The 57,671-nt window shown below is 24.2% G+C and carries 44 protein-coding genes, 3 tRNA genes and 1 pseudogene (1 of these 48 only partly in view); 36 read left to right on the plus strand and 12 right to left on the minus strand.

Annotation, left to right across the window (positions count from 1 at the left end):
• From H0H74_RS00080 to H0H74_RS00115, 8 genes and pseudogenes are all read left to right on the plus strand, one after another.
• Positions 1-437: pseudogene (locus tag H0H74_RS00080) on the plus strand (putative LPS assembly protein LptD); the annotation flags it as partial.
• 6 nt (positions 438-443) lie between these two features.
• Positions 444-827 (plus strand): Rid family detoxifying hydrolase, encoded by a 384-nt coding sequence (locus H0H74_RS00085; RefSeq protein WP_185849239.1) that lies wholly within the window; start codon positions 444-446, stop codon positions 825-827.
• A gap of 22 nt (positions 828-849) precedes the next feature.
• Positions 850-1,959 (plus strand): OstA-like protein, encoded by a 1,110-nt coding sequence (locus H0H74_RS00090; RefSeq protein ID WP_238784095.1) that lies wholly within the window; start codon positions 850-852, stop codon positions 1,957-1,959.
• A 485-nt stretch (positions 1,960-2,444) separates the two neighbouring features.
• Positions 2,445-2,828, plus strand: coding sequence for a Rid family detoxifying hydrolase (locus tag H0H74_RS00095; protein ID WP_185849239.1), 384 nt, complete (start codon positions 2,445-2,447; stop codon positions 2,826-2,828).
• Positions 2,829-2,850: 22 nt separating this feature from the next.
• The gene (locus H0H74_RS00100) at positions 2,851-4,494 is read left to right on the plus strand and encodes an OstA-like protein (protein ID WP_238784096.1); all 1,644 of its coding nucleotides are present in this window, start codon (positions 2,851-2,853) and stop codon (positions 4,492-4,494) included.
• Positions 4,495-4,510: 16 nt separating this feature from the next.
• Positions 4,511-5,698 carry an aspartate aminotransferase family protein gene (locus H0H74_RS00105; RefSeq protein ID WP_185849240.1) on the plus strand — a complete coding sequence of 396 codons (1,188 nt, stop codon included), beginning with the start codon at positions 4,511-4,513 and terminating at the stop codon, positions 5,696-5,698.
• A gap of 13 nt (positions 5,699-5,711) precedes the next feature.
• Positions 5,712-6,458 (plus strand): tRNA pseudouridine(38-40) synthase TruA, encoded by a 747-nt coding sequence (truA, locus tag H0H74_RS00110; protein WP_185849241.1) that lies wholly within the window; start codon positions 5,712-5,714, stop codon positions 6,456-6,458.
• Positions 6,455-8,206 carry an ABC transporter ATP-binding protein gene (locus H0H74_RS00115; RefSeq protein ID WP_185849242.1) on the plus strand — a complete coding sequence of 584 codons (1,752 nt, stop codon included), beginning with the start codon at positions 6,455-6,457 and terminating at the stop codon, positions 8,204-8,206. The genes truA and H0H74_RS00115 overlap by 4 nt, the downstream gene beginning before the upstream one ends.
• On the opposite strand, the gene H0H74_RS00120 is transcribed toward H0H74_RS00115, so the two are convergent.
• Entirely contained in the window at positions 8,203-9,462 is a 1,260-nt protein-coding gene (locus tag H0H74_RS00120; protein ID WP_185849243.1) for a peptidylprolyl isomerase, read from the minus strand. The genes H0H74_RS00115 and H0H74_RS00120 overlap by 4 nt on opposite strands.
• Positions 9,463-9,519: 57 nt before the next feature.
• On the opposite strand from H0H74_RS00120, the gene lptB reads away from it, so the two are divergent.
• Together lptB and H0H74_RS00130 are read left to right on the plus strand one after the other, a co-directional pair.
• Positions 9,520-10,263 carry an LPS export ABC transporter ATP-binding protein gene (gene lptB, locus H0H74_RS00125; RefSeq protein WP_185849244.1) on the plus strand — a complete coding sequence of 248 codons (744 nt, stop codon included), beginning with the start codon at positions 9,520-9,522 and terminating at the stop codon, positions 10,261-10,263.
• Positions 10,253-10,897, plus strand: a complete 645-nt coding sequence (locus tag H0H74_RS00130; protein WP_185849245.1) for a thiamine diphosphokinase — start codon at positions 10,253-10,255, stop codon at positions 10,895-10,897. The genes lptB and H0H74_RS00130 overlap by 11 nt, the downstream gene beginning before the upstream one ends.
• Before the next feature lie 33 nt (positions 10,898-10,930).
• Here H0H74_RS00130 and mdh read toward each other — a convergent pair whose 3' ends face one another.
• Positions 10,931-11,848 (minus strand): malate dehydrogenase, encoded by a 918-nt coding sequence (gene mdh, locus H0H74_RS00135; RefSeq protein ID WP_185849246.1) that lies wholly within the window; start codon positions 11,846-11,848, stop codon positions 10,931-10,933.
• Positions 11,849-11,922: 74 nt separating this feature from the next.
• Between mdh and gcvP the strand changes: the two genes are divergently transcribed.
• Positions 11,923-14,814: an aminomethyl-transferring glycine dehydrogenase gene (gene gcvP, locus H0H74_RS00140; RefSeq protein WP_185849247.1), complete on the plus strand. Its 2,892-nt coding sequence runs from the start codon at positions 11,923-11,925 to the stop codon at positions 14,812-14,814.
• 16 nt (positions 14,815-14,830) lie between these two features.
• On the opposite strand, the gene tsaD is transcribed toward gcvP, so the two are convergent.
• Positions 14,831-15,862, minus strand: a complete 1,032-nt coding sequence (tsaD, locus tag H0H74_RS00145; protein ID WP_185849248.1) for a tRNA (adenosine(37)-N6)-threonylcarbamoyltransferase complex transferase subunit TsaD — start codon at positions 15,860-15,862, stop codon at positions 14,831-14,833.
• A 25-nt stretch (positions 15,863-15,887) separates the two neighbouring features.
• Here tsaD and H0H74_RS00150 point away from each other — a divergent pair, with 25 nt between their 5' ends.
• The 6 genes from H0H74_RS00150 (at position 15,888) to H0H74_RS00175 (ending at position 22,819) form a co-directional block, all read left to right on the plus strand.
• Entirely contained in the window at positions 15,888-19,640 is a 3,753-nt protein-coding gene (locus H0H74_RS00150) for a translocation/assembly module TamB domain-containing protein (protein WP_185849249.1), read from the plus strand.
• Positions 19,641-19,816: 176 nt separating this feature from the next.
• The gene (locus H0H74_RS00155) at positions 19,817-20,335 is read left to right on the plus strand and encodes an Lrp/AsnC family transcriptional regulator (protein WP_185849250.1); all 519 of its coding nucleotides are present in this window, start codon (positions 19,817-19,819) and stop codon (positions 20,333-20,335) included.
• A gap of 151 nt (positions 20,336-20,486) precedes the next feature.
• A complete protein-coding gene (locus H0H74_RS00160; RefSeq protein ID WP_185849251.1) occupies positions 20,487-22,517 on the plus strand; it encodes an HD family phosphohydrolase in 2,031 nt (676 codons plus the stop codon).
• A gap of 49 nt (positions 22,518-22,566) precedes the next feature.
• Positions 22,567-22,651: transfer RNA gene (locus tag H0H74_RS00165), tRNA-Ser, on the plus strand.
• Positions 22,652-22,661: 10 nt separating this feature from the next.
• Positions 22,662-22,736, plus strand: a tRNA-Pro gene (locus H0H74_RS00170).
• Positions 22,737-22,745: 9 nt separating this feature from the next.
• Positions 22,746-22,819 (plus strand) — tRNA-Arg (locus tag H0H74_RS00175).
• Here H0H74_RS00175 and clpP read toward each other — a convergent pair.
• Complete coding sequence (clpP, locus tag H0H74_RS00180) at positions 22,817-23,488, minus strand: ATP-dependent Clp endopeptidase proteolytic subunit ClpP (protein ID WP_185849252.1); 672 nt, start codon at positions 23,486-23,488, stop codon at positions 22,817-22,819. The genes H0H74_RS00175 and clpP overlap by 3 nt on opposite strands.
• Positions 23,489-23,616: 128 nt before the next feature.
• Here clpP and H0H74_RS00185 point away from each other — a divergent pair, with 128 nt between their 5' ends.
• The 13 genes from H0H74_RS00185 (at position 23,617) to H0H74_RS00245 (ending at position 41,635) form a co-directional block, all read left to right on the plus strand.
• Positions 23,617-25,077 (plus strand): lipopolysaccharide biosynthesis protein, encoded by a 1,461-nt coding sequence (locus H0H74_RS00185; protein ID WP_185849253.1) that lies wholly within the window; start codon positions 23,617-23,619, stop codon positions 25,075-25,077.
• A 13-nt stretch (positions 25,078-25,090) separates the two neighbouring features.
• Positions 25,091-25,468 carry a dCTP deaminase/dUTPase family protein gene (locus tag H0H74_RS00190; protein ID WP_185849254.1) on the plus strand — a complete coding sequence of 126 codons (378 nt, stop codon included), beginning with the start codon at positions 25,091-25,093 and terminating at the stop codon, positions 25,466-25,468.
• An 11-nt stretch (positions 25,469-25,479) separates the two neighbouring features.
• Entirely contained in the window at positions 25,480-26,502 is a 1,023-nt protein-coding gene (locus H0H74_RS00195; protein ID WP_185849255.1) for a sugar phosphate nucleotidyltransferase, read from the plus strand.
• Positions 26,503-26,543: 41 nt separating this feature from the next.
• Positions 26,544-26,741 (plus strand): Sec-independent protein translocase subunit TatA/TatB, encoded by a 198-nt coding sequence (locus H0H74_RS00200; protein WP_394798658.1) that lies wholly within the window; start codon positions 26,544-26,546, stop codon positions 26,739-26,741.
• A gap of 78 nt (positions 26,742-26,819) precedes the next feature.
• A complete protein-coding gene (locus tag H0H74_RS00205; protein WP_185849257.1) occupies positions 26,820-27,923 on the plus strand; it encodes a lytic transglycosylase domain-containing protein in 1,104 nt (367 codons plus the stop codon).
• A gap of 65 nt (positions 27,924-27,988) precedes the next feature.
• On the plus strand, positions 27,989-28,978 hold the full coding sequence (gene recA, locus H0H74_RS00210; protein WP_185849258.1) for a recombinase RecA: 990 nt from the start codon (positions 27,989-27,991) through the stop codon (positions 28,976-28,978).
• Complete coding sequence (locus H0H74_RS00215) at positions 28,975-29,751, plus strand: MBL fold metallo-hydrolase (protein WP_185849259.1); 777 nt, start codon at positions 28,975-28,977, stop codon at positions 29,749-29,751. Before recA ends, H0H74_RS00215 begins: the two co-directional genes overlap by 4 nt.
• A 25-nt stretch (positions 29,752-29,776) precedes the next feature.
• The gene (gene ccsA, locus H0H74_RS00220; RefSeq protein ID WP_185849260.1) at positions 29,777-32,944 is read left to right on the plus strand and encodes a cytochrome c biogenesis protein CcsA; all 3,168 of its coding nucleotides are present in this window, start codon (positions 29,777-29,779) and stop codon (positions 32,942-32,944) included.
• Positions 32,945-32,973: 29 nt separating this feature from the next.
• Entirely contained in the window at positions 32,974-33,741 is a 768-nt protein-coding gene (locus H0H74_RS00225; RefSeq protein WP_185849261.1) for a lysophospholipid acyltransferase family protein, read from the plus strand.
• 13 nt (positions 33,742-33,754) lie between these two features.
• A complete protein-coding gene (gene alaS, locus H0H74_RS00230; protein ID WP_185849262.1) occupies positions 33,755-36,418 on the plus strand; it encodes an alanine--tRNA ligase in 2,664 nt (887 codons plus the stop codon).
• A gap of 53 nt (positions 36,419-36,471) precedes the next feature.
• Positions 36,472-39,216, plus strand: a complete 2,745-nt coding sequence (locus H0H74_RS00235; RefSeq protein ID WP_185849263.1) for a 2-oxoglutarate dehydrogenase E1 component — start codon at positions 36,472-36,474, stop codon at positions 39,214-39,216.
• Between the two features lie 38 nt (positions 39,217-39,254).
• Positions 39,255-40,466 carry a 2-oxoglutarate dehydrogenase complex dihydrolipoyllysine-residue succinyltransferase gene (gene odhB, locus H0H74_RS00240; RefSeq protein WP_185849264.1) on the plus strand — a complete coding sequence of 404 codons (1,212 nt, stop codon included), beginning with the start codon at positions 39,255-39,257 and terminating at the stop codon, positions 40,464-40,466.
• A gap of 38 nt (positions 40,467-40,504) precedes the next feature.
• The gene (locus tag H0H74_RS00245; protein WP_185849265.1) at positions 40,505-41,635 is read left to right on the plus strand and encodes a type 1 periplasmic-binding domain-containing protein; all 1,131 of its coding nucleotides are present in this window, start codon (positions 40,505-40,507) and stop codon (positions 41,633-41,635) included.
• Here the strand turns inward: H0H74_RS00245 and H0H74_RS00250 are convergent.
• Genes H0H74_RS00250 through H0H74_RS00260 form a run of 3 tightly spaced genes read right to left on the minus strand, consistent with a single transcriptional unit; the run spans position 41,632 to position 43,561 of the window.
• On the minus strand, positions 41,632-42,192 hold the full coding sequence (locus tag H0H74_RS00250; protein WP_185849266.1) for a hypothetical protein: 561 nt from the start codon (positions 42,190-42,192) through the stop codon (positions 41,632-41,634). The two genes, H0H74_RS00245 and H0H74_RS00250, sit on opposite strands and share 4 nt — an antisense overlap.
• The gene (locus tag H0H74_RS00255; protein ID WP_185849267.1) at positions 42,185-42,874 is read right to left on the minus strand and encodes an alpha/beta hydrolase; all 690 of its coding nucleotides are present in this window, start codon (positions 42,872-42,874) and stop codon (positions 42,185-42,187) included. Before H0H74_RS00255 ends, H0H74_RS00250 begins: the two co-directional genes overlap by 8 nt.
• 9 nt (positions 42,875-42,883) lie before the next feature.
• On the minus strand, positions 42,884-43,561 hold the full coding sequence (locus H0H74_RS00260; RefSeq protein WP_185849268.1) for an ABC transporter ATP-binding protein: 678 nt from the start codon (positions 43,559-43,561) through the stop codon (positions 42,884-42,886).
• 129 nt (positions 43,562-43,690) lie between these two features.
• Here H0H74_RS00260 and sucC point away from each other — a divergent pair, with 129 nt between their 5' ends.
• From sucC to H0H74_RS00280, 4 genes are all read left to right on the plus strand, one after another.
• A complete protein-coding gene (sucC, locus tag H0H74_RS00265; RefSeq protein ID WP_185849269.1) occupies positions 43,691-44,893 on the plus strand; it encodes an ADP-forming succinate--CoA ligase subunit beta in 1,203 nt (400 codons plus the stop codon).
• Between the two features lie 16 nt (positions 44,894-44,909).
• The gene (locus H0H74_RS00270; RefSeq protein ID WP_185849270.1) at positions 44,910-46,397 is read left to right on the plus strand and encodes an AAA family ATPase; all 1,488 of its coding nucleotides are present in this window, start codon (positions 44,910-44,912) and stop codon (positions 46,395-46,397) included.
• Positions 46,398-46,495: 98 nt separating this feature from the next.
• Positions 46,496-48,607: an ATP-dependent Clp protease ATP-binding subunit gene (locus H0H74_RS00275; RefSeq protein WP_185849271.1), complete on the plus strand. Its 2,112-nt coding sequence runs from the start codon at positions 46,496-46,498 to the stop codon at positions 48,605-48,607.
• Positions 48,604-49,242, plus strand: coding sequence for an endonuclease III domain-containing protein (locus H0H74_RS00280; protein ID WP_185849272.1), 639 nt, complete (start codon positions 48,604-48,606; stop codon positions 49,240-49,242). The genes H0H74_RS00275 and H0H74_RS00280 overlap by 4 nt, the downstream gene beginning before the upstream one ends.
• A 6-nt stretch (positions 49,243-49,248) precedes the next feature.
• On the opposite strand, the gene H0H74_RS00285 is transcribed toward H0H74_RS00280, so the two are convergent.
• The 5 genes from H0H74_RS00285 to H0H74_RS00305 are packed head-to-tail and all read right to left on the minus strand — an operon-like array spanning position 49,249 to position 53,680.
• Entirely contained in the window at positions 49,249-49,602 is a 354-nt protein-coding gene (locus H0H74_RS00285; RefSeq protein ID WP_185849273.1) for a DUF3127 domain-containing protein, read from the minus strand.
• 12 nt (positions 49,603-49,614) lie between these two features.
• Positions 49,615-50,553 (minus strand): SPFH domain-containing protein, encoded by a 939-nt coding sequence (locus H0H74_RS00290; RefSeq protein ID WP_185849274.1) that lies wholly within the window; start codon positions 50,551-50,553, stop codon positions 49,615-49,617.
• An 11-nt stretch (positions 50,554-50,564) separates the two neighbouring features.
• On the minus strand, positions 50,565-50,879 hold the full coding sequence (locus H0H74_RS00295; RefSeq protein WP_185849275.1) for a DUF59 domain-containing protein: 315 nt from the start codon (positions 50,877-50,879) through the stop codon (positions 50,565-50,567).
• Between the two features lie 4 nt (positions 50,880-50,883).
• Positions 50,884-52,260 carry a M16 family metallopeptidase gene (locus tag H0H74_RS00300; protein ID WP_238784097.1) on the minus strand — a complete coding sequence of 459 codons (1,377 nt, stop codon included), beginning with the start codon at positions 52,258-52,260 and terminating at the stop codon, positions 50,884-50,886.
• A gap of 58 nt (positions 52,261-52,318) precedes the next feature.
• Positions 52,319-53,680 carry a M16 family metallopeptidase gene (locus tag H0H74_RS00305; RefSeq protein ID WP_185849277.1) on the minus strand — a complete coding sequence of 454 codons (1,362 nt, stop codon included), beginning with the start codon at positions 53,678-53,680 and terminating at the stop codon, positions 52,319-52,321.
• A gap of 135 nt (positions 53,681-53,815) precedes the next feature.
• Between H0H74_RS00305 and H0H74_RS00310 the strand changes: the two genes are divergently transcribed.
• Both H0H74_RS00310 and H0H74_RS00315 read left to right on the plus strand, forming a co-directional pair.
• Positions 53,816-55,141 carry a c-type cytochrome gene (locus H0H74_RS00310; protein WP_185849278.1) on the plus strand — a complete coding sequence of 442 codons (1,326 nt, stop codon included), beginning with the start codon at positions 53,816-53,818 and terminating at the stop codon, positions 55,139-55,141.
• A gap of 31 nt (positions 55,142-55,172) precedes the next feature.
• On the plus strand, positions 55,173-57,671 hold the 5' portion of the coding sequence (locus tag H0H74_RS00315) for a 4Fe-4S dicluster domain-containing protein (RefSeq protein ID WP_185849279.1). It continues 486 nt past the right edge of the window; only the first 2,499 of its 2,985 coding nucleotides appear in the window; the start codon lies at positions 55,173-55,175; its stop codon lies off the right edge, out of view.

Raw genomic sequence — 57,671 nt, forward strand, 5'->3', positions numbered from 1 at the left:
ATTTTTCTTTTTCTTCTGATTATGAAATCAGTTTTTTTTCTATAAAAAATAAATTTCAAAAAAAAGGTAAAAATCGTTACGATTATTTTTTCTTCGATCAAAAAAATTATGCAAAATATTCAATACCAGTTAATTTAGAAATTGATTTTCATTCTAATTATGAAAAAAATTGTTTCAACAAAAAACAATTTGTTCATACTTTTTTAAATTTTAATGGATCTATAAATATTACAAAATATTGGAAAATCAGTTTTAATGCAGATTACGATTTATTAAAAAACAAAATAATATTAGCAAATATTATTTTTGATAGAGATTTAAGAAGCTTTGATATGAGTTTTAATTGGATGTTTGTAAAAAATTCTTCCTGGTCTTTTTTTATAGGATTGAAAGATCCTAATTTTAGGAATGTTATACAGTACAATGAAAAAAACTAATTAATCATGATACCAAAAAAATTTTCAATAGAAAAAATTCCATCCTATGGTCCATATAATACATGTGTTCTTGTTGGAGGTTTTTTATTCATTTCCGGTCAAATAGCTGTAGATAAAAATACTGAAAAATTAATTTCAGATAATATAGAAATGGAAACAAGAAAAATTATGGAAAATATAAAAATTATTCTTTCAGAAAATAGAATAGGATTTCAAAATGTTGTCAAAACATCTATTTTTGTAACAGACATAAGTTTTTTTTCTAAAATCAATAATGTATACTCTGAATTTTTTCATGAAGGAAGTTATCCAGCTAGAGAAACTATACAAGTTTCTGCTCTTCCTAAAAATGCTAATATTGAAATATCTTTAATAGCATACAAGAATTAATTATGTTTATTTATAATTAATTGTGAAATATGTATTTTTAATTTCTACTATTATTTTTTTATTCTTAAACAGAACGTATTCTAATTCTGTTAATAAAGTAAGAAAAACAGTACAAATAATTCATGCTGATCTAATACAAAATAATGATCAGAACCAAGCTTTTGTTTTAATAGGGAACGTTCATCTAAAATATGATAAGTATCATCTTTTTTGCGATAAGGTTATATATAATAATGATAAATATTATGGATATGGAAATGTAAGATTAGAGTCAGGAAAAAATAAAATAATATCTCAAAATATAGTAGGAAATTTTTTTGATTTTCAATTGTCAGGGAAAGTTGTTCTATATCAAGGAAAAATCAAATTAACAGCGGAAATTATTCATTACAATTTTCAAAAAAAATTACTTCAAGCTATTAACGATGTTGTTTTGTTTTTTGATAAAATCAAATTAACTACTAATATATTAAAATATAATTTCATACTAAATCAAATTTCTTATAAAGAAAAAAGCATTATTCATTATGGAGATTATATTATATATAGTAAAGAAGGTTTTTTTGAAATTAATAAAAAAAAGATAGAGTTAAAACATGAAATTAAATTAATTAGCAATAATTATACTGTATATGCAAAGTCATTAGAATATTTATTAAAACAAGATCAAGTAAATTTTTATAACACTGCTATTGTAGTGCAAAATAAAAATATTAATAATTTTATTTATGCTAAAAAAGCACTATTCTCATTTCGGAAAAAAATATTTTTATTTAAAAATTATGTAAGTATTCATTATAATGATAAAATAATGAGAGGGGAATATTTATTTTTTGATCAGAAGAAAAAATATGGATTTATTAATAACCTTTTATTAGAAGATTCAAAAAAAAAATATTTTTTGATGAGTGAATATGGAAAATTTGATTTTGATTCTGGTTCTTTAATTTTAAAAAATAATCCAAAAATCGTAAAAATATTAAAAAATAATTCTGTTTTTATTTATTCAAATATTTTAAAAATAAATGTAAGAAAAAATCATACATATTCAATTCAAGCTTTTTCTGTAAAAAGCTTTTTTTTGAATGAATCTATTCAAGGAAAATGTGACTTTAATAGAAGGCAGGAATAAATTTTTATAAAAAAGAAAAAGAAAATAAAATAATATATTTTGATTTTTCTTTTTCTTCTGATTATGAAATCAGTTTTTTTTCTATAAAAAATAAATTTCAAAAAAAAGGTAAAAATCGTTACGATTATTTTTTCTTCGATCAAAAAAATTATGCAAAATATTCAATACCAGTTAATTTAGAAATTGATTTTCATTCTAATTATGAAAAAAATTGTTTCAACAAAAAACAATTTGTTCATACTTTTTTAAATTTTAATGGATCTATAAATATTACAAAATATTGGAAAATCAGTTTTAATGCAGATTACGATTTATTAAAAAACAAAATAATATTAGCAAATATTATTTTTGATAGAGATTTAAGAAGCTTTGATATGAGTTTTAATTGGATGTTTGTAAAAAATTCTTCCTGGTCTTTTTTTATAGGATTGAAAGATCCTAATTTTAGGAATGTTATACAGTACAATGAAAAAAACTAATTAATCATGATACCAAAAAAATTTTCAATAGAAAAAATTCCATCCTATGGTCCATATAATACATGTGTTCTTGTTGGAGGTTTTTTATTCATTTCCGGTCAAATAGCTGTAGATAAAAATACTGAAAAATTAATTTCAGATAATATAGAAATGGAAACAAGAAAAATTATGGAAAATATAAAAATTATTCTTTCAGAAAATAGAATAGGATTTCAAAATGTTGTCAAAACATCTATTTTTGTAACAGACATAAGTTTTTTTTCTAAAATCAATAATGTATACTCTGAATTTTTTCATGAAGGAAGTTATCCAGCTAGAGAAACTATACAAGTTTCTGCTCTTCCTAAAAATGCTAATATTGAAATATCTTTAATAGCATACAAGAATTAATTATGTTTATTTATAATTAATTGTGAAATATGTATTTTTAATTTCTACTATTATTTTTTTATTCTTAAACAGAACGTATTCTAATTCTGTTAATAAAGTAAGAAAAACAGTACAAATAATTCATGCTGATCTAATACAAAATAATGATCAGAACCAAGCTTTTGTTTTAATAGGGAACGTTCATCTAAAATATGATAAGTATCATCTTTTTTGCGATAAGGTTATATATAATAATGATAAATATTATGGATATGGAAATGTAAGATTAGAGTCAGGAAAAAATAAAATAATATCTCAAAATATAGTAGGAAATTTTTTTGATTTTCAATTGTCAGGGAAAGTTGTTCTATATCAAGGAAAAATCAAATTAACAGCGGAAATTATTCATTACAATTTTCAAAAAAAATTACTTCAAGCTATTAACGATGTTGTTTTGTTTTTTGATAAAATCAAATTAACTACTAATATATTAAAATATAATTTCATACTAAATCAAATTTCTTATAAAGAAAAAAGCATTATTCATTATGGAGATTATATTATATATAGTAAAGAAGGTTTTTTTGAAATTAATAAAAAAAAGATAGAGTTAAAACATGAAATTAAATTAATTAGCAATAATTATACTGTATATGCAAAGTCATTAGAATATTTATTAAAACAAGATCAAGTAAATTTTTATAACACTGCTATTGTAGTGCAAAATAAAAATATTAATAATTTTATTTATGCTAAAAAAGCACTATTCTCATTTCGGAAAAAAATATTTTTATTTAAAAATTATGTAAGTATTCATTATAATGATAAAATAATGAGAGGGGAATATTTATTTTTTGATCAGAAGAAAAAATATGGATTTATTAATAACCTTTTATTAGAAGATTCAAAAAAAAAATATTTTTTGATGAGTGAATATGGAAAATTTGATTTTGATTCTGGTTCTTTAATTTTAAAAAATAATCCAAAAATCGTAAAAATATTAAAAAATAATTCTGTTTTTATTTATTCAAATATTTTAAAAATAAATGTAAGAAAAAATCATACATATTCAATTCAAGCTTTTTCTGTAAAAAGCTTTTTTTTGAATGAATCTATTCAAGGAAAATGTGACTTTTTCAATTATGAATCTTCAAATGATTATGTTCAATTTAATGGAAACCCCATATTTTGGTTTCAGAACCGACAAATTACTGGTAAAATCATATATGTTCATTTTTTCAAAAATGAAAATAATAATTTTTTAAAAAATATAAAAATTGTTAAAAATGTTTTTTATGCAGAAAAAATAAACTCAAAAGAGTTTAATCAAATAGAAGGTGATATTATGACTGGATTTTTTAATAAAGAAAATTTTTTAGATAAAGTAATGATTCAAGGAAATATTAACAGTATTATTCATTTTAATAAAATAATTAATAAAATGTCTTGTGGTATTTTATCGATTGATTTAGATGAATCAAAAAAAATAAGAAAAATTTCTTGTTCAAAAGAAGTTCGTTCGGAATTAATTCCAATAAATAAAGAAACCCCTAATTTATCTGGTTTTTCTTGGAAAGAAAAAGATAAACAAAAAAATAATGAAAAACTTCTTGTCTATAAAGAAATAGACAAGTATAAAAAAGAAAACTTGTTAGAAAAAGAAGAAATTAAAACTATGATTAAATAGAATAAAATTCTTATGTATGAAAGAATTAGAAAAGGATTTTTTAAAATATCAAACTCAAATCAATCCATTCCCCATGAATATTATGGTAAATCATGCTGATGGGAGTTATATTTATGGAAAAAATGGTAAAAAATATTTAGATTTTGTATCAGGTGTTTCCGTAAATGTATTAGGACATGGAAATAAAAAAATAAAAGAAGCTATAAAAAAACAAGTAGATAAATACTTGCATACTATGGTATATGGAGAGTTTATACAAGACCCTTGTGTAAAGCTTTGTAAAAAAATATCAGAAAATATTCCATATCCACTTACTACTACTTTTTTAGTAAATTCTGGGACAGAAGCTGTAGAAGGAGCGTTAAAATTAGCGAAGTGTTATACAGGAAGAGAAGAAATTATATCTTGTAAATGGTCTTATCATGGAAGCACCCATGGTTCTATGAGTATAATGGGATATGAAAATTATAAAAGACCTTTTAGACCTTTGTTACCTTTAGTTAAATTTATCACATTTAATCAAATAGAAGAATTAATTAATTCTATTACAAATAAAACGGCTTGTGTCATTTTAGAAACTATTCAATGTTCTGCTGGAATTATTTTACCTGATAATTCTTTTTTAAAAGAAGTAAAAAAACAATGTAATGAAAAAAAAGCTTTAATGATACTTGATGAAATCCAAACTGGATTTGGAAGGACAGGAAAACTTTTTGCATTTGAACACTATGGAATTATTCCTGATATATTAATAATGGGGAAAGGAATGGGGGGAGGAATGCCTATCAGTGGTTTTATTTCATCTAAAAAAATTATGAAAACTTTTAGTGATATTATTCCTCTAGGACATTTAACTACTTTTGGAGGAAATGCTGTTTCTGCTTCTGCTTCTTTAGCTACTTTAAATCAACTTATCGATTCTAATATTATGGAACAAGTATCAGTAAAAGAAAAATGGATTAAAGAATATTTGGTTCATAATGAAATCAAAAATATTCGGGGGAAAGGTCTCTTTTTATCTATAGAATTAAAAAATAAAAATACAGTGGAAAAGGTTTTAAAAAATTGTCTAAGAAAAGGATTAATATTATTTCGTTTTTTATTTCATAGCAACTTCTTACGTATATCTCCTCCATTAACTATCACAAAAAAGGAAATCCAAAAAGGATGTTCTATTATCATAGAAAGTTTAAATAGACTTTAAAAAAATAATGTAATTGAGATTTTTTATTGAATTATCTTATAATGGGAAACATTTTTTTGGATGGCAAATTCAAAAAAAAGTAAGTACAGTAGAGGAAAAATTAGAATATTGTTTATCAAAATTATTAAAAACACCTATAAATGTCGTAGGCGCTAGTAGAACGGATAAAGGGGTTCATGCTAAACAAATGTTTGCTCATTTTGATTATGAAAAAGAAATTCGAAACAATTTCGTTGATCGATTAAATATTTTTTTACCTAGATCTATTAAAGTCTTCAGTATTTTTCCAGTAAAAAAAAATGTTCATGCAAGATTTGATGCTATAAAACGAACATATAAATATTATTTAACACGTGAAAAAAATCCATTTAATGAGGATTTTTCTTGGCATTGTTTATATACACTAAACATTCAAAAAATGAATATGGCTTCAAAAAAACTCATGGAGTATAAGGATTTTAGTTCTTTTTGTAAAAAAAGAAATAAAAACGAAAAAGAAAATAATATATGTAAAATTTATCATGCTAGTTGGTCTGAGGATAATAACGTTTTATGTTTTACTATCGAAGCAAATCGATTTTTAAGATCGATGGTTAGAGCTATTATAGGCCGTCTTATTGATGTAGGAAGAGAAAAAATTAGTATCAATGAATTCATAAAAATTGTAGAATTCAAAAATTCTGATTCTTGCAAGTTGATAGTCCCTGCATGTGGTTTATTTCTGACCAATATTCTCTATACAGAAGAGATTTTTTTATGAAAAAAAATTTTAATAAACAAAAATCATCTTTAAAACAGCTTATTAATATTAGTTTAAATTATAAACTAATATTAATATCAACAATTATTACTTCTATATTAATTTCCTTTATTTCAGCTTATCGTCCTAAGTTAATACAAAAAGCTATAGATATTCATATTCTTTACAAAGATTTTTTGGGGTTGAAAAATATATTGATGCTAATAATTATACTTCTTTTTTTAGAAAGTATATTTCATTTTGTTTTATTATATCTATCTAATATTTTGGCACAAAATGTGATCGAAAAAATAAGGATTCTTTTATTTGAAAAATTATTACATTTTAAAAATTCTTTTTTTAATAAAACTCCAATAGGAAAATTAGTATCTTATTCTGTATCAGACATAGAAACTATAATTGTAATATTTAATGATGGAATTTTACTCGTTTCTGGAGATATTTTAAGAATTATTATGATTATCATTATGATGTATACTGTTCATCCAAAATTGTCTTTTATAGTTTTTTTAACTATTCCTTTCATGTATATTATTACTCGTTTTTTTCAAAAAACGTTAAAGAAAACGTTTCATGAAGAACGTATTCAAACCTCACGTTTGAATAGTTTTTTACAAGAAAATATTATAGGAATGTCTATCATTCAACTCTTTCATAAAGAAAAAAAGGAATATTCAAAATTTCAATCCATCAATCGTAAATTAATGAATGCTCATTTTAAAACCATTTTTTATTTTTCTATTTTTTTTCCTATAGTAGAAATAATTTCTGCTGTAACCATAAGTATTATCATATTTTATGGAGGATTTCATGCCATTGAAATAGGAAATATTAAACCGGGACAAATTATTGCTTTTATTTTTTTTATCTATCTTCTTTTTCGTCCTATGCGACAAATAGCTGATAGATTTAATATTATACAAAGAGGAATAGCCGGAATTGAGCGTATATTTTCTATATTAAATTCTGAAGAAACTATTATTAATAAAGGAAATTTACGTTTGAAAGAATTAAATGGACATATTGTATTTAATGATGTTCATTTTTCTTATATAAATGATGAAATGGTATTGAATGGAGTTTCTTTTGAAATTCAACCAGGAGAAAAAGTTGCAATAGTAGGATCAACAGGTTCTGGAAAATCTACGATTACTCATTTGATTTCTAGATTTTATGAAATAAAAAAAGGAGATATTTGTATTGACGGACATTCTATTCAAGATATAGAACTAAAAAACTTAAGATCTCATATAAGAGTAGTCACACAAGATACTTTTTTATTTAATGATTCGATTATTAATAATATTACTTTAGGAGATCCATCCATTAGTTTTGATCAAATAGAAAATATGGCAAAAAAAATAGGAATCCATAATTTTATTACATCATTACCCAATGGATATAAATCCATAGTAAAAGAAAGAGGAAATTTACTCTCTCTTGGAGAAAAACAATTGATTTCTTTTTTAAGAGTTCAAATGCATCCTTATTCTGTACTTATCTTAGATGAAGCGACCGCTTCCTTAAATAAAGAATTAGAAAAAATGATTTATCATGCTACAGATCTTTTAACTAAACATAAAACTTCTATTATTATCACTCACCGTCTTTCTACATTAGAAAATGCTGATAGAATATTGGTTATTGATAAAGGATCTATTGTAGAAAAAGGTACTCATCAAGAATTAATTCAATTAAATGGATATTATTTCGGATTATATAAAGAATCTTTGAATAAAAAAAATTAACAGTTAATCTTTACATAATAAGTCTTTTTTAATATTTTTATTGCCCAATTTTTTACTTTATCTTTTTTCTTGATATCTATGACAAAATTTTTTAATATAGCATAATCTTCTTCAAAAGAAATGGGTTTAGGTGGAATTTCATCTAAAAATTTGAATAAAATAAATACTTCTTTTCCATTTATAATTTCCTTATAAGGATTAGTAATTGTTCCTTTTTTTAAAAAAAGGAATGCTTTTTTCATATTTTTAGATAATTGATTTTCATCAATCCAAATTTTATTTTTCACTATTACATCTGCTATTTTATTTTGATTTAATACATTAGGTATTTTATCTATATCAATTTTCTGATTCAGAATACGTTTTCTAAATAATTCTGCAAATGATTTCGTTTTGTCTAATTCATATTTCGAATACTTAGATTTGATTAAAATATGTCTAAAATCAATTTCATCTTTCCTTTTTTTTTCCATTTTTATTAAATGAAATCCTAAATCTGTTTCAAAAGGTTCAGATATTTCTCCTTCTTTTAAAGAAAGAACTAAATGCGATAATTTTTTTGAAAGATCGTTTATTTTGATTCCTTTTACAAGACCTCCTTGTAATGCTGAAGAATCATCTTCAGAAAATAAAATAGCTTTGGTAGAAAAATCAATATCAGAATGTATTTCTTTTTTGATTTTTTTTAAAAAATAAATTATTTTTCTTTTGTTAATTTCGCTTAGTTTAGGGTAAAAAATTATATAAGAAATACATATTTTTTTGGACGTGTAAGGGATTTGTTTCTGTGTTTTCTTCTTATCAAAAAAATATTTTACTTCTTTAGGAGAAGCTTCTACATTCTCTGTTATTTTATTGTAGTATTTTTCTATATATTGTTGATTTCTAATTTTTTCAGTTAATTCTTCTAAAAAATTTTTATTTTCAAACTGTATTAAAAACTCTTCTTGATTTATGTATTTTTTTTTCATTTCTGATAAAAATACTTGAGTTTTTAATTTTAATTCTTGATTATTGATTTGTATACTATTGTCTTTTTTTGCATGATAAAGCATTAATTTTTGAATTAAAAAATCATTTATAACATCAGTATTGCAAAACAATTTTTTACTGTTCCTGATTTCAGAATCTAAAATAATATCATTTCCAATTATTGCAGAAATACCGCTGATTTTTTCTAAATCAGAAGAATATAAAAAAAAATTATATGCACATAAAAATATAATAAAAAAACATTTTTCAATAAAATTTTTCATCACATACAAATATTCATATTTTTTTTAAAAACAAAAAATTTTAAAATCACTGATATTATGACTTTAAAGGTTAAAAATATATATAAAAAATATAAAAATAAACATGTAGTAAAAAATGTTTCAATTCAATTGAATAAAGGTGAAATAGTAGGGTTAATAGGCCCTAATGGTGCCGGAAAAACGACATCTTTTTACATGATGGTAGGATTAATTAAACCAGATAAAGGAAAAATATTTCTCTGCAATCAGGATATAACATCAAATCCAATGTATATACGTTCGAAAAAAGGAATCGGATATTTGTCTCAAGAACCATCCATATTTAGAAAATTATCTGTAAAAGATAACATTTTATGCATATTAGAAATGAAAAAAATTTCGGATCAAAAAAGAAAAATAATAGCAGAAAAATTAATGGAAGAATTAGGATTACAAAAAATTAAAAATAACCGGGGGGATCTTATTTCTGGAGGAGAACGAAGACGAACCGAAATTGCTAGATGTTTAGCTATAAATCCTAAATTTATTCTTTTGGATGAACCTTTCTCTGGGATAGATCCAATTGCTATAGAAGAATTACAAAAAATAATTCTTTCTCTAAAAAAAAAAAATATAGGAATATTAATTACAGATCACAATGTACAAGAAATTTTTACAATAACAGACCGTATTTATTTAATGTTTAATGGAAAAATCGTAAAAAGTGGATCCACTACAGAAATTATGCGGGATTCTGTGGTTAAAAAAATTTATTTAGGAAATCGAATCATAAATTTTAATAAAATAGAAGATGAATCATAGATTTGATGGACCAGAAATAGGATTATTTCTTAATGGAGAAATTCCTCCTTTTTTAGGAAAGGAATTTTCTTTTTATAAAAAAATATTTGCAGTGGATGGAGCATTTTATTATTTAAATGCATTCGGAGTTTCAGTAGATTATATTATTGGAGATTTCGATTCTCTTTTAAAAGAGGATATTCCTTTAGATTTAGAAACTCATTTATTCAAAATTTATGACCAAAGATATACTGATTTTGATAAAGCTTTAAATATTATTTATGATCAAGGATTTTTTAACATAAATGTTTGGGGCGCAAGCGGAATGGAACAAGATCACTTTTTAGGAAATTTATCTACAGCTTTAAAATATAAAAATAAATTATCTATTATATTTCATGATAAACATCATTTCTATTTTTTTTCTGATAAAAAAACTTCTTTTTATCAGAAAAAAAATAAGAAAGTATCTTTATTTCCATTTCCTAAAGTAGAAGGATTATATACTTATGGACTTAAATATTCCATAAAAAAAGGATTATTAAAAATAGGAGAGAATATAGGCATAAGAAATGAAGCTTATAGTCATCAAAATAAAAATAAAATAGAAATAAATTACAAAAAAGGAGAATTATTAATATTTATAGAAAAATAAAATTTCAAAATATTTTATATGTAGTTCAAAGCTTTAGAGTTTTTTTATCATACTTCTCACATGATTAGCAGATTTTTTCAAAAGATTATTTTCTTTTTGATTCAATTGCAGTTCTACAATTTTTTCTATTCCAGATTTTCCTAAAATAACTGGAACGCCTAAATATATATCTTTCAAGCCATACTGTCCTCTTAAAAAAGCAGAACATGGAAGAATACGTTTAGAATCTTTTAAGATCGCTTCTACCATTTTTACAACAGATGCACTAGGAGCCATCCAAGCAGATGTTCCTAACAAATTTACGATTTCTTCTCCTCCTTTTTTTGTTTTTTCAATAATTGCATTATTTTCTTCTTCTGATAAAAATTCTTTTATAGGAATTCCTGATACAGATGTATATCTGTATAGTGGAACCATAGTATCACCATGTCCTCCTAATAATAAAGATTGTATATCAATAGGGGAAATATTTAATTTTTTTGATAAAAAAAAACGATATCTAGTAGAATCTAATATTCCAGCCATTCCAATGATACGAGAAGAATCTACTTTAGCAGTCATATAACTTACATATGCCATAACATCTAATGGATTGGATACGATGATCAATTTAGCTTTTGGAGAAAAAAAAATAGATTTTTTAGTTACAGAACGAATGATTTCTGCATTAGTCTTAATAAGATCATCGCGACTCATTCCAGGTTTTCTTGGAATTCCACAAGTAATAATAATGATTTCCGAATTTTTGGATTTCGAATAATCATTGGTAATTCCAAAAACTTCAGTGTTAGATTTGATCATGGGTAACATTTGAGATATGTCTAAACTTTTACCTTCTGAAAGTTTTTCTATAATATCTAATAAAACAATTTCTTTGACTATATCTTTCTGAGCTAATAAACTAGCACAAGAAGCACCCACATTTCCTGCTCCAATAATAGTTACTTTCATTTTATTTCTTATTTTAAGATAATCTTATTTATCTAAATTTGTAATTTCTAAAGATAAATACAATTTCTATTTTTATGAAAGAGGATTACGTTAAAAAATTCTATTATAGACATATAGGTCCGTCTTGTGATGAAATTAATAATATGTTAAAAAAATTAGAATGTTCTTCTATTAAGGATTTTGTAAATAAAACTATTCCCAAAGAAGTACGTTTAAAAAGAAAATTGAATCTTCCAAACTCTATTTCTGAATATCAATATTTAAATCACATTTATAGAATAAGCAAGAAAAATAAAATTTTTCGTTCTTATATAGGATTAGGATATAAAAACACCATAACTCCAAGTGTTATTCAAAGAAATATTCTAGAAAATCCTAGTTGGTATACTCCTTACACTCCTTATCAATCAGAAATATCTCAAGGACGTTTAGAAGCTTTAATGAATTTTCAAACTATGATTTCAGATTTAACCGGAATGAAAATCAGTAATGCTTCTATGTTAGATGAATCTACGGCTGCAGCTGATGCTATGTTTATGATTTTTCAAGAAAAAATAAAAAAAAAACAAATAGATAATAATTATTATTTTTTTATTTCGGATGAAATTCTTCCACAAACTTTTTATGTTTTAAAAACAAGATGTTTCGGTTTGGGGATACATGTCATATATGACAATCATAAAAATTTAAAAAAAAAATATAACAATAAAAAAATATTTGGATTAATAATATCTTATCCTTCTGTTTTAGGGGAAATATATGATTACACTGAAACAGTTAAATATGCAAAGCATCATAAAATATCAGTAATAGTTTCTACAGATCTTTTATCTTTATCTTTATTAAAACCTCCTGGAGAATGGGGTGCTGATGTCGTTATAGGATCTAGTCAATCTTTTGGAATCCCTATGGGATATGGAGGCCCTCATGCTGCTTTTTTTTCTACTCATGAACAATACAAACGTTTTATTCCTGGAAGAATTATCGGAATATCAGTGGATCAAAAAAATAAAAAAGTCTTTCGTATGGCTTTACAAACAAGAGAGCAACATATCAAAAGAGAAAAAGCGACTTCTAATATTTGTACATCACAAGTTCTTCCCGCTATAATGGCTTCTATGTATGCTTTATATCATGGAAAAAAAGGATTAATAGAAATCGCAAAATGTATTCATAAACATGCTAAGAAATTAGAATTTTTACTGATGAATAATATCAATCATCTTTCTCAAGTAAATGTTTTTTATTTTGATACTTTAAGAATTAAAACAGATAACATAAGTAAAATAAAAAAAGTGGCAGAACGTAGAAAAACTAATTTTAGATATATAAATAAAAATCATTTAACGATTACTCTAGATGAAACAACTAGACAAGAAGACATAAATCATATCTTATCAATTTTTTATGAAGCATACAATAAAAACAAAAAAACGTATAAAAAAATAAAATATCATACCACGAATATTCATAATAAATATAAATTTCCTGTTTTTTTAAAAAGAACTTCTAATTTTTTAGAACATAAAGTTTTTCATAAATTTTATTCAGAAAATGAGCTTATGCGTTATATCAAAAGATTAGAAAAAAAAGATATATCCTTGATTCATTCTATGATTCCACTTGGATCATGCACCATGAAATTAAATGCTTCTGCAGAATTATTTTCTTTAAGTCAACATGAATGGAAAAATGTACATCCTTTTGTTCCGGATAAACAAGCGATGGGATATCATTTTGTCATTCAAAATTTAAAAAAATATTTGAAAGAAATTACTGGATTTTCTGGAGTTTCTTTACAACCCAATTCAGGAGCTCAAGGAGAATATGCTGGACTCATGGTTATCAAACATTATCATCATTCATTACAAGAACATCAAAGAAATATAGCATTAATACCTTCTTCTTCTCATGGAACAAATCCTGCTTCAGCAAATATGGCTGGTATGAAAGTTCTATTAATAGATACAACAAGTGATGGATCTATTAATAGAAACGATTTTTTGAAAAAAGTAAAAGAAAATAAAGATTTATTATCTGTATTAATGATCACTTATCCTTCTACTTATGGTATATATGAAAAAGATATTAAGGAAATTACAGATATAATTCATGAAAATGGAGGACAAGTTTATATGGATGGAGCTAATATGAATGCTCAAGTAGGGTTAATGAAACCAGCATATTTAGGTGTAGATGTTTGTCATCTTAATCTTCATAAAACTTTTGCTATTCCTCATGGAGGGGGAGGTCCTGGTATGGGCCCTATTTGTGTAGCTTCACATCTAAAACCTTTTTTACCGAATCATCCTTTTCAAGAAAAAGAAAATAACAAAAAAAACGAAAAAATATTAACTATATCCTCTTCTCCATATGGTTCTTCTTTAATTTTAACAATTTCTTATGCTTATATTCGTTTATTAGGGCCAGATGGACTTAAAAAATGTACAGAAATATCTATATTAAATGCGAATTACATAAAAGAAAACTTAAGAAAGTTTTATAACATATTGTATGTAGGAGAAAACAACACTGTTGCACATGAATTAATTATAGATTGTAGAATTTTTAAATCTATGGATATAGAAGTTATAGATATAGCAAAAAGAATGATGGATTATGGATATCATGCTCCTACTGTATCTTTCCCTGTCGAAGGATGTATGATGATAGAACCAACCGAAAGTGAATCTAAAGAAGAATTAGATCGCTTTATTGAAACTCTTATCAATATAAGACAAGAAATTAAGGAGATTGAAGATGGTAAATTTTCAAAAAAAAATAATGTATTAAAAAATGCTCCACATAGTATAGATATTTTAACTCAAAATGAATGGAAATATCCTTATAGTAGAGAAAAAGCAGCTTATCCTTTATATTGGATTAAAGATAGGAAATTTTGGCCACCAATAAGTCGTGTTAATGACGGATATGGAGATAGAAACTTAATATGCACATGTATATAAGTAAGTAAGATATAATTTAAAATGTTTTAAATTTTGAATATGGGATTACATGAACTGAATCAAATAAATTTCTTTCATATTTAAGTAATCCTGTAATGGCTATCATAGCACCATTATCCATAGTGTATTTTTTTTTTGGAAGAAAAACTTCGTATTTTGTGTCTTTTGCAAAAAAAGACACAAATGTTCGTCGAATTTCATAATTCGCCGAAACTCCTCCCGACAAAGCTATTCTAGAAATACCAGTTTTTAAAATAGCTTTTTGTACTTTTTCCAAAAGTATTTCAGCTGTGATTCTCTGTATAGAAGCACAAAGATCAGATAAATTATGTTTTATAAAAAATGTATTTTTGTTTAATTTTTTTTTTAAAAACTGCAGTACATCGCTTTTGAATCCACTAAAACTAAAGTCCAGTCCACTTACTGTAGGTTTTGAAAAAATAAATTTTTTGTCATTTCCATTTTTAGAAAAAAATTCGATCATAGGACCACCAGGATAATGAAACCCCAATTTTCTTGCAATTTTATCTAAAGTCTCTCCTATAGAATCATCTAAAGTAGATCCTAATATTTTCATTTGAAAAAAATCATTTACTTGTATGATTTGGGTATGACCTCCACTTATAACTAAACTTAAAAATGGAAATTTTGGATAAGAATTATTAACATTTGCATTTTGTATAAAATGAGAAAGAACGTGAGCTTGTATATGATCTACAGTTAATAAAGGAATTTCTAATCCCATAGAAAATGATTTTGCAAAAGAAGCTCCTACCAATAATGAACCAATTAATCCTGGGCCTAAAGTAAAAGATACAGCATCAATTTGATATCGATCGATTTTTGCTGAAAAAATAGCTTTTTGAACAGCTTTTGGAATATTTATATCATGTAATCGTGAAGCTAATTCAGGAACAACTCCTCCGTATTTTTTATGAATTTTTTGATGAATAATAATATTAGACAACACATTTCTATTTTGAATAATAGAAACACCTGTATCGTCACATGAGGATTCGATTCCAATAATTATCGGTTTTTTTTTCATAAAAAAAATAACAATATCTTTGAAAATGAAGCATGTCTTTTTCCATCAATTTCAAAAAAAAAGAATCCTTATTTTATTAATTTTATTAGGATTGTTTTTTTTTGCTATTTATCATAAACAAGAAATAGAAAAAAAAACTTATACATTTTTTTTGAAAATTTTTTTGAAAAAAGTAAGGAATCATTTAAACGAAAAAATCATTATAGAACATGCCTCTATTAATTTTTTAAAAAAAGAACTTATTTTTTATAATGTACAAATTTTAGATCATCATAATTTTCCTTTTATTTATTTATCTAAATGTAAAATATCTATTCATAATTTACTTTATTTTATTTTTATAAATTCGAAACACTTAAGGATAAAAAATATTTTTGTTGAAAATTCCTCTTTTTTTATAAAAAAATATTTCCGAGAAAAAGAAAATAATATCCTTTTTTTTATCAAAAATTTTTTGATTCATAAAAAATTAAGTGAATCTAATATTAATCTGGTTACTTGTTCCAAATTCATAATAAATAAATCTTATTTAAAATACAAAAATGAAAATTTTCATAACAAAATAAAATATTTTTTCTCTAGTTGTATAAAAAATATTCGAATTGATAATAAAAAAATAAAAGCTTCTATTTTTTCTTTTAAATCTAAAGAATTAATAAAAAAAAAGAAACTTCCTATTATAGAAAATCTGTTTTGTGATTTAATATATCATTATACTTCAAAATTGGAAGTTCACAATTTTTCAATAAAAACATCTAATAGTTATTTAAAAGGATATCTGATCTTATCTCAGAATGAAAATAAAAATGAAAAAAACATACAATGCAAAATTTTTGATGGATCAAAATTAGGTTCAGATCTAGGAATTTTTTTTTATAAAAAATGGAATTTTTACTATCAAGCATCTATTCATGGTTATATTCATAGCAAATTGAATAATAAAGAAAAAATATTTTTTCTTGACAATTTTTTTATAAAAGATTCACAAAAAAACAAATTATTTGCAAATCAAATTCATATTTATTATGCAAATAAAGAATGGAAAAAAATCCAGTTTTTTAAAACTTTTATTCAATTTCATCCTTATAAAATAAAGAAAATAATTTCACATAATTTTGATTCCAAATTTTTTAGATTTTTTTCAAATCTGAAACAACGTATAATTTATAAAGGAAATTTTTCCTTATCTGAAAAGAATTTAATAAAAATAAGAGGAATTGTAAAATATCACTTTTTTGTAGCCAAAATATCAACTAATGTTGATTTAGTGAATAACCAATATACAGGTAAAATTTTCATAGAAAAAAAATATCTTTTTCTTTTTTTTAAAGAAAATAAAGATATTTTTTGGTCTCTGTCAAAAAGAATACCGTTTTATGATACATTATCAAATTTATGTATTATGAATTTTGAAGGAAATTTTTATAAATTTTTTATATCTCTATTTTTTTCTTCTCATTTTCATTCAGATTTAGAATATAAAATACATTTTAAAGGAAAAATATTTTCCCATTTTCAAAAAATATATGTTAATATACACAATAAAAATAATCAAAAAAATATTAAAATAATATTTGAAAATCAATCTTTTCAAAAAATCAGTATAAATATATATGATATGATTATTGGTCATATTTATAGATTTATAAAACGAAAAAATTCATATAATAAAGAAATAAAACATGTAAACTTTAATTTTTTAGTTAAAAAATCTTTTTTTGATTTTATAAAACCGATAATAAAAAATAAAAATACATTTTCTGATATTCAAATTTCAGGAGAAAAAAAAGATAATATATTTAAAATGATATTTCATACAAAAAAAATACAGTTAAATGAAATTTCCTTTAATAAATTATTTGTAATAGTGGATTCTTCTTTAAAAAAAAAAATACAGATTCATATAGAAAAAATTATTTCCAAAAACTTTTTTTCAAAAAAAATAAATATATCTGTTTCAAATCAACAAAATTTTTGGATCATAAATTCTAAATTTCTTTTCAAATTTAAAAAAGAAGAATACAAGGAACAGATACTGAATCTTATATGTAAAAAAGAAGAAAATTTTTTATTTTGTTATCCTTTTCTTTCTAAATTAAATAGAAATGGACATAATTGGTTTACTGATTACAATTATCATAATTCGGGAATTATTAAAATTGATTTTATCAATCAAAAATATATTATTGAAAATATTATTTTTCGTTCTGAAAAACAAAAAATTATTTTTAATGCAAATTATATTAATAATCAACAAAAAATATTTCAATTTTATCTAAAAAATGTGCAATTAAAAAAAATCATATATAACAAAAATATAGATGGTTTTGCAAATGGTTTTTTTTTGTGTAAAAATGTTTCTAATCAAATAGAACCTAATATTAATATCGTTATTCAAAATTTTTCAATTGGAAAAACAATTTTAGGAAATTTTTACATTTCCTCTTTTCATAAACATAAAAACGAAAGTAATTATGAACTGAATGGAGTTCTTCGAAAAAATTCTTATGATATTTTGAAAATTTTCGGAAATATCAAAAATGAATCTCAAAATCAATCCAAACTTAATTTGGATATCATAGTTCAAAATTTTAGAATAGATAATTTTTCTTTTTTTTGGAAAAAAATGAATAGTGAAGTAAGAGGATATTTAACAGGACAGATACAAGTTTTTGGTTATTTAAATGATCTTCATTACTTTGGAAAATTAAAAATTCAAAAATTCGGGATTAGAATCAATTCTTCAAATACGGATTATGAAATTAAAAGTCCAGCTTATATCAATATTATTTCCAAATATTGCATATTATCTACTTCTTATTTCATAGATACTAAATATAGTACTAAAGGATATATTAATGGTTTTTTTTCACATAAAAACCTTCTTCAATGGAATTTAATAAAACTATCTATCGATACAAAAAATTTGCTTGTTTTAGACTCAAATGAAAAACAAAATGATTTTTTATTTGGAAGAATATTTACTCATGGTAAAATTAAAATAACAAAAAAAGAAAACAAAATTTGTATTTCTATGAATGATGGAAGAATTTTGAATTCTTCTCATTTATATATCAATCCTAAGAAAATATTAGAATATCAGAAAAAAAATGTATCCGAAAAAAAATTAAATAATTACAAAATAAAAAATGATTATTTATTAATAGATATTAAAACTATTATAGATAAAAATACAAAAGTATCAATCTTCTTCAATAAGAATCATTTTTTTGAATTAAGAGGAAAAGGTTTTCTTTTTATAGAAAAAGCATCCGAAAAAAATATACAAACTAGTGGTAGATTTTTTGTAAAAAATGGATTATATCATTTTTATAATGATGAAAAAATTCCAATAAGATTAGAAAAAAAATTCAAAATAAAACCAGGAGGATCTCTTACTTGGAAAAATGATTTTTATCAATCAAATATTGATTTGATCGCTTATGATACTAAATATGTATACAACGTGACTGAATATATAGACATAATAAACAATCCAAAATATCATAAAAATATGATACTTACAGAATTAAGAATTAATATTTATGGTAAAATACAAAGACCTAATATTAATATGGAAATTTTTTTTCCTGGTAGTAATGAATATATCCAAAAAAAATTATCAGAAAAATTTAATTCTTTTGAAGAAAAAACAATGCAATTTATGTCTGTTCTAATATTAGGGAAATTTCTATTAAAGAATGATATTATAAAAAATTTTTTATATTTTTCTATGTATGAAATCATTGTTAAAAAAATTAAAAAATATGTTAATTAATTCTATAATCTCTATTTATAAAAAAATTATGAAATTATTTTCTAGATAGAATGGAATAAAAAATATAAAAATATCTTGAAAAACAAGAACCTATTTTCTTAAATAGAAAGTTTTGTATCTTGGTATTTTTAATACCTTTATTCACAAAAAATAAGAAAAAACAAAAATATAAAACAATGATTCTAAGATATAATACAGACGAAATTGACAATACTATTGTCAGAAAACTAAATATAAATGCTAGAACTCCATATACTGAAATTAGTAAACAAATCAGTCAAGAAATCAAACCATTATCTGTTGGAACAGTTCATGTTAGAGTAAAGAAATTGGAAGATGCAGGAATCATCAAGGGAAGTACTTTGATTATAGGATATGAATCATTAGGCTTTCATTTAATAGCTTTTGTAGGAATTTTATCAGATTCTCGTGAATCTAAATTAGTCAAAGAAGAATTAAAAAAAATACCAAATATAGTACAACTATATATCACTTCAGGAAAATACAATCTGTTTTGTAGAATTATTGCCAGAGACCCTTCAGATGCAAGAGATGTTATTTCTAAAATAGGGGAAATCAAAGGAGTACTTAGAACAGAATCTACTATTTGTTTAGAAGAAAGCATAAATGATGAAAATAGATTGTTATCCAATATATTACATAAACATCAAACATCTTATCAAAAAAAAATATAATAATATAAAAATTGGGAATTATTATTATAATTTTCTATTATTTCAATATGAAACTTCTTTTCTAAAGAAAAAAAATCCATTTTTTCGAAAAAATTGTATATCATGCAATTTTTTTTTAGGTAATGGCGAACTTCTTCTTTTTATTTAAGTAATGGCTAACTTCTTCAAGTTTTATAATAAATATAATAAAAATATTGCATATAAAATTTTAGTTATAATTGTTGCAATCTTATTGTTGACATTTTTTTTCCCGAAAAAAGAAATTTTTAAATATGAATTTTCAGAAGGAAAAATTTGGTCTTATGGGAATTTATTTTCTCCATTTAATTTTTTAGTTCCAAAAAATAACCAAGATATAAATTTGGAAATAAAAAAACTAAAAGAAAATCAAGAAATATTTTGTATTAGAAATGATAAAATAGAAAAAAATATAAAAAGAAAGATAAAAAAAATTTCATTCATACGAAAATATTACTATAAAATCGTTCATAGAATAATTAACACAATATATAAATATGGATATATAGAGGATTATAATCATTTTTACAAACAAAATAAAACTTACATAATTTTTTTTAAAAAGGATAAAAAGTGGATTTCAATTTTATCCAAAAAAATTTTTACTCACAGAAAAATCAATAATATTATTGAAAAAAATTTTAAGATAAAAAGTCCTCGTGTGAGGATTTTAAAAAAAATTTTAAGAAAAATTATCGTTCCCAATTTATTTTATAGTCAATATCATACTGATTTTTTTTTTCAAAGAAAAATACAATCTATAAAAAAAATTAAATATTCCTTTACAAAAGGAGATAATATTATTAATAATCATGAAATTATAAATAAAAATAAATTTAAAATTTTATCCTATTTCAAAAAAGAATATGAAAATAAAGTATGGAATAAGAAAAAGTCCTATTGTCTTGTTATAGGATATTTTTTAATGATAAGTATGATATTCTCTCTATTTGTATTATATATTTTTTATTTTGAAAACAAAATATTTCATAATAACAGAGAAATTAATTTTTTAGTTATAAATATATTATTAATATCATTAATAACCATTACTATTCTAAAATATCATTCTAAAATATTATATATAATTCCTTTTTGCATACTTCCCATCAGTATCCGTGCTTTTTTTAATTTTAACTTAAGTATTTTTATTCATTTAATAACTATTTTGTTATTATCCTTAATTGTCCCAAATAGTTTTGAATTTATTTTTCTTCAAATCACTGCAGGTTTTTTAGTTATGTTGACAAAAAAAAATATTTACAAAATGGAAAATTTATTCATTGCTGCAACAAAAATAACTATTACTTATGTTATTACTTTTATTTTACTCACTTTAATTCGTGAAGGATCTTTAATAAAAATTTCTTTGTATACTTTTTTTTTATTTTTTTTTAGTGGAATGTTAACTTTATTTGTTCATCCATTAATATTTCTTTTTGAGAAATTATTGAATTTAACTTCAGATATTTCATTATTAGAACTATCTGATACCAATACTCCTATATTAAGATTATTATCTCAAAAAGCTCCAGGAACTTTACAACATGTTTTAACAGTAGCAAACATCGCAGAAGAAGCTGCTGTTTCTATTGAAGCAAATTCTTTATTAGTAAGAATAGGTGCAATTTATCATGATATAGGAAAAATTGAAAACTCTACGTTTTTTACTGAAAATCAACATAATATAACTGACCCTCACGAAAAATTAAGTCCAAGAGAAAGTGCAAAAATTATTTTAGAACATGTATCAATAGGAGTTGAACTTGCGAAAAAATATCATTTACCTGATCCTGTTACTGATTTTATACGGACTCATCATGGGAATAGTGTAGTTCATTACTTTTATGAAAAACAAAAAAAGATATATCCAAATATAAAAGTGGATAAAAAACAATTTCAATATTCTGGTCCAAAACCATTTTCCAAAGAAACTGCTATTGTAATGATAGCTGATTCTGTAGAAGCAGCTTCAAAAAGTATAAAAAATCCATCGACTGATGATCTGAAAAATTTAGTAGAAAATATAATAAAAAAACAAAAAATAGAAAATCAATTTTCCAATGCAGATATTACTTTAAAAGAAATAGAAAAGGTAAAAGAAGTTCTTAAAAAAAAATTAATGAATATTTATCATACCAGAATAGAATATCCTGCTCCATGATTATATTATTTGTTTATTTAACAGATCTACTTTAGATTTGTATCTTTTTGGAGAATTGCCGGAGTGGTTAACGGAACAGTTTGCTAAACTGTCGATGTGTAAACATCGCGTGGGTTCGAATCCCACATTCTCCGCAAAAAATAACGGGGTATAGCGTAGTTTGGTTATCGCGCCTGGTTTGGGACCAGGAGATCGTAGGTTCAAATCCTGCTACCCCGATTCACGTGAGATCACGTGGCTCAAATGGATAGAGCAACTGCCTTCTAAGCAGTAGGTTACAGGTTCGAATCCTGTCGTGATCATTTTTTTCCTTCTAATACTTCATCTATCATTCCATATTCTTTCGCTTCTATAGAGGTCATCCAGTAATCTCTATCTGAATCTTTTTCTATTTTTTCAATAGGTAACCCTGAATGTTTCGATATGACTTCATAAAGTTCTCTTTTTAATTTTAAAATTTCACGAACTGTTATTTCAATATCTGAAGCTTGTCCTTGTGTTCCTCCTATAGGTTGATGAATCATGATTCTAGAATGTTTTAATGCAGATCTTTTATTTTTCACTCCTGCACAAAGTAATACAGCGGCCATAGATGCAGCCATTCCAGTACAAATAGTCGCTACATCTGGTTCTACAATTTGCATGGTGTCATATATGCCTAATCCAGCATAAACATCTCCTCCTGGAGAATTAATATATATTTGTATATCCTTTATAGGGTCTACAGATTGTAAAAACAATAACTGAGCTTGCACTATATTTGCAACTTGATCTTCTATTGGAGTCCCTAAAAAAATAACTCGATCCATCATAAGACGAGAAAAAACATCCATTTGAGCTACATTCAATTTTCTTTCTTCAACAATATAAGGAGTCATAAACTTTATATATTCATCAATTTTTAAGCTACTAATTTTCTTATGTTTTATGGCATACAGCATAAACTCTTTTGATTTTTTATGATAATCCATTTATTTTATCTTTTATGTTGAAAATTTTATTAAAGTTACTTTCTTCTATGTAAAATTTTGCAAAAAAAGTTTATACCATGCATAAAAAATATAGAAATTAGAAACTTTTAATACTAAAAGTATTGACTTTGTACAAAAAATTAGCAATACAAACAATTATTTATTCTATAGGATTCATATTTCCAAAAATTGTTAATTATGCTTTTCTAAAATTTTTTACTGTTTCTTTTAAAAAAGAAGAATTTTCTCTTTATACAGATATGTATGCATTATCTTTTATGGTTATAGGATTTCTTTCTTTTGGATTAGAAAATACCTACTTTAGATTTTTATATAAAAAAAATTATAACAAAGAAATTGTTTTTTCAACGGGAGTTATAATACAATTATTGATAAGTTCTTTTTTTTTAATAACTTCTATAAAGTTAATAAAATATATAGCTTATATAGCTGGATATCAAGATCATACAGAATATTTTTTTATGTTTTTTTTGATTATATTTTTTGACACAATTTGTATTTTACCGATGGCTTGGCTTCGTGTTAATGATAAACCTTTACAATATTCTATAATAAGTGTAATAAATATCTTGATTCAATCATTTCTAATAATATATTTATTCTTTTGTTATGATAATATTTATGTTTATGGGGAAAAAACTTTTTTTATCTTTAAATGGGTTAGTTCTTTTACAGACAAAATAGGTTACATATTTTTTGCAAATATGATCTCTTCTTTAGGCAATTTATTTTTAATACTTCCTATTCTTTTCAAAGAAGTAACTATAAAGAAATTTAATAAAATTCTTGCTATAAATATGTTAAGTTATGGTATTCCTATCATGCTAGGAACTATAGCTTTTTCCATTAATGAAAATTTGGATAAAATTTTGATTAAAAGATGTGTTTCAGATGAGATTAATGGATCTTATTCAGCTTGTTATAAAATCGCCACTTTTATGAGTCTATATATCAGAATTTTTAAATTAGGAATTGAACCTTTTTTTTTTAAAAAATCTAAAGATTCTGATGCGATATATTATTATGAAGAAATTACTTACATGTTCATTTTATTTGGATTAATTTTCTATGTGTTAATATGTGGAAACATAAACATATTTATGAAATTTTTAATTGATAAAAAATATCATGTTTCCATTTCTATTATTCCTATAGTAATGATGGGAAATCTCTTTTTGGGAGTTTATACTAATTTATCCATCTTTTATAAGATTTTAGATAAACCTATTATTGGAACTTATATATCCTTAATCGGTGTATTAATCACTTTTTTATTTAATATTATTTTCATCATTACTTCTACTAATAATAATAGTTTTATGATTCCTGCTTGGGGTACTTTGATATCTTATGGGACGATGCTAATAGTTTTATACATTTGGGGGAAAAAAAAATTTTTTAAATTTCGCGATAAGAAAATAAGAAATATTATCATACACTTTTTATTTGCACTTTTTATCGTTTTTGTGATCAAAAAAAAAATGGAATTAAGCTTATTTTTACAATTTTTATATTTAATAATTATTTTTCTTTTAGAAAAAAAAAGATTTATGAATTTAATCAAATAAATAAAAGAGAGCTTTGCATAAAAAAATATATGAATCAATTTTAATTGCTAACATAAAAAAATCTGTTTCTATTAATTTTTTGGAAAGAAAATTGATTTCTACAGGTGTTTTTATTAAAATATCGAAAAATATTAGATATTCTTTTTTTTTGAAAAAAAAATTTATAGAATCTATTTGTATAATTCATCTCACAAAAAGTAAAGAACATATTTCATGCAAAGAAATTAAAATAATTGTAATCAACGTTTTTTTTAAAAATATAATGATAGAACCCTATGAAAAATTAGGAGTATTAGATATAATTAAAAATATTGAAATAAAATGGAAAAAATGTTCTCTTTTAAATCTAAGCATAAGAGGAAGTAATAATTTTGGAAGTACTGGAATATAAAAATAAATGATATGAAAATTATAATTCCCATGGCTGGAAAAGGATCACGTCTTCTTCCACATACTTTAAATACTCCTAAACCATTGATGTATATTGCAGGAAAAACAATTTTGAGAAGACTAGTGGAAAGTTTATCCAAAATTATTCAAGTTTTTTCCATACAAGAAATTATTTTTATTATAGGAAATTTCGGGAATAAAGTTGAAAAACAATTAATCCGATTATCTCACGATTTAAATCTTAATCCTATTATATATTATCAAATTATGCCACTTGGAACTGCAGATGCTTTATTAAAAGCTAAAAATTCTTTAACAGGAGAACCAATTCTTGTTGCTTTTTCTGATTCTTTATTTTATCATAATTCTTTTGATAAAGAAATTACTCATAAAGCAGATAATATTATATGGACAAAAAAAGTTAAAAATCCTCATTTATTTGGTATTGTAAAATGTGATTATTCAGGAATTATTACTCATTTTATAGAAAAACCAAATAATTATGTATCGAATCTTGCAATTGTGGGGCTTTATTATTTTAAAAATAGTTTACTTTTAAAAAAAGAATTACAATCTATATTTGATCGTAATATTAAAAATGAAGAAGAATATCAATTAACATCTGTTTTAGAAAATATGAGAATCAAAGGAGAAAAATTTATCAGTAAACAAGTTCAAGAATGGATGGATTTTGGAAATCAAAAAAGAACTATTTATTCAAATTCAAGAATTTTATCTATTGAATCAAAAAATTCAAAATTGATTCATGAAAAGGTTATGATAAAAAATAGTTTGATTATTGAACCTTGTTCAATAGGAAAGAATACAAGTATTGAAAATAGTATTATAGGACCTTATGTTTCAATAGGAAAATATACAAAAGTGGAAAACAGTAATATAAAAAAATCTTTAATTCAAGATTATACAACAATTCAATACGCAAATTTAAATCATTCAATGATAGGAAATCAATCTATTTACATTGGAGAAAAATCGAAAAAAGTAAGTTTAAGTGATTATTCTGTTTATAAATAAATGAAAAATTCATAATTTTTTTTATATTTGATAAAAATTCCATGTGTATGGATTTTATTTTCATTTTTTCTATGCTACTTGGCACTTTTGGAACGACGGAAATCGTGGTTATTGTAATTCTTGCACTTTTATTATTTGGAGGTAAAAAAATTCCAGAATTAATGAAAGGATTGGGTACTGGATTAAAAGAATTCAAAAAAGCTTCTGAAGAAAAAGATTCAGAATCAGAAAAAGAATAAAAATTCTTCTTTCATTTTACGTTTGTTTATTAGTACTTTTTTTTCTAAAATTTTAGAAACTAATCAAACTAATAAATAATGGGAACGACAACGATAAGAAATATTATGTTTTTTGTGTTCATATTAAAAAGCTTTGTGATTCAATCTGTATCGAAACCATTTTTAGAACAAAGAAATGTAATAAACTTTCATAAAAATATTTCTAATCCAAAATTAGATTTAAACAATATATATATCGAAAAATTATGGAAGAAAATGTTAGGAGGAAAGAAAAAATATTTATCTGGAAGAAAATTATCTCATAATAATAAAAGAAATATTATTATAACCAACATAAATCCTGAAGAGTTAAGACTAAGACTTAATCTTCTAAATCAAAAATCTCAAATTAAAATATTGAAATATAATACGATTGTACATGCCTCTGTAGAGAGTTATCTTCGTATGGGGAAATATATAGAGAGAATCATCTCATTATCAGATTTTTATTTTCCTATGTTTGAAGAAAAACTTGAAAAGTACCGTCTTCCAAAAGAATTAAAATATTTAGCTATTATAGAGTCAAATTTAAATCCTGTAGTGACTTCTAAAGCAGGAGCGAAAGGTATTTGGCAATTTATGCCTGAAACTGGTAGAATATATAACCTTGATATTAATAATATTTACGACGAAAGAAATGATCCTCTCAAATCAACAGAAGCCGCTTGTAGATATTTGAAATTTTTATATAAAAAAATAGGAAATTGGGAATTGGTTTTAGCGGCTTATAATGCAGGACCAGGAACTGTGGATAAAATATTACAACGTCATAAAAATAGTAAAAACTTTTGGGAATTATGGGAATCGTTTCCAAAGGAAACTCAAAATTATATTCCAAAATTTATTGCTATAAATTATATTATGAATTATTATAAGGAACATAATATTTATGCACACTTCTCTTCTCCCTACAAATACAAATATAAAGAAACTATATTAATCCCTATAAAAGAAAAAATTTCTATGAAATTTTTTGCTTATAATTTAAATATTTCTTACCAAGATTTGGTCCTTCTCAATCCAAAATATCTTGTAGACCTTATTCCTTCTGGTAATAAATTAAGACTTCCGAAAAATAAAATTTTACTTTTTAAAAGAAAAGAAGGATTTTTTTCAATTTCAAAAAGAATCTATAAAAATTAATAATCGTACATATTATGTATTATGATAAAAATTAATTTCTTGAAAAAAAATTTATTTTCAAAGTTATGAACGAAAAAATTGAACAAAAAAGAAAATCCTTACAACTTGTATTAGAAAAAATGGATAAAATATATGGAAAGGGAATCGTAATGAAAATGGGGGATTCTAATACAGAAAATTTTGAAATTATTTCTTCTGGATCTTTAAGTTTAGATATCGCTTTAGGAATCAAAGGGTTTCCAAAAGGTCGTATTATTGAAATATTTGGACCTGAATCTTCTGGAAAAACAACTTTAGCCTTACATGCAATTACTCAATCTCAACAAATAGGAGGATTTGCAGGTTTTATCGATGCAGAACATGCTTTTGATCGTGTATATGCTAAGAAAATAGGAGTGAATATAAAAGAATTAATAATATCTCAGCCAGATAATGGGGAACAAGCACTTGAAATTGTGGATAATTTAATTAGATCTGGAGTTATTGATATGATAGTGGTTGATTCTGTAGCCGCTTTAACACCTAAAAGTGAAATAGAAGGAGAAATGGGGGATTCTAAAATAGGATTACAAGCAAGGTTGATGTCTCAAGCTTTGAGGAAGCTAACTTCGAGTATAGGAAAATCTAAAAGCATACTTATATTTATTAATCAATTAAGAGAAAAAATAGGAGTTTATGGAAATCCAGAAGTTACAACAGGAGGAAATGCTTTAAAATTTTATTCCTCAATACGATTAGATATACGAAAAGGGAATCAAATTAAAAATGGAGAAAAAATATTAGGAAATAGAACGAGAGTCAAAGTCGTAAAAAATAAGTTATCTCCTCCTTTTAGAACGGCTGAATTTGACATTATGTACGGTGAAGGAATTTCAAAAATTGGTGAAATTTTAGATTTAGGAGTGGATTTAGGAATTATTAAAAAGAATGCATCTTGGTTTAGTTATGGAAATATTAAACTAGGACAAGGAAGAGATTCCGTAAAAGAATTTTTAAAAGAAAAACAAAATATCATAAATGAAATACAAAAAAATATATATAAAAATATTATATGAAAATTACTTTTTTGGGAACTGGAACTTCTCAGGGGATTCCTGTTATTGGATTTAAACATCCAGTATGTTTATCTAAAAATTCAAAGGATAAAAGGCTTAGAAGTTCTATTTTAATTGAAAAAGATAAAAAAAATTTTTTGATAGACTGTGGACCAGATTTTCGTTATCAAATGCTAAGAAGTAATCATGAAAAATTAGATGCGATTTTTATTACACATGAACATCAGGATCATATAGGAGGATTAGACGATATAAGACCAATAAATTTTCATATGAATAACCCCATTCCTATTTATGGATTACGTAGAGTTATAGAAAATTTAAAAAAAAGATTTTTTTATCTTTTTTCGGAAAACAAAAAATCAAATATTTCTAGAATTTCCGTTCATGAATTAGAATTAGATGATTGTAAAAATTTTTTTTTCGTAAAAAATTATAAAATTTTTCCTTTATCCATATGGCATGGATCTCTTCCTATTTTAGGATTTCGTATAGAAAATTTTGCGTACATCACGGATGCTAGTGATATACCAATTCAAACGATACAACAATTAAAAGGAATCAACATATTGGTCTTAAATATATTAAGAAAAGTTTCGAATAATCCTTTTTCTATCATGCTTTCTGAAACTTTAAATATCATTCAAAAAATTTGTCCTAAAAAAACTTATTTGACACATATTAGTCATACATTTGGATTTCACGAAGAAATTGAAATACAATTACCTAAAAATGTTTATCTAGCTTATGATAGATTAATTATATATGTCTGAATGAATCAGAAATTAACACAAAAAAATGCAAATATTTAAAAATATCTTTTTTTCCACAAAAATTACTTCTTTTTTATTTTTATTATTAGCTTTATCTATGGCTACAGCTACCTTTATAGAAAAAAAATACTCCACAGATGTAGCAAAAATATTTATTTATGAGTCCACTTGGTTTGAAGGAATCATATTATTTATCATAATAAATTTAATAGGAAATATATGGAAATATAAATTATGGAGTTTTAACAAAATTCCTTTGTTTATATTTCATTTATCATTTGTATTAATTTTTATTGGGGGGATTTTTTCTAGATATTACAGTTTTGAAGGAACAATGTCGATAAGAGAGGGAGAAATAAATGGAAAAATTCTTTCCAGAAAAAATTACATAAAATTAAAAATAAGTAAAGGCTCTTACACTAGATTTTATCATGATCCTTACATTTTTTCTTCTTTTCATAAGAAATATCAAGGTAACTTTGATTTTCAAGGAAATCCTTTGAAAATCAAAGTTATAAATTATATACCATGTGCAAAAATTATTTTTTCAAAAGAAAAACCAGAAGAAAAAATTATAAAAATAGTTTCAACAAATCAAAAAGGAAGAATAGATTATTTTGTTAAAAATGGAAACATAATAAATATAAATGGGATTTTATTTTCTTTTAATAAAGAAATTCCTTTTGGAGTTAGAATTTTTGAGAAAAAAAATAAACTTTACGTAAAGTCATCTTTTTCAGGAAAAAGCATTAATATGATAAATAGGAAAATAAGTTTTTTTTCAAAAAATAATTATGACATACTGAAAATAAAACATTTATATCAAACTAAAATAGATCAAAGCCATAAAATAGTACAATGGGTTATTCCTGAAGGAGTAGTGAAAGGAAAATTAAAATATGTCAAATCATGTTATCATGAAGATAATAATCAATTAAGTGCTATTACAACAAAAATTTTTTTTCAGAATCAATCTAAATTAGTAACCTTTTTAGGAGGAAAAAACTCAATAAATATGAGTGCTCCTTATTTTTTTAATAATTATAAAATTTCCATTGGATATGGATCAATTTTTTGGAAAATTCCTTTTTTTTTGAAATTGAAAAAATTCAAAGTAGAAAATTATCCAGGTTCTGAATTTCCATCTACTTTTATGAGTTATGTAACATTAATAGATAAAAACAATAGGAAAGACTATTTAATTTATATGAATAACGTTTTAAATTATAAAGGATTTCGATTTTTTCAATCTGGATATGATCCAGATGGAAAAGGTACTCATTTTTCTGTTAATAATGATTATTTGGGGACATATTTATCCTATATAGGTTATATTTTTATGAGTATAGGAATGTTTCTTACTTTATTTTGGAAAGGAACTAGATTTAGTTTTCTTAAAAAGAAACTGAAGAATTTAACTTCTAAAAAAAGTCATTCAATCTTATTTATTGTATTCTTTTTGTTAAGTGTTATACATAATTCCATATCTGCTCAAATACACGAATTTAAAAAGATTCCTTTAGAAAACGTTTTTGATGCTATTCATATACCTAAAAAACATAGTGAAAATTTTGGACGTTTATTAGTACAAGATCATAAAGGTAGAATTAAACCCATTAATACAATCGCTGTTGAATTACTTAGAAAGATACATAAAAAAGACTCTGTAGGAAGCTTAGATGCTAATCAATGGTTCATATCTGTACATCAAGATAATATTTTTTGGACAAAAATTCCTTTTATTAAAGTTGATAAAAAAGGAGGACATAAATTTCTCAATAAAGTAAAAGCAAATCAACAATATTATGTTTCTCTTATAGATTTATATTTTATAGATTCAAGAACTTCAAAACTTCAATTTGTTCTACAAGAAGATTATAAACAAGCTTTTTCAAAGAGTCCTATTCAAAGAAACGAATATGACAAAGCAGTACTTAATCTTAGTGAACGTGTAGGAATAATGCATGAAATTTTTCAAGGAAAGTATATACGTATTTTTCCTATTCCTCATGATATAAATCATACTTGGTCCAGTTGGTTTATATCAAACTCAAACAAGTTAAATCTTACAGGTTTATCCATGTTTAATAATTATCTTAAATCTTTGTTATTTTCTCAGAATGAGAAAAATTGGAATATTTCGGATAATGAAATTCAAAAAATACGATTATATCAACTCAAACACGCAAAGTCTATTTTGCCTTCAAAAAATAAAATATCTGTAGAAATAATTTATAATAAATTAAATATATTTTATGTATTATCTTTTCTGTATGCCTTATTGGGAACAATTATTATCATTAATTCTTTTTTTCTAATATTTTTTAGAAAAAAATATATGTTTTTTTTTTCTAAAATATTTGTTTTCATTTTATTTATTCTATTTATTTTAAATTTCTTAGGATTAATTTCTAGATGGTATATTTCTGGACATGCTCCATGGACTAATGGATATGAATCCGCTATTTTTATTAGTTGGTGTTTAATTGGAATAGGTTTTTTATTTTACAAAAATCAATTTGTTTCAGGAAACACATCTTTAGTTTCATCTATTTTGTTAATGGTTGCACATGGAAGCGCTATGGATCCAGAAATAACCAATTTAGTACCTGTATTAAAATCTCATTGGTTGATTATACATGTAGCAACAATAACATCAAGTTATGGTTTTTTTTTAACAGGAGCATTTTTGGGATTTTTAGTATTAATTTTTTTTATATTAAAAATGTGTTTTCGTGGTTATAGTGAAATAATTCATGTTCATATTGAAAAATTAACTATTATTAATGAAATGTGTTTGACCATAGGGCTTTTTTTATTAACTATAGGAACTTTTCTAGGTTCTGTTTGGGCTAATAATAGTTGGGGTCGTTATTGGAGTTGGGATCCAAAAGAAACTTGGGCTCTGATTAGCATAATGATTTATGCTTTTGTATTGCACATTCGTTTAGTTCCATATTTAAAAAGCATATTTACTTTTAATTTTTTCAGTATATTATCAATCAGTTCTATTTTAATGACTTATTTTGGAGTAAATTATTATTTATCAGGATTGCATTCTTATGCAAAAGGAGATCCTATCTCTATTCCTTCTTGGATATATTATAGTTTGTTAATTTTGTTAATTATTGCTATTTTATCTTATTATTCTTATTCATCTGAATTTCATAAAAAAATATATAATAAACAGTGAGTTTTCATTCGTTTTTTTTAAAAAAATATTTGAAAAAAAAAGAAAGTACTCTATTTAGAGACGCATTTGGGAATTTTCATTTTATAAAACGTTTCTTAATTTTTACTTTTGGATGTATTTCTTATAATCGTTATAATGGATTCAATCAGTTGCATTTGGAAGGGACTGAATATATAAAAGATTTACCTGATAAAAAAGTTCTTTTTGTATCTAATCACCAAACTTATTTCGCAGATGTTTTTGCTATGTTTCATGTATTTTGTAGCGTAAAAAATGGTTTTGTCAATAGTATTAAAAATCCTATTTATCTTTTAAATCCTAAAGTAAATTTATATTATGTAGCTGCGAAAGAAACTATGAATCAAGGTTTTTTAACCAAATTATTTACTTATTCAGGAGGTATTATTGTAAAAAGAACTTGGAGAGAAGGGGATAAACAAATTAATCGTCCCGTAGATGTATCTGAGATTACTCGTATGGGAATAGCTATTAATGATGGATGGTTAATTACTTTTCCACAAGGAACTACTCAAGCTTTTGCTCCTGGACGAAGAGGAATTGTTCATGTGATTAGAAAATACAGTCCTATTGTTGTTCCTATTGTAATAGATGGATTTCAAAAAGCTTATGATAAAAAAGGAATTCGAATCAAGAAAAAAGGAGTTTTACAAAAAATGAAATTTAAAGAACCTATTCAATTAAATTTAGAAAAAGATACAACAAATTCCATTATGGAAAAAATTATGGATGCTATAGAACAATCACCTAAATATAGATATAGAAAGGATAATTCATAAATGCTAAATAATAATGAAATATAAATTGATAAAAGATACTTTTCTCAGTTTTTTTCAAAAAAAAAAACATAAAATCATTTCTTCTTTTCCTATTTTTTCAAAAAATGATCCCACTCTTCTTTTTATTAATGCTGGAATGAATCCTTTTAAAGATTATTTTTTAGGACATAAAAAACCTGAATATACGAGAATAGCAAATGTTCAAAAATGTCTTAGAATTACTGGAAAACACAATGATTTAGATAATGTCGGATATGATAATTATCATCATACCATGTTTGAAATGTTAGGAAATTGGTCTTTTGGAGATTATTCAAGAAGAGAAACCATAGAATGGGCTTGGGAATTGTTAATTAAAGTATATAATATTCCTGATGAAAATATTTATGTATCTGTTTTTCTTGGAGATAAAAAAGACGAATTGTCCATGGATAAGGAAACTTTGAGATATTGGAAAACCTTAATTAACGAAAATCATATTCTCTTTTTTGGAAAAAAAGAAAATTTTTGGGAAATGGGAACTACAGGACCTTGTGGTCCTTGTTCCGAAATTCATATAGATTTACGAAACGAAAAAGAAAAAAATATATTACCTGGAAGGTTTCTTATTAATAAAAAACATCCTAAAGTTATAGAAATTTGGAATCTTGTTTTTATAGAATTTCTACGTAAATCAGATGGAACATTGAAAAAACTTTCTACAAAACATGTAGATACGGGAATGGGATTAGAGAGATTATGTATGATTTTACAAGAAAAAATTTCCAGTTATGAAACTGATATTTTTTATCCTATTATTCAGGACATAGAATATGATTTAGGAAATGTTTATAATAAAGAGGATTTTCATCAAAAAGTATCTATTCGAATTATAGCTGATCATTTAAGGGCTATTGTTTTTTCTATATTGGATGGACAATTACCATCAAATAATGGAGCGGGTTATGTAATAAGAAGAATACTTAGAAGGGCCATTATTTTTTCTATCCGTTTCTTATATAAAAAGGAACCTTTTATTTACAAATTTGTAGATTCTTTGGTTAGAGAAATGAAAAGTTCTTTTCCAGAGTTAGAAAATAAAAAAATATATATCCGAGATCTACTTAAAGAAGAGGAATTATCTTTTTTTACTGTTATTGAAAAAGGAAGTAAAAAAATTCAATATATAATCAACAAATATAAAGAAAAAAATGAAAAAATTATTGATGGAGGAACAATTTTTAAATTATACGATACTTATGGATTTCCTATGAAATTATCTAAAATATTAGTTGAAAAAAATAATTTGCTTATTGATGAAAAATCATTTCAAAAAAAATTGTTGGAACAACAAGAAAGATCAAAAAAAGAAAATAATTCAATCATAAAAAAAGATTGGATAAAAGTACATAATGATTTTGATGAAAATCAAAGTTTTGTAGGATATGATTTAACAGAGTGTAATATTTTTATATTAAAATACAGAGAAGTAGAAAATAAATTAAAAAAAATTCATTACTATGAATTAGTTTTTTCTAAAACTCCTTTTTATCCTGAGGGGGGGGGGCAATTGGGTGATACGGGAATCATAGAAAATAAAATTGAAAAAATTGATATTTTTGATACTAAAAGAGAAAATTCTATTATTATACATTGTGTTAGAAAATTACCTTTAAATATTTTTTCTTCTTTTAAGGTTATAGTCAATCAAAATAGAAGAGTTAAAATAGAAAAAAATCATACTTCCACTCATTTATTACATTTCGCTTTGAAAAAAGTTTTAGGAGATCATATTCAACAAAAAGGTTCTTATGTAGGAGATGATTATTTAAGGTTTGATTTTTCTCATTATAAAAAAATAACTATCCAAGAATTGGATCATATAGAAAATTTAGTTCAAGAATTAATTTTTTCTGATCTTTTTTTAAAAATAAAAACGTTTGATTCTTTACAAGAAGCTAGAAAACATGCTTTTTTTAGTGAAAAATTTGAAGATAAATATAAAAAAGAAGTTAGAGTTGTTACTTTTGGACAATCTTCCGAATTATGCATTGGAACACATGTTAAACATACTGGATTAATTCAAGTTTTTGAGATATTATCAGAATCTTCTATATCACATGGAATACGTAGAATTAAGGCTATAACTTCTAAAAAAGCAATTCTACATTTGAAATCTATTCGTGATCAATATCAATATTTAAAAAAAATGATGAAATATCCAGAATCTCCTATGAAAAGTTTTTCAAATTTGAAAAAATCTAATGAAAAATTAAAACAAGAAATATCAAAAATATATTCACAAAAAATCAAAATATTAAAAAAAGAATATTCTTTAAAAGCTACAGAACTTTCTTCTATAAAATATATATGTGAAATTGATTCTTATCAAGAAAAAGAAATAAATATTATGAGAAAAATAGCTTTAGATTTAAGACATGAAATTCATAATTTATTCATGATTATAGGATTTGTAACAAATGAAAAAGTAATTATTTTTATATCTATTTCTGATTCTATTATTAAAAAAAATAATGATGTTCATGCTCACAAAATAATATGTAAAATGGCAACTCACATACATGGAAAATATTGGGGGAACTCTTCTTTTGCTACAGCTATGGGAACCAAAAAAAACGGATTGAATTTAGTTTTGAAAGATGCGATTGCATTTCAAAATCTCTTGAAAAATAAATAGACTAAACTTTGATAGATATTTAAAATGTTTAAATTTGAAGTAAAAAAAAACATATGAATGATAGATATTCTTTTCTAAATGCCATTCATTTCAAAGATATAGAATTTCTATATAATAAGTATAAAGAAAATCCTAATTCAATAGAACCAAGTTGGAGTGCTTTTTTTCATGGATTTGATTTTGGAAAAGAAACCAATGAATATGAAAACGTTATAAAATCAAAAGATGGTATTAATGATATCATACAAAAAGAATTTTTAGTATCTAATTTAATTTACGCTTATAGAAAAAGAGGTCATTTTTTTACGAACACAAATCCTATTCGAAAAAGAAGAAAGCATTTTCCTTCTTTAGATTTGATCAATTTTGGATTATCTGAAAAAGAACTAGATACATATTTTGAAGCTGGAAAATTAATAGGTGTAGGAAAAACTTCATTAAAAAATATAATTAATTATCTAAAAAAGATTTATTGTGGATCTATAGGAATAGAATATATGTATATTTCTAATCCTGAAAAAATTCAGTGGATTGAAAAATGGTTTCAAAAAGAAAAATTACAATTTTCTTCAGAAGAAAAAAAATTTTTTTTGAAAAAATTAAATGAAGCAGTTACATTTGAAAATTTTATTCATACCAAATTTGTAGGTCAAAAAAGATTTTCTATAGAAGGAAATGAGTCAACGTTACCTGCATTGGAAGAAATGGTTGAATATGCATCCAACAAATATCTAACTGAAGATTTTATAATTGGAATGTCACATAGAGGTAGGTTAAATATACTTTCTAATTTTTTTAAAAAAAATTATTCTCAAATATTTAGTGAATTTCAAGGAAAAGAATATAAAGAAAAGACTTTTTCTGGTGATGTTAAATATCATTTAGGATTTTCTAAAATAAGAAAAACTCGTAAAGGTAGATATGTTGAAATGAATTTGGTTCCAAATCCTTCTCATTTAGAATCTGTAGATGCTATTGTAGAAGGAATTACGCGCGCTAAAATAGATATTGTTTATAATAAAAATAGTAATTCGGAAAAAATTATACCTATTTTGGTTCATGGAGATGCCGCCTTATCTGGTCAAGGAATTGTATATGAAGTACTTCAATTATCTCAATTAAAAGGATATAGAACTGGAGGAACAATTCATATCGTAATTAATAATCAAATAGGATTTACGACGAATTATACTGAAGGTCGTTCCAGTATATATTGTACTGACATAGCTAAAGCTATTATGGCTCCAGTATTACATATTAATGCGGATGATGTAGAATCTGTTATTCGAGCTATTTATTTTGCTGTAGATTTTAGAATGCGTTATCATGAAGATATTTTCATAGATTTATTGGGATATAGAAAATATGGACACAATGAAGGAGATGAGCCTAGATTTACTCAACCTTCTTTATACAAAGCTATTTCTAAACATACTAATTCCTACAATTTGTACAGAAAAAAATTGGTGAAAGAAAAAATTATTAATAATGAAGACGTAAAAAATATGGAGAAAGAATATGAAAATACTCTTAATATAAAATATCATGAAGCAAGTAATATTAAATGGAACGTATTAAATTCTTTTTTAGAAAAAGAATGGAAAGATTTTCCTATAGCGTCTAATCACGAAGATATTTTTAAAAAAGTGGATACACGATTTTCTATAGAAAATATTATAAAAATATCCGATAAAATTTTCTCTCTTCCAAAAAAGAAAAAATTCTTTAAGAAAACGGAGTTCATTTTTCAAAAAAGATTGGAAATGATTAAAAAAGAGTTAGTAGATTGGAGTATGGCAGAATTACTATCTTATGGAACGCTTTTGTATGAAGGAATTCATATTCGTTTATCAGGAGAAGATGTAGCAAGAGGAACGTTTTCTCAACGTCATGCTGTTGTAAAAACAGAAGAAGAAGAAGAAATTATTCTTCTTAATCAAATTGAACCAAAACAAGGAAAAATACAAATATTTAATTCTCCTCTTTCAGAATATGGAGTTTTGGGGTTTGATTATGGATATGCCATGTATTCTCCTCATATTTTAACTTTATGGGAAGCTCAATTTGGAGACTTTGTGAATGGAGGACAAATTGTAATAGATCAATATATTTCTTCTGGAGAAGATAAATGGAAAATTAGAAATGGAATTGTATTATTGTTACCTCATGGATATGAAGGGCAAGGACCAGAACATTCTTCTGCTCGTATTGAACGTTATTTACAACTTTGTGCTAACAATAATTTATTTTTGGTTAATTGTACTACTCCAGCTAATTTTTATCATCTTATTAGAAGACAAATGAAATTAAAATATCGAAAACCTCTTATAGTCTTTACCCCTAAGAGTTTGCTTAGAAATGCGAAATGTTTATCCACAATCAAAGATCTTTCTACAGGAATTTTTCAAGAAATATTGGATGATCCTCATGTAAAAGATATAAAAAAAATCAAAAAATTAATTTTTTGTTCTGGTAAGATATATTATGAATTGCTAAACAAAAGAGAATCTATTCAAGATGAAAAAACCGCATTAATTCGTATAGAACAAATATATCCATTAAAAATAGAAAAAATCAAAGAAATTATCAAAAAATATAAAAATAAAAAAGAAATTTTTTGGGTACAAGAAGAACCAGAAAATATGGGATTATGGAGTTTTATTTTAAAAAAAATAAGCAATGTTATTTCACTCAATTTAATATTAATAGCTCCATTTGAAAGCTCTAGTCCATCTACAGGATCTTATTCTCATTTTTTAAGAATTCAAAATCAAATATTAAAAAAAGCTTTTCTTTGAAATTTAAATTATAATAAAATTTTTTTAAAATTTAAATTATGATAATAAAGGTAAAAGTCCCTTCTCCAGGAGAATCAATTACAGAGGTAGAAGTTTCCACATGGCTCGTAAAAAATGGAGATTATGTTAATAAAGGTCAAATAATAGCAGAAATAGATTCAGATAAAGCTACTTTAGAAATTTCTGCAGAAGAGAATGGAATAATCACCTTAATGGTAAAAAAAGGAGAAATAGTTAGAGTTGGAGATGTTTTATGTTTGATCGATTCTTCCAAAGAAAAGATAAAAACACATAAAGAAAAAATTGGTTATAAACATGAACAAGATGTTGAAAAAATGTCTCCTATAAATCTTAAAATACCTTCTCCAGCTGCAAAAAAAATTTTAAATGAAAAAAATATTTCTATAGAATCTATTCAAGGAACTGGAAAACATGGGAGAATTACAAAAAAAGATTGTATTGTTCATTTAGAAAAAATCCCTTTTATTTCTGATCGACCTGTTACAACAATGTATAGATCGAAAACAATAACTCCTCTTTCTTCTCTGAGAAGAAAACTTTCCGAAAGATTAGTCTATGTAAAAAATAAAACCGCTTCTCTCACCACATTTAATGAAGTAGACATGCTAGAAATTTTTCTTATTAGAAAAAAATATAAAGATATTTTTAAGAAAAAACATGGAGTCAATTTGGGTTTTATGTCTTTTTTCACTTTATCCTGTGTAAGGGCGCTAAAACTTTATCCAGATATCAATGCTATGATTAGTGAAGAAAAAGAAAAAATTAATTTTGAATATTACGATATTAGTATTGCTATATCTGGCCCTAAAGGATTAATGGTTCCTGTAATTAGAAATGCTGAGCATTTATCATTTCGTGGAATAGAACAGGAGATATATAAATTATCAACACGCGTTCATAATGGAACAATTTCTATAGATGATATGACAGGAGGTACTTTCACTATTACTAATGGAGGAGTTTTTGGATCAATGTTATCAACACCAATTATAAACCCACCACAAAGTGCCATATTAGGAATGCATAAAATAGTGGAAAGACCTGTAGTCATTAATGGATCCATTGAAATCCGTCCCATTATGTATTTAGCTTTATCTTATGATCATAGAATAATTGATGGAAGAGAATCTGTAGGATTTTTAGTATCTGTCAAAGAATCTATAGAAAACCCTATAAGATTCTTGATGGGAGGAAGCGAAGAAAATATTTACAAAAGATTAGAATTATAAAATTCTAGGTTTATTAAAATTATATAACATGAAAATTCATGAGAAAAATTTTTATTTTCCTTTTTTCTTTTATTATTTTATTAGGAGGATTAAAGAATCAGAAATCTAAATATAATAATAAAGAAAAATTAAAAATTATAAAAGAAGATCAATCATATCCTATTAAACCTATTAATATTATTTTTATGATGCCTTTGTTTTTTAGTTCTTCAGAAATGAATCAGGAAAATAAAAAATTTAGTGATCATGCTTTATCTTTTTATCTTGGAGCTAAAACTGCTATAGACTTTATCTTTTTGTTTAAAAAACAAAAAATAAATATTAAAATTTTTGATACTAAAAATGAAAAAAAGAGGATTATAAACTTTATACATTCATATGATTTATCTAAAACTCATGCTATTATAGGTCCTTTTTTTCGTTCTTCTTTAGAAGAAGTTGCTAAAAACAATAAAAAAATACCTATTATTTCTCCTTTTCTATCTTCTGACTATTTAAATTTTTATCCTAATATTGTTCAAGCTGAAGCAAAAGATATTTATTTAATAGAACCTATTTTGGAAGAAATCAAAATTATTCATCAAAGAAAAAAAATAAAAACTTTATATTTGTTAGGAGAAGATACTTCTAAAAAAATCACAAATTTCGTAAAAAAAAAATTATTACAATGGAATCTTCATTTTCAAGTTTTTTATTTGGAAAAAAATTTTCCTCATGTTCCTACAAAAAAAATGCCTTTTTTTGCTGTTTTCTTAGGGGGGAATTCTCTTTTAGGAGAAAAATTCATTGAATTCATTAAAGAATTTCCTGATAAAAAAATTATTCCTTTTGGAATAGGTTACAATAATATTTATTATAAAAATATTTCCTTATTGAGAGAATATAAATTTTTATTTACAACTAAATATCATTTCAATGAAAATGATGAAAATAAAAGAAAAATGTTCCTTTTTATAAAAAAAAAACTTGGAAATCGTTTAAACAAATACCAATTATTGGGATTTGATTTATCTTATGACATATCGTCCAGACTTCTTGAAAAGAAAAATTTATTTGAAATCATAGATAAAAAACCCTTTTCAGGATTGGTTAGCAAATATAAATATGAAAGAATTTCTGACAAAGGAGGGTATCTCAATAAAGGATTATGGATTATTCGTTTACATTAAAATTTTTTTCTAATATAAGGATTAGGTCTATTTATATTTCCTATATTTATCTTTTTCATTTGCATTTTTATAATTTGAATTTGATCATGTAATAAACCAGAAATATCCATTTTTTTTGCTTCTAACAGTAAAAATTCAGCTCTTTTTTTATCTCCTTTTGATAAGGATGCTATTGCTAAATTTAATTTAGCAATAGCTATGTTTTGCTTAAATTTTAGTCCTAAATCTAAAGCCTTCTGCATATAATTTTCTGATTGAAAAATATTATTTTCTGAATACAAAATTCCATTTAAAAAATAATAATAAGCCATTTGATTTTGAGTTAATTGTAATTTAGGATTTTTAACGTATCCTAAATATTTTTTTAATCCTTTCATATCCTTTTTTCGTATTTTAAGAAAGGCTAATAATAAAAATTCATTTCTAAAAATGAAAAATATAGGAATTAAACTTAATAAAAGTAAAATATATCCATATAAATAGTTTTTGTTAAAAAATAAGAAAATGGATCCCAAAAAAATAAACAGAAATAATACTATTTTTGAGTATTTACTCATGATTCAAATTTTGATTAAAACCAGAATAAATATGTTTTTCTTTGATCCAATTGATAAGATCTTGATAATTTATATTATTTAAAGTATGTCCAGATTCATATTCTTTATAAAATAAAGAAAGCATTTTTTTTTGTTTTAAAAATTTCAATCCTTTTTTTACCCAATTTATAGGAATTATAGTATCATATTTTCCATGAGATACAAAAAATTCTAAATCGTTAAAAAAATTCATTTCTTTTGGTAAAAGACTATATTCCAAATATCCACTTAAAGCGATTACTTTTTTTATTTTTTCAGAATTTTTTAATGCTATAGCATAGCTTAAAATAGCTCCTTGGCTAAAACCACATATCCATACTGGACTTTTTTTTAATTGATACTCTTTTATAGCTTCATGTATAAAAAATGATATTTTTTCAATAGTTTTTTTAGCCTGTATTATATTAATGAATTTTTTTTCATGATTAAAATCTATGTCATACCAAGAATATTTCTCTTCTCCAAGAGAGTAAAGCCCTTGAATACTAATTATAAAAAAATTTTCTGGAAGATCTTTTTTAAAAGAAAAAAGATCTTTTTCATTACTCCCGTATCCATGAATCATTAAAAAAAGTGTATTTTCATTTCCACTTACAGATTTTTTTATGATATGTTTAATAGAAAGTTGATTTTTTAAAAGCATAAAATATTTTTATTTATCAATCTTGTACACTATTCCATTTTCTATTTTTAATTTTTCATCAGCCATATTTGCTAATTGTAGATTATGAGTAACAATTAGAAAAGTTTGTTTTAATTGATGATTAAGTAAAGAAAAAAAATTATGTAGTTTTTCTGCATTTTTTTCGTCTAAATTACCAGAAGGTTCATCCGCAAAAATAATTTTGGGATCATTTATCAAAGCTCTCGCTACAGATAATCTTTGTTTTTGTCCTCCAGATAATTCTTCTATTCTTGAATTTTCGTATTTATATAGATTTAATTTTTTTAATAAATTTATAGCTTTTTTTTTCACACATCCTTTATTTTTTTTTTTTATAAAACCTGGTATACAAATATTTTCTAATACAGTAAATTCAGGAAGAAGTTTAGGGGTTTGAAATATAAAACCTATTTTTTGATTTCTTAAAATAGAAAGCTCTTTGTCTGTAAGAGACAATATTTCTTTTTTATTGATTTTGAGAATCGTTTTTATTTCTTTCTTTATAGTCGGTTTTTCTAAAGTTCCTAAAATATGCAATAAAGTGCTTTTTCCTGCTCCGGATTCTCCCAAAATACATACCATACTGCCTTCTTTTACCATAATATTTACTCCTTTTAAAATTTCATCTTTTCCAAAAGATTTGTAAATATTTTTAGCCTGAATCATTTTTTCGTAAATTTATAATTCTTCTTTTTTTCTTGTTTTTATTATAGACTAAACTAAATTAATAAACTCAAAAAACGTTTCAAAAATAAACTAATTTTAGTTTAAATTTACTTTTAAAATGATAATTCAATGAATTTATATGAATATCAAGGTAGAGAAATATTGAAATCTTTCTCAATTCAAGTTCCTGATGGAATGTTGGCTTCTTCTCCTGAAGAGGCTGTAAAAATAGCTAGAATTTTTTTTGAAAAAACTGAAAAGAAATCTTTAGTTATTAAAGCTCAAATTCATGCTGGAGGAAGAGGAAAGGCTGGAGGTATTCAAATAGCCAAAAATTTGGATGAAGTTTATGAAAAATCTAAAAATATTTTAGGAAAATTTTTAATAACTTCTCAAACTTCTAAAAAAGGAAAATTAGTTCGAAAAATTTTGTTATCTGAAGATGTTTATTTTTCAGAATCAAGTACTCCTGTAGAATATTATTTATCCATATTATTGAATCGTGATATAGAGAAAAATATAATTATTTATTCTAGAGAAGGAGGGGTCAGTATAGAAGATGTTTCAAAAAAAAATCCAAATAAAATATATACAGAAGTAATAGATCCGATATTGGGCCTTCAATCTTTTCAAACAAAAAAAATCGGTTTTAACTTAGGAATATACAATAATGAGTCTTTAAAAAGTTTTAGTATTTTCTTATTTTCTCTTTATAAAGCTTATATTACTTATGATGCTTTGTTATTAGAAATCAATCCTTTGATAAAAACATTTGATGAAAAAATTATACCAGTTGATGTAAAAATTATTTTGGATAATAATGCTTTATTTCGTCATAAAAAATATGATTTAATGCGTGATAGAGATGATATTAGTGTAATTGAAAAAGAAGCTATTGAAGCAAAATTAAATTTTTTAAAGTTGGAAGGAAATGTAGGATGTATGGTTAATGGAGCTGGATTAGCAATGGCTACTATGGATATGATTAAATCTTGTGGTGGGGTTCCTGCTAATTTTCTAGATATAGGAGGTTCTGCTGATAGAGAACGTGTAGAAAAAGCTTTTTATCTTATCTTAAGGGATAAGTCAGTAAAAACAATATTAATTAATATATTTGGAGGAATTGTACGTTGTGATACAGTCGCAAAAGGAATTATAAATTCCTACTCAAAAATTAATCAAGATATTGAAGTTCCTGTAGTTGTTCGTTTACAAGGAACAAATGAAAAAGTAGCAAAAGAATTAATAAAAAAAAGTTTATTACCTATTTATTCTACTGACACTTTAAAAGAAGCAGCTGATAAAATTCAAGAAATCTTGCATATAAGATAAAGTTTATTTTTTATTTATGAATAAAGTTTTTTCTGTATTATCTGAAAAATATAAACCTTTTAAATGGAGTGAAGTTATAGGACAAAGAGATATCATTTGTATTTTACAAAAAGCAATACAAGAAAATCGTTTATCTCAAATTTTATTTTTTTTTGGACCTAAAGGAGTTGGAAAAAATACATGTGCACGAATTTTATCAAATGAATTAAATTCTTTTTCAGAATCAGAAGATTTTTCTTTAAATAGATTTGAAATTAATGAATTATTAAATAATTCATTAGAATATTTTTATAAAATTGTCAATCAATCTCGTTTTTCTCCTAAAATAGGAAAATATAATATATTTATTATTAATGATATACATACTTTTTCTCAATATATTTTCAATTTTATTCTTAAATTCATAGAAGAAAAACATCCGCATATATTATTTATTTTTTGTGGTTCGGAAGAAAAAGAAATTCCAAAATTGATTCTATCACGTTGTCAAGTTTATGAATTTAAAAGTATTTCTGTAAAAGAAATTTTTTTACATTTAAAAATGATTGCTCAAAAAGAAAGTATAGAAGTAGAAAATGAAGCATTATTTATTTTATCAAAATATGTTAAAGGATCTATAAGCAAAGCTATTTACTTGTTTGACAAATTGATTTTGTATAGTGAAAAAAAAATATCCAAAGAATTTTTAATTAAAAAACTAGGAATTATTAATATCAAATACTATTTTAAAATAGTAGATTATCTTTTAGATAAAAAAATACATAAAATATTCATTTTACTAGATGAAATTTTACAAGAAAAAATTAATTTTTATGATTTAATTATAGGATTAATGAAACATTTCAGAAATTTATTTTTATCTAAAAATTATGAAACAATTTCTATTTTGAAATTTAAAAAAGAGATAATATTTTCTTACATTGCACAATCAAAAAAAATATCTCATTTTTTTTTAATAAATGCTTTTAACATTTGTCTTCGTTTGAGAAACGAATATGAAAAATTAAATAAAAATCATCGATTAACCATTGAAATTTATCTGATACAATTGGCATATTTATTTTATAAAAATTCTTCCTTAAAAGAAGAAGAAGAAAAAAAAAAAGAAAAATTTTTTGATTATAAGGATCATGAAAAAATTAAATTTTTACAAGAAAATTGGATAAAATTTGTACAAAAATTTTCTGATAAAATAAATCCTATTTATTTATATTTTTTGAAAAATGAAATTCAATTTCAAATTGAAAAAAACAAAATATATTTCATTATTCCCTCTAAATTAGAAAATCACGGTTTTTTGTTAATTCAAGCACATTTTGTAAAATATTTTAAAAAGAAGTTCAATAATTCACATGTAGAATTTGAAATAGTTAAAAAAAATTCAAATACAATAGAACAATATAATCTTTTATATCAAAAAAATAAATTAATAGAAACATTAATAGAACGATTGAAATTAAAAATTTCTTCTTCTAAAATACAAGAAGATAAAAAATTTTTATAAAAAATTTTTTATCAAATTATTCTCATTTGTAGAAATGAAAGAGATATTTTCTCTTTTTTAAGACTTTTTGTAAAAAATATTTTTAATGATTTTAATTTATGATTCATCATTATTCGTCAAACGGTATAAAAAAAATTTTTTTCTCTTCTTCTTATTCTGATGAAGATCTTGAAAGTGATAGCTCTTCCTCTTCTTATTCTTATGGATCAGGAGGAAGTGGAACAGGTTATTATGGAGGGACTTCAATAAAAAGTAAAACTCCTATTTTGGATAACTTTGGAAGAGATTTGAATTCTATAGCCATAGAAGGAAAACTAGATACAGTGGTAGGTAGAGATAAAGAAGTTGAACGTGTATCTCAAATATTGAGTAGAAGAAAAAAAAATAATCCTCTTCTTATAGGAGAACCTGGAGTAGGAAAATCTGCTATTGCTGAAGGATTAGCATTACGGATTGTACAAAAAAAAGTCTCTAGAGTATTATACAATAAAAGAGTCGTTGTATTAGATTTAGCAAGTTTAGTTGCTGGAACTAAATATAGAGGACAATTTGAAGAAAGAATGAAAGCTATTATAAACGAATCAGAAAGAAATGCTGGTTTAATTTTATTTATAGATGAAATTCACACTATGATTGGAGCAGGAGGTACTACAGGATCATTAGATGCTTCTAACATATTTAAGCCTGCTCTAGCAAGAGGGGATATTCAGTGTATTGGTGCAACTACACTCAACGAATATAGACAATACATAGAAAAAGATGGAGCTTTAGAAAGAAGGTTCCAAAAAATCATAGTGCAACCTTCTTCTGAAAAAGAAACTATAGAAATTTTAAAAAAAATAAAAGGAAAATATGAAAGTCATCATAACGTTCTTTATACAGAAGAAGCAATAAAAGCTTGTGTACATCTTACTGTTAGGTATATTGTAGATCGTTTTTTACCAGATAAAGCAATTGATGCTTTAGATGAAGCTGGATCGCGTGTTCATATTAAAAATATAAAAGTTCCACAAGAAATTGTTCTTTTGGAAAAAGAATTAGAAAGTATTCGGAAAGAGAAATCTAAAGTTGTTAAAAGTCAAAAATACGAAGAAGCGGCACATTTACGTGATACAGAAAAACGTATAGAAAAACAATTAATCAAAGCTCAAAAAGAATGGGAGGTATTTTCTAAGAAAAATAAAGAAATTGTATCTGAAGAAAATGTTGAAGAAGTGGTATCTATGATGAGTGGGGTTCCAGTAAATAAAATAGCTCAAGCTGAAATGAAAAAATTGAGCAAAATGATAGAAAAATTGAAAGAAAAAATAGTAGGACAAAATGAAGCTGTGGAAAAAATAGTAAGAGCAGTTCAAAGAAATAGAACTGGATTAAAAGATTCTAGTTCTCCTATAGGTTCTTTTATTTTTTTAGGACAAACAGGAGTAGGAAAAACATATTTCGCAAAAATTTTTGCGAAAGAATTATTTGATTCAGAAGAATCATTAATTCGTATAGATATGAGCGAATATATGGAGAAATTTTCTGTATCTAGATTAATAGGCGCGCCTCCAGGTTATGTAGGTTATGAAGAAGGAGGACAATTAACGGAAATTATACGTCGTAGACCTTATTCCGTAATATTATTGGATGAAATAGAAAAAGCTCATCATGAAGTATTTAATGTTTTATTACAAATATTGGATTATGGATGTGTAACAGATAGTATTGGAAGGAAAATAAATTTTAAAAATACCGTGATTATTTTTACTTCAAATACAGGAACCCAACAATTAAAAGAATTTGGTCAAGGAATCGGTTTTCATACTCAAGCAAGAAAATTTAATAATTATATTAATAATGTACTAGAACAAGCCTTAAAACGAACTTTTTCTCCTGAATTTTTAAATAGAATAGATGACATTATTATTTTTAATTCTCTAACAAAAGAAGATATATCAAAAATAACTTGTATTGAATTAAAAAAAACAATTATTCATGTATCCAATTTAGGTTATAAATTGGAATTATTTCCTGAAGTAATAAATTTTATTCAAAAAAGAGGATTTGATCAAGAGTATGGAGCGCGTCCTTTAAAAAGAGTAATAGAAAAATTTATAAAAAATCCTATATCGGAATATATAATTAGTGAAAAATTGAAAAAAGGAGATAAAATTTCACTAAAAATGAATGCAAATAGTGATAATGTAGAAGTATTGATTAATACATGAATTTTTTTTCAAAAAAAAGAAAAATTATTGAAAAAATATTGGATTTTTTATATCCTGATCCAACTAGTACTCTATATTATATAAACGAGTATACTTTACTGATATCTATAATATTAACAGCTAGAAGTAAAGAGGAAAGAGTTAACAAAATAACAAAATTTTTATTTAAAAAGATAAAAACTCCAATGGATACAATTCGTCTTCCTATTAAAAATATAAAAAATATTATAAAAAATATTGGACTTTATAATATAAAATCTAAAAATATTTATGATTTATCTGTTATATTAATAAATGAATATAATGGAATTCTTCCTAAAAATATTTCTGAATTAGAATCTTTACCCGGTGTAGGACATAAAACGGCATCTGTTTTTTTATCTCATGTATCTGATGAATTTGTATTTCCTGTAGATACTCATATTCATAGAATGATGTTTCGTTGGAAATTAAGCAGTGGAAAAAATGTGAAGCAAACGGAACAAGATGCAAAACGTGTTTTTAAAAAAAAAAATTGGAAAAAATTGCACTTTCAAATTATTTCTTATGCTAAAGAATATTCTCCATCTCAAAGATGGAATTCAAAAAAAGATATTATCTATCAAGAACTTTTAAATAAAAATTTACTACCTTAAGTATAATTAAAAAGGCAAATCATCAAAATCATCAGAAGATAAAGAAGGAGATGTGATAGAAGTTTTATTTGAAGTTCCTACAGAACGAGAATGATGTTCTATTCTCCATCCTTGTATGGAATTAAAATATCTGATAATTCCTTCAGGATTTGTCCATTCCCTTCCTCTAAGATTGATGAAAATTTTTACTTTATCTTTTGGTTTTATATTTTCTAACAAATCCACTTTTTCTTGAATAAATTCAATTAATATATTTTGAGGATACGCTTCTTCAGTGGTTATAACTATTTCTCTTTTTTGAAATCCACTATCAAATTTTTGAATATCAAACAGTTTTTTTACTATACCTATGATTTCCATAAAATTTAAAATTTATTTTTTTTTACTGTTATTCTTTTTTTTTTTAAGAGTTTCTCCAATTTGATTAGAAATATTAAATGAAGTAATCATATTGTTTAACATTTCACTAGCCGATCCCGGTGAATTAGGTAATAAAATTAAATTAGTATTTCCACTTTCCCCCATAGACTGAAGAGTATCGTAATGTTGTGTAACAACGATCAAAGCAGAAGCCTCTTGTGAATTAATTCCTACATTATTTAATACTTCTACTGATTCTAGAATTCCTCTAGCTATTTCTCTACGTTGATCTGCTGTTCCTTTTCCTTGCAATTTTTTACTTTCAGCTTCTGCTTTTGCTTTAGCTACAATTTTAATTCTTTCGGCTTCTGCTTTATATTCAGCTGCTACTTTTTCTCTTTCAGCTGTATTAATACGATTCATTGCCTGTTTTACTTGATCGTCTGGATCAAGATCTGTAACGAGTGCTTTAATTATAGAATATCCATAATCTAACATAGATCCTTCTAATTCTCCTTTAACGGCAAGGGCTATATGATCTTTTCGTTCAAAAACATCATCTAAACGCATTTTTGGAACTTCTGCTCTAACTACATCAAATATATAAGAAGTGATCTGAGCATGAGAATTGTCCAATTTATAAAAAGCTTCATATACTTTATCTTTGATGACCTTGAATTGAACCGATACTTTTACTTTAACAAAAACATTATCTTTTGTTTTCGTATCTACTAATACATCTAATTGTTGAATCTTTAATGTAAGTTTTCCTACTATATTGTCTATAATGGGAATCTTAAAATTCAATCCAGCATGACGAATACTATGAAATTTTCCCATTCTTTCAAGAATAGCTGCTGTTTCTTGATTTACTATAAAAATAAAACTAGAAAAAATAGATAAAATCAAAATAGCTAACACTCCATAAAATAGAAAACTGAAAATACTCATATTCAAAAAATTTATAACAATCCTAGTTCTAAACGAGCTTCTTCGCTCATAAATTCCCTACTCCAAGGTGGATCAAATGTTAAAACTACATCAACTTCTTTCACTTTTTGTATAGATTTAACTTTATTCTTAACTTCTAAAGGTAAACTTTCTGCTACTGGACAATTAGGAGTTGTTAGAGTCATTATTATTTTAATTTTATTTTTTTCAAAAACTTTAACATCATAAATCAAACCTAATTCATAAATATCTACTGATATTTCTGGATCATATATACTTTTCAACACAGAAATGATACGTTCTTCTAACGAACAATCTTTATTCATTTCCTTATTTATTATTTATTAAAGATCCAAATTGATCAAAATAACGAATAGGATAACCTAATTTTTTTAGGTTAGGTAATATATCTTCAGCTTTTCCGACAATTATAATTCTACCATTTTTCGTTAAAAAAAACTTTTTACATGATTGATGTATGTTATCTATAGTAACTGATTCTATTTTATTTAAATAATTTTTATAAAATCCACTTGGAAGATTATTTTTTAATTCACATATGAAAAGATCACTAATTCTATTAGGATCTTCAAAATCAAGAATAAATTGACCACTCATCTCTTTTTTCTTGATATTTAATTCTTCCAAAGAAATTTTATTTTCTGTTATTTTCACAATTTCTTCTATAATATCTTTTATAGCTTTTTCTGTCACTTCATTTCTTACTTGAGTATAAACTGAAAAGTAACCAATATTTCTATCAGATTTCAAAATAGAATAAGCTCCATATGTATAAGCCTTTTTTTCTCTAAGATTTAAAAATAAACGACTTTGAGGACCTCCTCCTAAAATTCCATTCGCTAATATAGAAGAAAAATATTCAGGATCATTTTTTTTTAAACAAACCGGACCCCCAAAACAAATAGACGATTGAGTTAAAGAAGGAATATCTACTATATTTATTTCTATTTTAGATGGGACCACATATTCCTTAATAAGAATATCATCTGTATATGATTTTTTTTTCCATTTAGAAAAATAAAGATAACATAATTTTTCTGCTTCTTTTTTAGATATATCTCCAATAAAAGAAAGATAGGAAATATTTGGAATATAATATTTCTCGTACAATTTTTTTAAATCATGAAGAGTAATATTTTTAATTGTATCATGAGTTTCGTATTCTCCATAAGGATGATTTTTACCAAAATATAAAATATTTCGTACTCGTTGTAAAATAGCATTTGGATCCTTTTCTGAAAGATTAATATCTATAATTCTTTGTTTGATTATTTTATCTAATTCTCTAAAATTATCAAATTTACTATTCATCAAAATATCACTCATTATAGATACAGACTTCTCCAAGTGCTTTTTCATAGTGAAAATAGATATTTCAGAAAAAGAAGTGTATAAACTACACCCCATATGATCAATAATATCGTCTAATTCTTCTTTGGTATAATTTTTCGTACCAGAACGAATCATTTGACCAAAAATTTTTTTTATTCCAGCCTTATCTTTCTCTAAAAAGGGTTTGCAATCTAACTCTAACCCAATTCTAACTAAAGGAAGTTTATGGTTTTCTACGATTAAAACTTTTAATCCATTTTCCATTTGAAAAAATTTAGGTTTTTCAACATTTATAGTCGTCTTTCTTTTAAGAGACCTAGGTGGTATACTTCGATTAAATATATGAGCAAACATAATTATTGTATGAAAAAAAATTATTACAGTAAGGATAATCTTTACAAAAAATTTATTTTTATTTATCTGTGTTATCGTTATCTGGGACATTATATAAACGAACTCTATTATTTTTATTTAAATATTTATTAGCAACTCTTCTTATATCTTCTATAGTTATTTTTTTATATTTTTTTATATCAGTATTAATTAAATCAGCATTATTATAATATAAATAATAATGAGATAAATTAGCTGTTATTCCACTCATAGAATAATTGTCAGAAATAAATTTCTTTTCAAAATAGTTTATTTGTTTTTCCAATTCATATAGTGTTATTCCTTTCTCTTTTAAAAGATCTATTTCTTCATCTATTATTTTGGTTAATTGATCTAATGTAATTCCAGGATTTATTAATCCATATATAACGAAAATTCCATAATCTTCCATTGTATCTAAAAACGAACCAGCATAAGAAGCGATTTGTTTTGTATTTACAATATTTTTTATTATACGAGAACTTTCTCCAGAAGACAATATGTGATCAATAATTTTTAATACATAAGAATCTTTGCTTGTAAGTTTTGGAACTCTATACGATAAAAACACTCCAGGAACTTTAGTATTTTTATCTACGTAAGTAAAAAATATTTCTTTTTTCATCGGTTCTTCTTCTATTTTCTTCATTTTAAAATCCATTTTTCCTTTAGGAATAGATGAAAAATATTTTTTAATCAATATTCTAGCTTCATTCATATCAAAATCACCTGATACAACCAGAACAGCATTATTTGGAACATAGTAAGTTTTATAAAACTCTTGATAATCAGCTTCTGTAGCTGTATCTAAATCTTGATCTAATCCAATAATTGGATATTTATATGGATGTTTTTTGAATAACAAAGAAGGAACAATTTCAGAAATTGCTTTTACATATGGTTGATTTTCAATACGCATCTTTTTTTCTTCTTTTACAACTTCTCTTTGTATATTAATGCTTTCTTCATCAACTTTCGCATGAAGCATTCTTTCTGATTCTAACCATAAAGCTAATGGAAGACGATCAGATGGTAATATCTCATAATAACAAGTTTCATCATGATTTGTATAAGCATTATTCTTTCCACCATTAGAGGCTATATATTTGAAATATTCTCCTTTTTTAACGTTTTTTGAGCCTTCAAACATAAGATGCTCAAAAAAATGAGCAAATCCTGATTTTCCAGGAGTTTCGTTTTTACTTCCTACATGATACAAAACGGAAATAGAAACTAAAGGGTGCGTCTTATCTTGATGTAAAATGACATGTAACCCATTTGATAATTTTTCTTCAAAAAATTTAATTTTATATAAATCTTTAGAATAATTAAAATTTTTGGAACTTAAAAAATTTAATACCATAGTTGCTAACATTAAGAAAATAAAATAAATCCTATTCATTTCATGAAACAAAGTTAAAGATTAACAAAAGAAATTTACGAATTTTTTTTTCCAAAAAATGGGATTTTTTTCTTTTATTCTATTTTTGTTGTATAAAACAGTTATGAATTCATTATAAATAATAATTAGTTTAGCATGAAAAGAATTTCGTTTTTTATTTTCATTTTTTCTTTTTTTTTAATAGGAGAAGGGAAACTAAAAGCTGAGACTGATACAATAAAAGGAGACGTTGAAAATGGAACTGAACTTTTTAAAAAAAATTGTACAGCATGTCATTCTCTTGATTTAGAAAAAAAAATGATAGGGCCTGCTTTATACGGTGTTACTGAAAAAAGAAGTCGTAAGTGGTTACACCAATGGATCAGGAATAATAAATCTTTAAGAGAAAATGGAGATAAGGAAGCCATATCAATTTATGAAGAATATGGAAATATAGAAATGAATGCGTTCCCTCAATTATCTGAAAAACAAATAGATGATATTTTATTTTTCATAAAAAATAAAGATTCGATAAAAAAAAAAGAGAATCGTAAAATAAATCATTATGAATATGAAACCAATAATGAAGAAAAGCAATTCTTAGTAAAACTAATTATTTTTTGTTTTTTTATTCTATTTTTAATCTTGCTTTGGATTGTATACAAAATACAAATTTTAAATAGGTTAATCCATAAAAGTGAAGGAAAGACAAAAGTTTCCATTTTTATTTGTATAAAAGATTTTATAATAAATGTTTTATATCAAAAAATATTAGGAGATGATAAAAAAAAGTGGTATTTATTTTCTTGTTTTACGGGATTTTTTTTCCTATTGGGGACATATGAAACTTGGAATTTTTTAATGAAAATAGATGTAAATAAAGGATATAAACCTAAACAACCTATTTATTTTTCTCACAAAATTCATTCTGAAATTAATCACATTGATTGTCAGTATTGTCATTCCTCGGCAAAATATGGAAAAGTATCTGGAATTCCTTCAGTTAATGTTTGTATGAATTGTCATATTACTATTCATGAATATAATGGAGATTATTTGGAAAAAGGAAAAAGTAGAGATGAATATAACAGAGAAATACAAAAAATATATAAAGCTGTAGGATGGAATCCAGAAACAAGAAAATATTCTGAAAAAACTTATCCTATTCAATGGATACGTATTCATAATATGCCGGATTTTGTCTATTTTGATCATTCTCAACATGTCATTACAGGAGAAAAAAAGATCAGAAAATTAAAAAAAGTAAATTTAGTTTGTAATGCTTGTCATGGAGAAATACAAAAAATGGATACAGTAGAAATGTCTAATGATTTCACCATGGAGTGGTGTATATCTTGTCATAAAAATGTTGAGATAGATACAAAAAATAAATATTACAAAGAATATTTTCCAAATAAAAAAAATAAAAAAATAACTGTTGATATGATTGGAGGGATTGAGTGCGCTAAGTGTCATTACTAAATGAAAGAAAGTAATTAATTTAAAAATTATTATGAAATTTAATAAAAAAGATAAAAAGGAAAAAATATTAGAAGATTACAATCCTATTAAAAATCTCCTTAAAGGGGAAACATCTAGACGTGACTTTCTTAAATGGTTAGGTTTTAGTACCGCTTCAGTAACTTTATCCGCATGTAAAGGTCCAGTCATCAAATCTATTCCTTATGTAGTGAAACCTGATAATATAACTCCAGGAGTTCCTAATTATTATGCATCAACTATGATTGACTCTTTCGATATTGGAAGTGTATTGGTTAAAACGAGAGAAGGTCGTCCTATAAAAATAGAACCCAATTTTTCTTCTGAATATTTTAATACAACTTCTGCTAGAATTCAATCTTCTTTATTATCTCTTTATGATGAAGAAAGATTAAAAAATCCTTTTTTAAAAGGAAAAAAAAGCTCTTGGAAAGAGATAGATAATTATATTATTCAAAAATTGAAATATTTATCTAAAACAAAAAAAGATATAATTTTTCTTTCTCATTCTTTTCCAAGTTTTTCTACAAAAAAATTGATTCAAGATTTTAAAAAAAAATATCCTTATACTAAATGGATCACTTATGATCCAATTTCATATTCCAAAGCTTTAGATGCTTCAGAAAAAATATTTGGAGTTCGTGGATTTCCTATTTTTGATTTTAAAAAATCAGAATTAATAATTTCCTTTGATGCTGACTTTTTAGGAGATTGGAGTCCAGAAAATATGTCAAAATCTTATGCCTCTAACAGAAAACCCAAAAGAGGAATGATACAACATATTCAAATAGAAAGTAATATGACAATAACAGGAGCTAACGCAGATGTTCGTATATCGAAAAAACCTTCTATTATAAAAAAAATACTGATTGAAGTTTTTCAAAAAATTTTTTTTGGAAAAAAAACTAAAGATAAAAATGCACAAAAAATAGTTTCATTAATAAATAAAATGGGATCTAAAAGTGTTATTTTTGCAGATGGAGATCAAGAATCTTATGAATTATCTTTTTTAATTAATAGAAAAATTAATAGTCATGCATTACAAAAGGAAAAATATCTTTTTTCAAAAGAAAGTAATGACAATGAATTCAAAAACTTTTTAAAAAATTTAGAAAAGAAAAACATTGGAGGTTTATTTATTCATAATGTAAATCCTATTTATAGTCTTCCATTATCTATTTCTAAAAAAATAGAGAAATTTATAAAAAAAATACCTTTAACAGTATCTTTTTCTACGAATAAGGATGAAACCAATGAAATCATGGATGTATTAGCTCCTACTCCTCATTGGTTGGAAAATTGGGGGGATACTTATCCTGTTACTAATGTTTATACATTAATTCAGCCTACGATTCAACGTATTTTCAATACAAGACAATTTCAAGATTCTTTAATTATTTGGAGTGGAATTAAAGAAAAGAATTATTATGAATACTTAAAAAAAACTTGGGAAAAAAATATTATACCCAAATCTAATGTTTTTTCTTTTAACGAAGCTTTATTTCATGGAGTGGTAAAAATTACAAACGAAAAACCTATTTCAAATAATTTTTCAATTTCAATAGACAAAAAAATACAAGAGTATGAGAAAAATATAGTTCATAAAGAAATAGAAGAAAATTTTGAACTGAGATTATACACTAAAATTAGTATAGGAGATGGATATCAATTCAATAATCCTTGGTTACAGGAACTTCCGGATCCTATTACACGTACTACATGGGACAATTATTTAACTATATCATTTTTTGATGCGAATAAAATTGGATTGAGAAATTGGAATTCTGGAGATGGATCTTTAAATGGAAACTGCATTGATTTAATTAAAAATAATGAAACAATAATCCGAAATATTCCTGTTTTTATTCAACCCGGACAAGCTGTAGGATCTGTAGGTTTATCTTTTGGTTATGGTCAGAAAATAGGAAAGTTATCTAAGATCGTTAATGGAAAAAACGCCTACAGAATTTATGAAAATTTTATCGTAATACAAAACAATATACAAATAAAAAAAGTCAATAAAATACATAAATTTGCTTGTATACAATTATATAATACAACGGAAGGAAGAAATTTAGTAAAAGAAACAGATTTAGATATCTTTTTAAAAGAACCCAAAAAAAATTGGAATGAAGAAGAAAAAATTTTAACCCATGAGGGAATGCTTTCTCAAGAAAAAATTTCTATTTGGAATGAAAATTATGAAAAAAAAGAAAAAATAAATGGACATCATTTTAATTTATCTATAGATTTAAACGCTTGTATTGGATGTGGTGCTTGTATTATTGCATGTCATTCTGAAAACAATGTTCCTGTTGTTGGAAAAGAAGAAATAGAAAAATCTAGAGACATGCATTGGTTACGTATAGATAGGTATTATTTTTCAAATAATAAATCTCAATCTCAAGAAGAAAACATTTATGAAAATCCAAAAATTTCTTTTCAACCAATTATGTGTCAACATTGCGAACATGCCCCTTGTGAAACAGTGTGTCCAGTTGGAGCGACTTCT

This window comes from Blattabacterium cuenoti, from assembly GCF_014251315.1.
GTDB lineage: Bacteria > Bacteroidota > Bacteroidia > Flavobacteriales > Blattabacteriaceae > Blattabacterium > Blattabacterium cuenoti_AJ.

Bases quoted from the DNA above. Each gene is read 5' to 3' on its own strand.
- H0H74_RS00085 (WP_185849239.1), top strand. From the start codon at position 444: ATGATACCAAAAAAATTTTCAATAGAAAAAATTCCATCCTATGGTCCA.
- H0H74_RS00095 (WP_185849239.1), top strand. From the start codon at position 2,445: ATGATACCAAAAAAATTTTCAATAGAAAAAATTCCATCCTATGGTCCA.
- H0H74_RS00105 (WP_185849240.1), top strand. From the start codon at position 4,511: ATGAAAGAATTAGAAAAGGATTTTTTAAAATATCAAACTCAAATCAAT.
- H0H74_RS00115 (WP_185849242.1), top strand. From the start codon at position 6,455: ATGAAAAAAAATTTTAATAAACAAAAATCATCTTTAAAACAGCTTATT.
- H0H74_RS00120 (WP_185849243.1), bottom strand. From the start codon at position 9,462: ATGAAAAATTTTATTGAAAAATGTTTTTTTATTATATTTTTATGTGCA.
- lptB (WP_185849244.1), top strand. From the start codon at position 9,520: ATGACTTTAAAGGTTAAAAATATATATAAAAAATATAAAAATAAACAT.
- H0H74_RS00130 (WP_185849245.1), top strand. From the start codon at position 10,253: ATGAATCATAGATTTGATGGACCAGAAATAGGATTATTTCTTAATGGA.
- mdh (WP_185849246.1), bottom strand. From the start codon at position 11,848: ATGAAAGTAACTATTATTGGAGCAGGAAATGTGGGTGCTTCTTGTGCT.
- gcvP (WP_185849247.1), top strand. From the start codon at position 11,923: ATGAAAGAGGATTACGTTAAAAAATTCTATTATAGACATATAGGTCCG.
- tsaD (WP_185849248.1), bottom strand. From the start codon at position 15,862: ATGAAAAAAAAACCGATAATTATTGGAATCGAATCCTCATGTGACGAT.
- H0H74_RS00150 (WP_185849249.1), top strand. From the start codon at position 15,888: ATGAAGCATGTCTTTTTCCATCAATTTCAAAAAAAAAGAATCCTTATT.
- H0H74_RS00155 (WP_185849250.1), top strand. From the start codon at position 19,817: ATGATTCTAAGATATAATACAGACGAAATTGACAATACTATTGTCAGA.
- H0H74_RS00160 (WP_185849251.1), top strand. From the start codon at position 20,487: ATGGCTAACTTCTTCAAGTTTTATAATAAATATAATAAAAATATTGCA.
- clpP (WP_185849252.1), bottom strand. From the start codon at position 23,488: ATGGATTATCATAAAAAATCAAAAGAGTTTATGCTGTATGCCATAAAA.
- H0H74_RS00195 (WP_185849255.1), top strand. From the start codon at position 25,480: ATGAAAATTATAATTCCCATGGCTGGAAAAGGATCACGTCTTCTTCCA.
- H0H74_RS00200 (WP_394798658.1), top strand. From the start codon at position 26,544: ATGTGTATGGATTTTATTTTCATTTTTTCTATGCTACTTGGCACTTTT.
- H0H74_RS00205 (WP_185849257.1), top strand. From the start codon at position 26,820: ATGGGAACGACAACGATAAGAAATATTATGTTTTTTGTGTTCATATTA.
- recA (WP_185849258.1), top strand. From the start codon at position 27,989: ATGAACGAAAAAATTGAACAAAAAAGAAAATCCTTACAACTTGTATTA.
- H0H74_RS00215 (WP_185849259.1), top strand. From the start codon at position 28,975: ATGAAAATTACTTTTTTGGGAACTGGAACTTCTCAGGGGATTCCTGTT.
- ccsA (WP_185849260.1), top strand. From the start codon at position 29,777: ATGCAAATATTTAAAAATATCTTTTTTTCCACAAAAATTACTTCTTTT.
- alaS (WP_185849262.1), top strand. From the start codon at position 33,755: ATGAAATATAAATTGATAAAAGATACTTTTCTCAGTTTTTTTCAAAAA.
- H0H74_RS00235 (WP_185849263.1), top strand. From the start codon at position 36,472: ATGAATGATAGATATTCTTTTCTAAATGCCATTCATTTCAAAGATATA.
- odhB (WP_185849264.1), top strand. From the start codon at position 39,255: ATGATAATAAAGGTAAAAGTCCCTTCTCCAGGAGAATCAATTACAGAG.
- H0H74_RS00245 (WP_185849265.1), top strand. From the start codon at position 40,505: ATGAGAAAAATTTTTATTTTCCTTTTTTCTTTTATTATTTTATTAGGA.
- H0H74_RS00250 (WP_185849266.1), bottom strand. From the start codon at position 42,192: ATGAGTAAATACTCAAAAATAGTATTATTTCTGTTTATTTTTTTGGGA.
- H0H74_RS00255 (WP_185849267.1), bottom strand. From the start codon at position 42,874: ATGCTTTTAAAAAATCAACTTTCTATTAAACATATCATAAAAAAATCT.
- H0H74_RS00260 (WP_185849268.1), bottom strand. From the start codon at position 43,561: ATGATTCAGGCTAAAAATATTTACAAATCTTTTGGAAAAGATGAAATT.
- sucC (WP_185849269.1), top strand. From the start codon at position 43,691: ATGAATTTATATGAATATCAAGGTAGAGAAATATTGAAATCTTTCTCA.
- H0H74_RS00270 (WP_185849270.1), top strand. From the start codon at position 44,910: ATGAATAAAGTTTTTTCTGTATTATCTGAAAAATATAAACCTTTTAAA.
- H0H74_RS00275 (WP_185849271.1), top strand. From the start codon at position 46,496: ATGATTCATCATTATTCGTCAAACGGTATAAAAAAAATTTTTTTCTCT.
- H0H74_RS00280 (WP_185849272.1), top strand. From the start codon at position 48,604: ATGAATTTTTTTTCAAAAAAAAGAAAAATTATTGAAAAAATATTGGAT.
- H0H74_RS00285 (WP_185849273.1), bottom strand. From the start codon at position 49,602: ATGGAAATCATAGGTATAGTAAAAAAACTGTTTGATATTCAAAAATTT.
- H0H74_RS00290 (WP_185849274.1), bottom strand. From the start codon at position 50,553: ATGAGTATTTTCAGTTTTCTATTTTATGGAGTGTTAGCTATTTTGATT.
- H0H74_RS00295 (WP_185849275.1), bottom strand. From the start codon at position 50,879: ATGAATAAAGATTGTTCGTTAGAAGAACGTATCATTTCTGTGTTGAAA.
- H0H74_RS00300 (WP_238784097.1), bottom strand. From the start codon at position 52,260: ATGTTTGCTCATATATTTAATCGAAGTATACCACCTAGGTCTCTTAAA.
- H0H74_RS00305 (WP_185849277.1), bottom strand. From the start codon at position 53,680: ATGAATAGGATTTATTTTATTTTCTTAATGTTAGCAACTATGGTATTA.
- H0H74_RS00310 (WP_185849278.1), top strand. From the start codon at position 53,816: ATGAAAAGAATTTCGTTTTTTATTTTCATTTTTTCTTTTTTTTTAATA.